Annotated in this window: 63 protein-coding genes (1 of these 63 only partly in view); 10 read left to right on the top strand and 53 right to left on the bottom strand. The window is 56.9% G+C overall.

What is annotated here, in order from left to right:
- Positions 1 to 538, top strand: the 3' portion of a protein-coding gene (locus tag IG122_RS23730; protein ID WP_193189051.1) for an IS1595 family transposase. It extends 341 nt beyond the left edge of the window; 538 of the gene's 879 nt are visible here — the last part of the coding sequence; its start codon lies beyond the left edge, outside the window; the stop codon is at positions 536 to 538.
- A gap of 401 nt (positions 539 to 939) precedes the next feature.
- Here IG122_RS23730 and IG122_RS23725 read toward each other — a convergent pair whose 3' ends face one another.
- Entirely contained in the window at positions 940 to 1,674 is a 735-nt protein-coding gene (locus IG122_RS23725) for a hypothetical protein (protein ID WP_193189050.1), read from the bottom strand.
- A 502-nt stretch (positions 1,675 to 2,176) separates the two neighbouring features.
- On the opposite strand from IG122_RS23725, the gene IG122_RS23720 reads away from it, so the two are divergent.
- Positions 2,177 to 2,347 carry a hypothetical protein gene (locus IG122_RS23720; protein ID WP_193189049.1) on the top strand — a complete coding sequence of 57 codons (171 nt, stop codon included), beginning with the start codon at positions 2,177 to 2,179 and terminating at the stop codon, positions 2,345 to 2,347.
- Positions 2,348 to 2,400: 53 nt separating this feature from the next.
- Positions 2,401 to 3,225: a DUF3800 domain-containing protein gene (locus tag IG122_RS23715; protein WP_226893899.1), complete on the top strand. Its 825-nt coding sequence runs from the start codon at positions 2,401 to 2,403 to the stop codon at positions 3,223 to 3,225.
- 510 nt (positions 3,226 to 3,735) lie between these two features.
- On the opposite strand, the gene IG122_RS23710 is transcribed toward IG122_RS23715, so the two are convergent.
- The 4 genes from IG122_RS23710 to IG122_RS23695 form a co-directional block, all read right to left on the bottom strand.
- On the bottom strand, positions 3,736 to 4,452 hold the full coding sequence (locus IG122_RS23710) for a hypothetical protein (protein WP_193189047.1): 717 nt from the start codon (positions 4,450 to 4,452) through the stop codon (positions 3,736 to 3,738).
- Between the two features lie 138 nt (positions 4,453 to 4,590).
- A complete protein-coding gene (locus IG122_RS23705) occupies positions 4,591 to 4,926 on the bottom strand; it encodes a helix-turn-helix domain-containing protein (RefSeq protein WP_193189046.1) in 336 nt (111 codons plus the stop codon).
- Positions 4,923 to 5,270, bottom strand: coding sequence for a type II toxin-antitoxin system RelE/ParE family toxin (locus IG122_RS23700; protein ID WP_193189045.1), 348 nt, complete (start codon positions 5,268 to 5,270; stop codon positions 4,923 to 4,925). The genes IG122_RS23705 and IG122_RS23700 overlap by 4 nt, the downstream gene beginning before the upstream one ends.
- Positions 5,271 to 5,301: 31 nt before the next feature.
- A complete protein-coding gene (locus IG122_RS23695; RefSeq protein ID WP_193189044.1) occupies positions 5,302 to 5,673 on the bottom strand; it encodes a DUF1419 domain-containing protein in 372 nt (123 codons plus the stop codon).
- Positions 5,674 to 6,001: 328 nt separating this feature from the next.
- On the opposite strand from IG122_RS23695, the gene IG122_RS23690 reads away from it, so the two are divergent.
- A complete protein-coding gene (locus tag IG122_RS23690) occupies positions 6,002 to 6,667 on the top strand; it encodes a hypothetical protein (RefSeq protein WP_193189043.1) in 666 nt (221 codons plus the stop codon).
- A 642-nt stretch (positions 6,668 to 7,309) separates the two neighbouring features.
- On the top strand, positions 7,310 to 8,146 hold the full coding sequence (locus IG122_RS23685; protein ID WP_193189042.1) for a hypothetical protein: 837 nt from the start codon (positions 7,310 to 7,312) through the stop codon (positions 8,144 to 8,146).
- A 256-nt stretch (positions 8,147 to 8,402) separates the two neighbouring features.
- On the opposite strand, the gene IG122_RS23680 is transcribed toward IG122_RS23685, so the two are convergent.
- On the bottom strand, positions 8,403 to 9,107 hold the full coding sequence (locus tag IG122_RS23680; RefSeq protein ID WP_193189041.1) for a hypothetical protein: 705 nt from the start codon (positions 9,105 to 9,107) through the stop codon (positions 8,403 to 8,405).
- A gap of 158 nt (positions 9,108 to 9,265) precedes the next feature.
- Positions 9,266 to 9,550: a helix-turn-helix domain-containing protein gene (locus tag IG122_RS23675; RefSeq protein WP_193189040.1), complete on the bottom strand. Its 285-nt coding sequence runs from the start codon at positions 9,548 to 9,550 to the stop codon at positions 9,266 to 9,268.
- A 234-nt stretch (positions 9,551 to 9,784) separates the two neighbouring features.
- On the opposite strand from IG122_RS23675, the gene IG122_RS23670 reads away from it, so the two are divergent.
- Positions 9,785 to 10,468 (top strand): hypothetical protein, encoded by a 684-nt coding sequence (locus IG122_RS23670; RefSeq protein WP_193189039.1) that lies wholly within the window; start codon positions 9,785 to 9,787, stop codon positions 10,466 to 10,468.
- 4 nt (positions 10,469 to 10,472) lie between these two features.
- Here IG122_RS23670 and IG122_RS23665 read toward each other — a convergent pair whose 3' ends face one another.
- The 6 genes from IG122_RS23665 to IG122_RS23640 all read right to left on the bottom strand — a co-directional run bounded on the left by IG122_RS23665 (position 10,473) and on the right by IG122_RS23640 (position 13,120).
- Entirely contained in the window at positions 10,473 to 10,856 is a 384-nt protein-coding gene (locus IG122_RS23665) for a hypothetical protein (protein WP_193166445.1), read from the bottom strand.
- A gap of 68 nt (positions 10,857 to 10,924) precedes the next feature.
- Positions 10,925 to 11,401: an RT0821/Lpp0805 family surface protein gene (locus tag IG122_RS23660; protein ID WP_193189038.1), complete on the bottom strand. Its 477-nt coding sequence runs from the start codon at positions 11,399 to 11,401 to the stop codon at positions 10,925 to 10,927.
- An 18-nt stretch (positions 11,402 to 11,419) separates the two neighbouring features.
- Positions 11,420 to 11,626, bottom strand: a complete 207-nt coding sequence (locus tag IG122_RS23655) for a hypothetical protein (RefSeq protein ID WP_193189037.1) — start codon at positions 11,624 to 11,626, stop codon at positions 11,420 to 11,422.
- A gap of 418 nt (positions 11,627 to 12,044) precedes the next feature.
- Positions 12,045 to 12,317, bottom strand: a complete 273-nt coding sequence (locus IG122_RS23650; protein WP_193166459.1) for a hypothetical protein — start codon at positions 12,315 to 12,317, stop codon at positions 12,045 to 12,047.
- A gap of 120 nt (positions 12,318 to 12,437) precedes the next feature.
- The gene (locus tag IG122_RS23645; protein ID WP_193166460.1) at positions 12,438 to 12,734 is read right to left on the bottom strand and encodes a hypothetical protein; all 297 of its coding nucleotides are present in this window, start codon (positions 12,732 to 12,734) and stop codon (positions 12,438 to 12,440) included.
- 68 nt (positions 12,735 to 12,802) lie between these two features.
- Positions 12,803 to 13,120, bottom strand: a complete 318-nt coding sequence (locus IG122_RS23640; RefSeq protein WP_193189036.1) for a DUF736 domain-containing protein — start codon at positions 13,118 to 13,120, stop codon at positions 12,803 to 12,805.
- 35 nt (positions 13,121 to 13,155) lie between these two features.
- On the opposite strand from IG122_RS23640, the gene IG122_RS23635 reads away from it, so the two are divergent.
- Complete coding sequence (locus IG122_RS23635) at positions 13,156 to 13,416, top strand: hypothetical protein (RefSeq protein ID WP_193189035.1); 261 nt, start codon at positions 13,156 to 13,158, stop codon at positions 13,414 to 13,416.
- A gap of 108 nt (positions 13,417 to 13,524) precedes the next feature.
- Here IG122_RS23635 and IG122_RS23630 read toward each other — a convergent pair whose 3' ends face one another.
- Entirely contained in the window at positions 13,525 to 13,917 is a 393-nt protein-coding gene (locus IG122_RS23630; RefSeq protein WP_193189034.1) for a hypothetical protein, read from the bottom strand.
- Positions 13,918 to 14,018: 101 nt separating this feature from the next.
- On the opposite strand from IG122_RS23630, the gene IG122_RS23625 reads away from it, so the two are divergent.
- Positions 14,019 to 14,849, top strand: coding sequence for a helix-turn-helix domain-containing protein (locus IG122_RS23625; protein WP_193189033.1), 831 nt, complete (start codon positions 14,019 to 14,021; stop codon positions 14,847 to 14,849).
- Here IG122_RS23625 and IG122_RS23620 read toward each other — a convergent pair.
- The 4 genes from IG122_RS23620 to IG122_RS23605 all read right to left on the bottom strand — a co-directional run bounded on the left by IG122_RS23620 (position 14,739) and on the right by IG122_RS23605 (position 19,077).
- Complete coding sequence (locus IG122_RS23620) at positions 14,739 to 15,458, bottom strand: hypothetical protein (RefSeq protein WP_193189032.1); 720 nt, start codon at positions 15,456 to 15,458, stop codon at positions 14,739 to 14,741. The genes IG122_RS23625 and IG122_RS23620 overlap by 111 nt on opposite strands.
- 104 nt (positions 15,459 to 15,562) lie before the next feature.
- A complete protein-coding gene (locus IG122_RS23615; RefSeq protein ID WP_193189031.1) occupies positions 15,563 to 16,039 on the bottom strand; it encodes a hypothetical protein in 477 nt (158 codons plus the stop codon).
- A gap of 189 nt (positions 16,040 to 16,228) precedes the next feature.
- On the bottom strand, positions 16,229 to 16,960 hold the full coding sequence (locus IG122_RS23610) for a hypothetical protein (protein ID WP_193189030.1): 732 nt from the start codon (positions 16,958 to 16,960) through the stop codon (positions 16,229 to 16,231).
- Positions 16,961 to 17,310: 350 nt separating this feature from the next.
- Positions 17,311 to 19,077 (bottom strand): ParB/RepB/Spo0J family partition protein, encoded by a 1,767-nt coding sequence (locus IG122_RS23605; RefSeq protein ID WP_193189029.1) that lies wholly within the window; start codon positions 19,075 to 19,077, stop codon positions 17,311 to 17,313.
- Positions 19,078 to 19,589: 512 nt separating this feature from the next.
- On the opposite strand from IG122_RS23605, the gene IG122_RS23600 reads away from it, so the two are divergent.
- Positions 19,590 to 20,753: a hypothetical protein gene (locus tag IG122_RS23600; protein ID WP_193189028.1), complete on the top strand. Its 1,164-nt coding sequence runs from the start codon at positions 19,590 to 19,592 to the stop codon at positions 20,751 to 20,753.
- Positions 20,754 to 20,775: 22 nt separating this feature from the next.
- On the opposite strand, the gene IG122_RS23595 is transcribed toward IG122_RS23600, so the two are convergent.
- From IG122_RS23595 to IG122_RS23555, 9 genes are all read right to left on the bottom strand, one after another.
- On the bottom strand, positions 20,776 to 21,288 hold the full coding sequence (locus IG122_RS23595) for a S26 family signal peptidase (protein WP_193189027.1): 513 nt from the start codon (positions 21,286 to 21,288) through the stop codon (positions 20,776 to 20,778).
- Positions 21,255 to 21,719, bottom strand: coding sequence for a DUF2840 domain-containing protein (locus tag IG122_RS23590; protein WP_193189026.1), 465 nt, complete (start codon positions 21,717 to 21,719; stop codon positions 21,255 to 21,257). Before IG122_RS23590 ends, IG122_RS23595 begins: the two co-directional genes overlap by 34 nt.
- Positions 21,716 to 22,564: a DNA-primase RepB domain-containing protein gene (locus tag IG122_RS23585; RefSeq protein WP_193189025.1), complete on the bottom strand. Its 849-nt coding sequence runs from the start codon at positions 22,562 to 22,564 to the stop codon at positions 21,716 to 21,718. The genes IG122_RS23590 and IG122_RS23585 overlap by 4 nt, the downstream gene beginning before the upstream one ends.
- Positions 22,561 to 23,025, bottom strand: coding sequence for a thermonuclease family protein (locus IG122_RS24610; RefSeq protein WP_193189024.1), 465 nt, complete (start codon positions 23,023 to 23,025; stop codon positions 22,561 to 22,563). The genes IG122_RS23585 and IG122_RS24610 overlap by 4 nt, the downstream gene beginning before the upstream one ends.
- 229 nt (positions 23,026 to 23,254) lie before the next feature.
- Complete coding sequence (locus IG122_RS23575; protein WP_193189023.1) at positions 23,255 to 23,575, bottom strand: hypothetical protein; 321 nt, start codon at positions 23,573 to 23,575, stop codon at positions 23,255 to 23,257.
- Positions 23,565 to 24,257 carry a ParA family protein gene (locus IG122_RS23570; protein WP_193189022.1) on the bottom strand — a complete coding sequence of 231 codons (693 nt, stop codon included), beginning with the start codon at positions 24,255 to 24,257 and terminating at the stop codon, positions 23,565 to 23,567. The genes IG122_RS23575 and IG122_RS23570 overlap by 11 nt, the downstream gene beginning before the upstream one ends.
- 635 nt (positions 24,258 to 24,892) lie before the next feature.
- Positions 24,893 to 25,783: a replication initiator protein A gene (locus tag IG122_RS23565; RefSeq protein ID WP_193189021.1), complete on the bottom strand. Its 891-nt coding sequence runs from the start codon at positions 25,781 to 25,783 to the stop codon at positions 24,893 to 24,895.
- A 223-nt stretch (positions 25,784 to 26,006) separates the two neighbouring features.
- Positions 26,007 to 26,798, bottom strand: a complete 792-nt coding sequence (locus tag IG122_RS23560) for a hypothetical protein (RefSeq protein WP_193189020.1) — start codon at positions 26,796 to 26,798, stop codon at positions 26,007 to 26,009.
- A gap of 886 nt (positions 26,799 to 27,684) precedes the next feature.
- Positions 27,685 to 28,044, bottom strand: a complete 360-nt coding sequence (locus IG122_RS23555; protein ID WP_193189019.1) for a hypothetical protein — start codon at positions 28,042 to 28,044, stop codon at positions 27,685 to 27,687.
- Between the two features lie 114 nt (positions 28,045 to 28,158).
- On the opposite strand from IG122_RS23555, the gene IG122_RS23550 reads away from it, so the two are divergent.
- Positions 28,159 to 28,620, top strand: coding sequence for an A24 family peptidase (locus tag IG122_RS23550; RefSeq protein WP_193189018.1), 462 nt, complete (start codon positions 28,159 to 28,161; stop codon positions 28,618 to 28,620).
- A 5-nt stretch (positions 28,621 to 28,625) separates the two neighbouring features.
- Here IG122_RS23550 and IG122_RS23545 read toward each other — a convergent pair whose 3' ends face one another.
- The 26 genes from IG122_RS23545 to IG122_RS23420 all read right to left on the bottom strand — a co-directional run bounded on the left by IG122_RS23545 (position 28,626) and on the right by IG122_RS23420 (position 53,375).
- The gene (locus IG122_RS23545) at positions 28,626 to 29,768 is read right to left on the bottom strand and encodes a hypothetical protein (protein WP_193189017.1); all 1,143 of its coding nucleotides are present in this window, start codon (positions 29,766 to 29,768) and stop codon (positions 28,626 to 28,628) included.
- Positions 29,765 to 30,397, bottom strand: a complete 633-nt coding sequence (locus tag IG122_RS23540) for a hypothetical protein (protein WP_193189016.1) — start codon at positions 30,395 to 30,397, stop codon at positions 29,765 to 29,767. The genes IG122_RS23545 and IG122_RS23540 overlap by 4 nt, the downstream gene beginning before the upstream one ends.
- Positions 30,379 to 30,990, bottom strand: a complete 612-nt coding sequence (locus IG122_RS23535; protein WP_193189015.1) for a hypothetical protein — start codon at positions 30,988 to 30,990, stop codon at positions 30,379 to 30,381. Before IG122_RS23535 ends, IG122_RS23540 begins: the two co-directional genes overlap by 19 nt.
- Before the next feature lie 3 nt (positions 30,991 to 30,993).
- Positions 30,994 to 31,506 (bottom strand): hypothetical protein, encoded by a 513-nt coding sequence (locus IG122_RS23530; protein WP_193189014.1) that lies wholly within the window; start codon positions 31,504 to 31,506, stop codon positions 30,994 to 30,996.
- Positions 31,503 to 32,231 (bottom strand): hypothetical protein, encoded by a 729-nt coding sequence (locus tag IG122_RS23525; RefSeq protein ID WP_193189013.1) that lies wholly within the window; start codon positions 32,229 to 32,231, stop codon positions 31,503 to 31,505. The genes IG122_RS23530 and IG122_RS23525 overlap by 4 nt, the downstream gene beginning before the upstream one ends.
- On the bottom strand, positions 32,228 to 32,653 hold the full coding sequence (locus IG122_RS23520; protein WP_193189012.1) for a hypothetical protein: 426 nt from the start codon (positions 32,651 to 32,653) through the stop codon (positions 32,228 to 32,230). Before IG122_RS23520 ends, IG122_RS23525 begins: the two co-directional genes overlap by 4 nt.
- On the bottom strand, positions 32,650 to 33,507 hold the full coding sequence (locus IG122_RS23515; protein WP_193189011.1) for a hypothetical protein: 858 nt from the start codon (positions 33,505 to 33,507) through the stop codon (positions 32,650 to 32,652). The genes IG122_RS23520 and IG122_RS23515 overlap by 4 nt, the downstream gene beginning before the upstream one ends.
- Positions 33,507 to 34,742, bottom strand: coding sequence for a type II secretion system F family protein (locus IG122_RS23510; RefSeq protein ID WP_193189010.1), 1,236 nt, complete (start codon positions 34,740 to 34,742; stop codon positions 33,507 to 33,509). Before IG122_RS23510 ends, IG122_RS23515 begins: the two co-directional genes overlap by 1 nt.
- Positions 34,732 to 36,651 carry a GspE/PulE family protein gene (locus IG122_RS23505; RefSeq protein ID WP_193189009.1) on the bottom strand — a complete coding sequence of 640 codons (1,920 nt, stop codon included), beginning with the start codon at positions 36,649 to 36,651 and terminating at the stop codon, positions 34,732 to 34,734. The genes IG122_RS23510 and IG122_RS23505 overlap by 11 nt, the downstream gene beginning before the upstream one ends.
- Positions 36,648 to 37,031 (bottom strand): hypothetical protein, encoded by a 384-nt coding sequence (locus IG122_RS23500; protein WP_193189008.1) that lies wholly within the window; start codon positions 37,029 to 37,031, stop codon positions 36,648 to 36,650. Before IG122_RS23500 ends, IG122_RS23505 begins: the two co-directional genes overlap by 4 nt.
- On the bottom strand, positions 37,028 to 38,641 hold the full coding sequence (locus IG122_RS23495; protein ID WP_193189007.1) for a type II secretion system protein GspD: 1,614 nt from the start codon (positions 38,639 to 38,641) through the stop codon (positions 37,028 to 37,030). Before IG122_RS23495 ends, IG122_RS23500 begins: the two co-directional genes overlap by 4 nt.
- Positions 38,638 to 38,922, bottom strand: coding sequence for a DUF2274 domain-containing protein (locus tag IG122_RS23490; RefSeq protein WP_193189006.1), 285 nt, complete (start codon positions 38,920 to 38,922; stop codon positions 38,638 to 38,640). Before IG122_RS23490 ends, IG122_RS23495 begins: the two co-directional genes overlap by 4 nt.
- Positions 38,919 to 39,221 carry a hypothetical protein gene (locus tag IG122_RS23485; protein WP_193189005.1) on the bottom strand — a complete coding sequence of 101 codons (303 nt, stop codon included), beginning with the start codon at positions 39,219 to 39,221 and terminating at the stop codon, positions 38,919 to 38,921. The genes IG122_RS23490 and IG122_RS23485 overlap by 4 nt, the downstream gene beginning before the upstream one ends.
- Positions 39,218 to 40,318, bottom strand: coding sequence for a TrbI/VirB10 family protein (locus IG122_RS23480; protein ID WP_193189004.1), 1,101 nt, complete (start codon positions 40,316 to 40,318; stop codon positions 39,218 to 39,220). The genes IG122_RS23485 and IG122_RS23480 overlap by 4 nt, the downstream gene beginning before the upstream one ends.
- A gap of 3 nt (positions 40,319 to 40,321) precedes the next feature.
- Positions 40,322 to 41,437, bottom strand: a complete 1,116-nt coding sequence (locus tag IG122_RS23475) for a TrbG/VirB9 family P-type conjugative transfer protein (protein ID WP_193189003.1) — start codon at positions 41,435 to 41,437, stop codon at positions 40,322 to 40,324.
- The gene (locus IG122_RS23470) at positions 41,434 to 42,102 is read right to left on the bottom strand and encodes a type IV secretion system protein (RefSeq protein ID WP_193189002.1); all 669 of its coding nucleotides are present in this window, start codon (positions 42,100 to 42,102) and stop codon (positions 41,434 to 41,436) included. Before IG122_RS23470 ends, IG122_RS23475 begins: the two co-directional genes overlap by 4 nt.
- A complete protein-coding gene (locus IG122_RS23465) occupies positions 42,103 to 43,266 on the bottom strand; it encodes a type IV secretion system protein (protein WP_193189001.1) in 1,164 nt (387 codons plus the stop codon). It abuts the gene before it with no gap.
- 2 nt (positions 43,267 to 43,268) lie between these two features.
- Positions 43,269 to 44,039 (bottom strand): hypothetical protein, encoded by a 771-nt coding sequence (locus IG122_RS23460; RefSeq protein WP_193189000.1) that lies wholly within the window; start codon positions 44,037 to 44,039, stop codon positions 43,269 to 43,271.
- Complete coding sequence (locus IG122_RS23455; protein WP_193188999.1) at positions 44,036 to 44,806, bottom strand: hypothetical protein; 771 nt, start codon at positions 44,804 to 44,806, stop codon at positions 44,036 to 44,038. Before IG122_RS23455 ends, IG122_RS23460 begins: the two co-directional genes overlap by 4 nt.
- Positions 44,793 to 47,249 (bottom strand): TraG/VirB4 family ATPase, encoded by a 2,457-nt coding sequence (locus IG122_RS23450; protein ID WP_193188998.1) that lies wholly within the window; start codon positions 47,247 to 47,249, stop codon positions 44,793 to 44,795. The genes IG122_RS23455 and IG122_RS23450 overlap by 14 nt, the downstream gene beginning before the upstream one ends.
- Positions 47,249 to 47,491, bottom strand: a complete 243-nt coding sequence (locus tag IG122_RS24605) for a VirB3 family type IV secretion system protein (RefSeq protein ID WP_193188997.1) — start codon at positions 47,489 to 47,491, stop codon at positions 47,249 to 47,251. The genes IG122_RS23450 and IG122_RS24605 overlap by 1 nt, the downstream gene beginning before the upstream one ends.
- A 9-nt stretch (positions 47,492 to 47,500) precedes the next feature.
- A complete protein-coding gene (locus tag IG122_RS23440; RefSeq protein ID WP_193188996.1) occupies positions 47,501 to 47,851 on the bottom strand; it encodes a TrbC/VirB2 family protein in 351 nt (116 codons plus the stop codon).
- 707 nt (positions 47,852 to 48,558) lie between these two features.
- A complete protein-coding gene (locus IG122_RS23435) occupies positions 48,559 to 49,476 on the bottom strand; it encodes an ATPase, T2SS/T4P/T4SS family (RefSeq protein WP_193188995.1) in 918 nt (305 codons plus the stop codon).
- A complete protein-coding gene (locus IG122_RS23430) occupies positions 49,466 to 49,888 on the bottom strand; it encodes a hypothetical protein (RefSeq protein ID WP_193166435.1) in 423 nt (140 codons plus the stop codon). The genes IG122_RS23435 and IG122_RS23430 overlap by 11 nt, the downstream gene beginning before the upstream one ends.
- A complete protein-coding gene (locus IG122_RS23425; RefSeq protein WP_193188994.1) occupies positions 49,869 to 51,827 on the bottom strand; it encodes a type IV secretory system conjugative DNA transfer family protein in 1,959 nt (652 codons plus the stop codon). Before IG122_RS23425 ends, IG122_RS23430 begins: the two co-directional genes overlap by 20 nt.
- Before the next feature lie 18 nt (positions 51,828 to 51,845).
- Positions 51,846 to 53,375, bottom strand: coding sequence for a DUF3363 domain-containing protein (locus tag IG122_RS23420; protein ID WP_193188993.1), 1,530 nt, complete (start codon positions 53,373 to 53,375; stop codon positions 51,846 to 51,848).
- Positions 53,376 to 54,024 lie beyond the last annotated feature (649 nt).

Below are 54,024 nucleotides of genomic sequence, written 5' to 3'. Positions count from 1 at the left end.
CCAGCAGATCCGCCAGCTTATGGAACAGGCTGAAATCAAAGACCTGTTCCGTGGCCACGTCGAACTTGATGAAGCCTATGTTGGCGGCAAGCGTTCCGGCGGCAAACGGGGCCGTGGCGCTCCCGGCAAGACCATCGTGATGGGCGTTGCCGAGCGCGGTGGTCGGGTTCACGCTCAGGTCATCCCGGATATCAAGCTCAAGACCCTCAAGGGCGTCGTTGACGAGAAGGTCGAAAAGGGCTCGCTGGTCTCGACCGACGAACTGATGAGCTACGGCTTACTGACCGGAGACGGCTACAAGCACGTTGCCGTCAAGCACGGCGACAAGGAATGGGCGCTGTACGACTACCGCACCAACGCCGTGCACCACGTCAACACCATCGAGGGCTTCTGGAAGCTGTTCAAGAACTCAGTCCGCAGCACGCACATTCACGTGTCGCGGAAGTACATGGATCGGTATCTGAACGAGTTTACGTTCCGGTCGAACCATCGTCAGATGGAGAATGCGATGTTCGATCTCCTGATTGGCGCGGTTTGACAGCCGTGGCCACCACGGATTCAAAAGCGGACCGATCCGCAACAGCGCCGAGCACCTCTTCCTGCCGGATGAAGTCTTCTAAGCGATCCGCGTCCAGGGCCTCGCGTAAGGATAAGCGTTCCCGTTCCATTGCCAATCAATGTCCCCTCGTCTTCGTTGAATGGGAAGACAGTGCACAGCCTACATCAAGTTGGGGGTTTCTGTCCGATTTTGAACCGGGCTCGGCTGTTCGGTGCGCTTCCGTGGGTTGGCTGATTTATGACGGTGAAGACGTTAAGGCGCTTGCGCCAAACATGGGCGCCTTCAACAGCGGGGACAGCGTGCAGGTTTCTGGCGTAATGCGCATCCCAACACGCTGCATCCTCAGACTTACAGAGATTGAGGAGCCACACACTACCAAGTCAATCTGACAGAAGCTCCTTCATCGCGGCAAGTTTGCGCTCAAGTCGTCCAATGCCTTCCATATCCAGCGTCGCGCTGATCTTCACCGTGCCGCCTGATACCACCCACTGAATGTCGTTCAGATCAGTCTCAGGCGCGGGCGGAATCGGCGCCGCCTGAATCTTTTGACTCGGTTGCGCTACTTGAGTGCTCATATCGGTTTCCTCTGAAACATCAACTACATCATTCGATTCTGTAGCTGCGACTGACCTCACGCCATGACTTTCGTTTGCGCGCGTTTGCTCCGCCATCTCGTAAGTTAGGATGTAAGACCTGATTGCAGGACCTATTGCGGCATTCGAATAATCTTGACGAAGAAGGTAGCTGCGCAGCGACGCCTCAGACGGCACCCCGCCGGGGAACTCGTTCCGTAGCTCCGCGAAAAGCGAAGGCCTGAAGGCCGCCTCCATGATCGCCTCCGATTTCGCCGCGTCGCTTTCCGAATGCATGATTGCAACCGCGAGGCGCGTCACTCGGACCTGATTCTTACCGGCCTTTTCCAGAAGCCCATACTGAATCATCGAGGCAAGGACCTTAGCCGATGCTCCGTTTAGGCTTGAGTATCCGGCATGTCCCACCGCCACCTCGCGGTCAATACTGTACGTACGATCAACAGCAAAAATCTTCTCCGCTTTCTCTATCGCGTCAGACAGAGAAATGTTGGGATAGTTTGGACTTCTGACCCGAACAGCCATAGCCGCCTCCTATGTTACGTAACAAATTACCAACACATAGATAGGCGATTACGCGCATCGCGGCAACAAAATCTTACGCGTTTTCTGGCGCCGCCCCCTTGACAGGCGCGCCAGAATGCGATCTCATGGTGTCGTGGGCGATGTTGCTCACAACATGTTGTGACCGGGAGGGCCTGATGGCCTTGTTGGAAGCGAGCCCCGGCGTTCAGCCGACCGATACCCGGGGCAATGATGAAATAGGCAGGGGTGTCCGCAAGCCCTGATCCGGATACGGACACCCCTAAATCGGCCTCACCGACCAGAGCGACCGTGCGACCGGCGTTCTGGTCAAATTCGAACCCCCAGCCCGTTGGTGCGGAGGAAGGAGGTGCGCCGTGTGGCAAGCGGCCCGGTTGTTATCGGGGGCCGCCCGGCGTGGGGGCAAGTGCCCTCGCGCACGGGCATGAATATAGCGGAATCATTGGATTCCGTCCACTCCAACGGTATAGCCAAGGAGGCAATCATGCCGACCACGAAGAAACCGAATAAGCAAACCAGCCCGCGTATCTCGTCGCTCGCCAGCGACGTGTTGGCGGGGCGCACGAAACCAACACCGAAGCAGGTGAAGTCGCTCGCGGCTTCAGCGCTCGGCCAGGACGAGACGAAAGGGCAGCGCCCGAGCAAGCGGCGCTGATCCAGATGGGGCCATCTCGGAAGGTGGCCCCATCCTCATGTAAGGTTGCTACAATGGTAAGCACGCTAAACTTCTATCTCGATGATTCGGGGACGCGTCGCCCAGACCGCAAGCCGGGCAAACGAGCAAAGCACGGGAACGACTGGTTCGCTCTCGGCGGCGTCATCGTTAACGATGACGAAGAACAGCAAGCCCGTGCCATGCATGCTGCCTTCATGAAAAAGTGGAACATCACAGGAAAGCCGCTCCACTCTGCGGATATTCGAGCGCGCACCGAAGATTTTTTGTGGCTCGATGATGCTGACGAAGAAGAGCGCTCTGCGTTCTACGAAGAACTGTACTGCCTTATGCGTGATGCTCCGATCATCGGCATCGCCTGCGTCGTTGATCGTCCCGGTTATAACCACCGATATTATGAACGGTACGGTCGCCGGCCCTGGGATCTCTGCAAAACCGCGTTCGCTGTCGCCGTAGAAAGAGCCGCAAAGTGCGCAATTGAGCGCGGCAGAAAGCTCAACGTATACCCTGAGCGATGCAACAAGCCGGAAGATCGATTGCTCCGTGCCTACTTCGAATCATTGAAATCCGAGGGCATGCCGTTCGACACGTCCAACTCGGGGAAATATGGACCGCTGACGCCGGAGCAATTCGGTCAGACGCTGTACGATTTCGACACTAAGCGGAAGTCGTCGCCGATGGCACAATTCGCTGATTTGTTTCTTTGGCCAATGTGCATGGGCGGATACCACGTCGGAAACCGGACATACGCCCGGCTCGTGGAAGACAAAAAGTTGATCGATTGCTACCTTAGTGAGGATCAGCTAGCCGCGCTCGGTATTAAGTATAGCTGCTTCGACCTCGTTCAGCGAAAGGCCTGATAACACAAAGGCCGAGACGTCTCCGTCCCGACCTCGTGCAGCCACAACCACGGTGACTTCGTAGGCTAAGCCTACAGAGTTAATTAATTAGTTAAAAAAAAAAGTCAACAAAAAGCTGGGAGGACGTACTCCCAATTTCGACACCCAATCATCAGTCGCTTACGTAAGCGATAAATCCAAAGAGCACAAAATTACTCGACAAGAAGCTTGAGCGGACATCCGCTCAACTCCGGTAAGGCGTCTTACCTATGCGCGCTCAGCGCTACTTGCTTCAAGGGGATAATCCCGTCCAGTAATGACTGAGGTTATAATTGACGGAAACCTCAATAGAAGCCCCATACCCGATTTATTAAAAGGTAATTTTGAAGATCAAAGGTGGCCATATGTAGCTAGCACACTTACAGTCATTTTAATGATTGCATTATTTTTGATTCGGCTTATTCGTTTTACTAAAAAAGGGCGCCACATAGCAGCGCTGATCGCAGAGTATTTAGATCAGCCGCCACGCTCCTAATTGTACGGGGAAACGCGGCAGCGCTCATACTCACGGGCAATCTCGCCAAGCTTCGCTTTCGGCATGCCGGCGATGAGCCGGCGCCGGCGCGCGACCTCCTCGCGGATCTCTGCGGTGTGGCTCCATACGATCTCGATCGAGTGAGGTTGCCCGGGAAAATTCGGCCACTCGTGAACGGTTGTGTGCGCGGAGTGCCGATAGCCGTACCAAGACAGGGGCACATGTGGTCCCGGCAAGGTGATGCCGGCGGCAAGGTCGACGCGCTCCTGCAGCGCGACCTCGAGGGCGATGCCGCAGATCCAGAAGCTGAGCGCGTGACCTGGCGCGAAGCTGTGAAGTCCGCCACGGCTCATCACCCGGCCGGCGAGGCCGATGTGATCGAGCCCGTGGCGGTGCGGCCGGAATCCCCACGCAGCGGGGTCGTCAACATAGATCCTGCCGTTCTCGACCATTTCGAGATAGTCGGCCGCCGGATAGATCCGGTAGGCAAGGCAGGCCGCAAGAGCGCCGGTGTGTTTGTCGGTGATCCGGATCCACGCCGCGCCGGCAGGCGCGGTAAAATCCGGATCGAAATGCGGAGAGACGAAGCGGTTGTCGGCGACGAGCGCCTGTTTCCAGGCGCGCATGTCGCTTGAGAATGACACGGCGAAGCCCGCACGGGCGAGCCGGTCGGCTGTTTCGGATTCAATGCTGACGAGAGAATCGGCCCCCATAAGCCGATCATAACCGATCGAGGGCGGTTGTCCGCGAGCGCGTGCGATCGCGGATTGAGCGGGCGGCCACACGGCCGGCCGCGCGCGAGCGGAGCGAGAACCGCCCGGGGCGCCTGGCTGACCTCAGTCGGGCACGCCTCACATCGCGTGAGCGTGCGCCTCCTGAGCAGGTTTAGTAGCGCTCACGGTTACGCTGACTTCAACCTTCTGATCCAGCTTGTTAAGGATCGCCATAAGGCGGTCGATGGTGAACCTATCCAGTCGGACGTTGCGGATACGAGAGAAGTCCGCAGCGGAGAAGCCGGTCAGCTCCTGGGCCTTGCGAACGGAGAGCCCCCGGCCGTCCAGAACGCCGATGATCTCTGCCGCGAGTTTGGATTTCAGCTGCAGGATATCCGCGTCGGGATCGCCAAAATCCTTAAACACATTTCCGGAACCCCGGATCAGTTCGAAATCGTCGTCTTTGTCTGTCATTTCAATTTCTCCTTCAGTCGTGCCAGCCGCTCGCGGATCAGATCGATATCGGGTTTCGGCGTCTTGATTCCGCTCACAGACTTTTTCTGGAATGCGTGTAGAACCCAGATATCGTCATCGATCTTCACCGCGTAGACCGTTCGATAGGCATCGCCGCGATGCTTCAACGCGACCTCGAACACCCCATCGGTGAAGCCTTTCATCGGCTTCGCGATATCGGCTTTCTGACCGTAGGTCGCGACGGTCAAAGCCTGCCGGATCCGCCGCTGCGCATCGGAAGGAAACTTTGAGAAATCCTTCCGCGCGGCGTTGATCCAAGAGATTTGTCTTTGCTGCTCACTCATGGCGATATGTTGTCATTTTTGCCAACGAATATCAAGCGGATTGCGCGGAAGAGATGATTTCGCGGGCCTTTTTTCTGAGCGCGGCCATGTCATCGACATAGGAGCCAAGGCGGATATATCCACAGAAGTAGCGGCCCTGCATTTCGAAATACGCGGTCGTGATGTCCTCGGTCAGTAGCTCGCGCATCACGAAATGATCATGGGCCAGTTTGAGCGGGGGCAGTACCTCCAAGGCGTCGAGATACAGTTCCTCGTTGACCTCCCAGAAGGTCCGATGCTGGCTCTCATAGGCGGGCCGCTCCGAACATACTGCGCGGTTTTGTGCAGCCGAATTGAGATTGGTCCAGTGCTGCGCGCGATCATTCGCTGCGGACGGAAGGACGATGATTTCAGTGCCGGTCATGTTCTGCCCCTTCAATGTTGGCTGGGTTGCTGTTCACAACTGCAACCCTGCCTCTCCGGCGAGGAGCGGGGGGTGGGGTGAAAGGCCGGCGTTCCGGGAGGGGTATCACCCACCCTTCAGGGGGCCGCGGCGCGGCCGGTTGCAGGGCCTTGGCCCGAAACCTGGGGAGACCCGGAACGACGCGAGGGGACCGAGTTCAGCCTTTGTGGGGAGGGGGCAGCGTCCCCTCCCCGCACCAAGCGGTAGCGAGATTTAAGGAACCCGCTCCTCCCCAAAGGGAGGAAAAAGGATAAGATGGTCGTCGAAAAACGAGAGGAGAGACCGAGTAATGTCTCAGGAGTGCCCGGATACATTGCCCGATGAGTTTTCAGTCCGTCATTTTCTCCGCGATCGCGAAGCGCTGCTCATACATTTTTCGACGCCGATGAGCACCCAAAAATGGGTCTATCCGGACGATCTTCGCAACGCCAGGACCTTGTCCGGAGTGTCACTCGCGTTCTGCACAATTCAGGCAGGAGATCGGGGACCGTCTCAGGGCGCCGATCCTGGTTCGGCCAATGCCTGTGGATCGGTCGGCCTAATCGTCGATATCGATGACCAAGGGTGCGTTCTCCGTGTGGGCCCTACCGATGACGGATCTCATGAAGACCCGACAACTGGCGAGTTCGCCTCGGGCGGACTTGAACCAACACCCGCGAGTTGCGCTAGAAGCCTCGACGGTCGGCAGACGATGAACGAGTGGCGTGTAAAGAACTACCGAACTATCGGTCTTTTCGTATTTGAGCCTATCAAAGTGAGAAAAAAAATATCGATGTCAGACGGATTTGGCGGCTGTATCCCGTCCGAGTACGAGGATGACATCGATTTGGCCGACGTCGTGACGGACTTTCCTGATCTTCGAATTTTCAGTGTGAGAAACGGATCATTCCAGCAATACGATCGGTCCGCGGAATCCTGGTCGCCGGTGACCTACGATGAGATCCTTGGCGGGTAGTCGCCTGGACGGTCGGCTCAGCCGTCCACGCCCGTTTCCCGTTCTGAGCGAGATCCACGAATAGAACTTGTGGCAGACGTTGCACGTCGATAATTTTGTGAATGTCAGGGGGTTAGCTGAAACCCTCCAATAGTGAGGCCCCCGCTCATGAGAAGGTCGAGTTCTCGGGCGGGGGCCTTTCCATTTTCAACGGTGTCTTTCCCGCCTAGAAGTCGATTTGCTCGAATAACAAACAGATCAGTTCCAGGAGCAACACCAACAACTCGACCACTTTAAGCGGCCATAGTGTCAGGGGGATAGCTCAAGCCCTCCTTTCCCGGCCGGCGGATTGACCCGTGCTGAAACGGGCCTCGATGTCTATGCAACCCGACCGTCCAATCAATATTACGGGCAAAGGGCTGTGGACGTCTCCAGCAATCTTATCCCCAAAACACGTGTTTTCAGGAACTTAGATGTATGGATAAAGCTGATTAAATTAGAAAAAGCCGTCGGCGACTTCAGGGTGTGTGGTCTCAGAAGGCCTCCCTTTCCCGCACCGAGCGGATGCGAGAGCTAGGGCGAAGGCCTTATGGACTGAGCTGGTAATCCGGCCTTACGATAACTCTCCCATTTGTTGAGCAAATTCCAGAATAAGGCTGTGAAATGGAGAACGAAGGAAGCGACGAAAAAGAAGAAAGTGATGCGATCGCCCAGGCGGAGAGTGTCGCGCAGGTGGCAAAGACGGTTTCTGAAGTACACCCGATCAAAGCGCTGTTTGGCCCGGCTGCAAAAGCCTACGGAGACCATTGGGGCGAACGTGTTCAGCAATGGGTGAACAGCAAGAAAAGCGAAAATGCCAAGCGGCATGCAGAGGCGGTCCTAGGCGACACTTCGGCGGAGGACATACCAGACAAAGTTCAACTGGATCTTCTCAGTTGGTATGAAAAAGCAGGAAATGTCGATCCGGAAAAAAGGGAGGAATCGGCCGCGATCCGGGCTGCTCTCAAAGCAACGCTGGCTGGCGATGATGACGATGCGGCGCTGCTAATCTCCCTTTCGAAAGCAGAAATTCTTTGTCTTCTGGGCTATAATCCAGACTCTCGGACGCAATATGCCTATCTGCGACTGAGCGAAAAACACCTTGCAGTGCAAGAAAGTGCAATATCAAGGATAATATCCACGGATCCACTTCGTCTACAGAAGCCGCTTCTTTTCAGAATGCGAGCAACCGCTATATCGTTTTTATTTTGTTTAACCATTCCATTATTCACTTTGTTTTTTATTTCAGATCTATCAGAGCGACAAATCGGCAACAAAGAAATAACTCTTGTGTTGGCGGCGGCATTTATAGGCCTTGTCGCGGTTGGTTTATTTACGAATAGCTTGAAGGATTGGCGTTTCACGTCCCAAGGCCTTCATCTCAGTCGCCAGATCAGAAAGTACTTAGGCGATGCGGCTGATCAGCCCGACGCCCGCGCGGAATCGCGACGAACGTCATAATGAGCGCCACAGGGATCATTGCCGAACAGCTAATCAAGTCGCGGGCACGGTTTAGCGAGTTCCTTCAGCAAATCGGGCATTGCCGTATCTGGATCATATAATCCGAGCAGGCGGTCGCGCTTCAAGCGACCGCGCCTTTCGCATTTGGAACACGTTAGATGGATCCAGTACGAGGCTTCTTTGAGGCGAACGGCGCCGAACATTAACTGTCTCCGATCTATGTCTCTTGGAGAAAGTGGCAGCCGATCGGCTCGCGTCAACCTGATTGACGCTGGTACTCGTGCGCGACGGCCTTCAGGTCGTCGCCAGGCATGCCGGCGATGAGCCGGCGCCGGCGCGCGACCTCCTCGCGGATCTCTGCGGTGTGGCTCCATACGATCTCGATCGAGTGAGGTTGCCCGGGAAAATTCGGCCACTCGTGAACGGTTGTGTGCGCGGAGTGCCGATAGCCGTACCAAGACAGGGGCACATGTGGTCCCGGCAAGGTGATGCCGGCGGCAAGGTCGACGCGCTCCTGCAGCGCGACCTCGAGGGCGATGCCGCAGATCCAGAAGCTGAGCGCGTGACCTGGCGCGAAGCTGTGAAGTCCGCCACGGCTCATCACCCGGCCGGCGAGGCCGATGTGATCGAGCCCGTGGCGGTGCGGCCGGAATCCCCACGCAGCGGGGTCGTCAACATAGATCCTGCCGTTCTCGACCATTTCGAGATAGTCGGCCGCCGGATAGATCCGGTAGGCAAGGCAGGCCGCAAGAGCGCCGGTGTGTTTGTCGGTGATCCGGATCCACGCCGCGCCGGCAGGCGCGGTAAAATCCGGATCGAAATGCGGAGAGACGAAGCGGTTGTCGGCGACGAGCGCCTGTTTCCAGGCGCGCATGTCGCTTGAGAATGACACGGCGAAGCCCGCACGGGCGAGCCGGTCGGCTGTTTCGGATTCAATGCTGACGAGAGAATCGGCCCCCATAAGCCGATCATAACCGATCGAGGGCGGTTGTCCGCGAGCGCGTGCGATCGCGGATTGAGCGGGCGGCCACACGGCCGGCCGCGCGCGAGCGGAGCGAGAACCGCCCGGGGCGCCTGGTGCGACCGAGATCCTTGGGCGGGTGGCAGGGCGAGACCGCCCTACCCCATCGGACTGATGGTTATCTGGTTTCCGGTTGCTTGAGCATATCGAGCGACGAGCTCTAAACTCGGTTTCTTGCTTCCGCCTGTTTCGAGCCGTGCGACCACGGATTGGGTCGTATGCATCCGCGCTGCGACCTGCTCTTGAGTAAGCCCGGCTTTCTTTCGGGCCTTGATGAGAGCGATGACCAGATCGTTGAGCGGCTTCTGTTTCTCGTACTCAGCCCGGAACTCCGGATCGGTTGCAAGCTGCTCCTCAAGCACTTTTTCAAAGGGGATTGTCATGTGTCCAACTCCTTGGCTCTCGCTTCGGCAAGATCTATTGCCGGTTTGGGAGGCCATACAAGCGTCACCCGGATGGAGGGAGACCCGGCACGACGCGAGGGGACTCAGTTTAGCCTTTGCGGAGAGATAGATGCTGCAATAATATATGGCATTTTCTAAGTTCACTGCCTCGCGAAGAGTAACTATTGCATGACACTTATTGATTTATATTTTTCTTACATTAAGAACAAAAACATGCTCGATATACTGTCAGTTGAAGAGCTGACAAATTCGCCATTTATGAATACGTACGATTCCTTCCCTCCTCTCAGCTCTGCAATTGAATCGGCAGCATTTTTTTCAAAGAAAAACTGCAACAGATCGCTTGGTTACCTCGCGGCTCTACAGGCAACACTAATGCTTTCTTCCGAGCGCATCGACATGACATCTGACGAACTTCTTATTCGAAATATTTTTGACCGAATAGACGTCATCATTAAACAAACTGCAATTTTAATCGATCCGGACCTGCGAGAAGCAATAAAGCTAAAAAAAGCAAATGATCTCTCCATATCGACAACTAAAGTCATTTTCTCTTCAGTGACATTTATTGAAAGATTTTTCACCACATGCGGAATCGTGGAAATAAAAGAAAATGAAATAAAAACCTCTAGCGAACCGACATATGACGGAAACCTCGCACGAGTTAGGGGATCTGGTGAACAAACCACTAAATCGATCACAGCGCAAAACTATAAAAACGCCGGATACGATCAAATTGACGATCTTAAGAAGTGCTTAGACCATCACAAAGGCACTCGGCTAGCAGCTTTGTGTTTCTTGATAACTATTCTATTTGTTACGGATCGTCTCGCTGAAGCAGTATCTAAAATCGTCTCTGCCGCGATGTCCAAATCCGCAAATGAGGACCGTCGTTGAGTTGTCATTCGCTTCCGCCATAGAAAAGTAAGGCGATCGTCCATACCGTTGCGATCAGCGCCGCCGCAACTTCGAAGAGAGGATTGGGCCGCTTGCCTAAGAAGATCGTGTCGCCATAGGCGATCATGATTGCGCCAATCGGCAGCATTAGGACAACCAGCGCGGCGCCGAATTTCAGGAAGGTCGTGAGGGTGAGAGCCAGGTGGTCGCTAAGCGGAAAGTAGTCCGGGATCTCGTACCCGAATAGGTCCTCGGCGTAGACCGCGAAGAGAACCCCGTAACCGAAACAAACCAGCGCTGCGAGGCCGTTGAAAATCCGCACCGGCCAGAGTGCCGCACGGGCGAGTGCGCCGAGGATCGACCGTAGTAATGGCGAAGAGTGAGTCATAGCGTGTCGCTTTCTGCGAGGAATTGTCAGGCCAGCCGACGGCTGGCCTGATTTCGTCCAAAGATGGATCAGCCTTTGAGTTCCCAGGTCCCGTCCGGTTGGCGGCAGGCGGTGCCATAGGCTTCCTCGGTCTTGCCGCCGATGTTCACGGTCTGGGTGTATTCCCGGCAGAACTCGCCCGAGGGAGTCTGATAGGTCGCAGCCGGCGTGATCGTGCCGGAATTGCCGCTGTCGGGATTGCTCCATGTCGAGGCAACGCCGGTCGGGTTGTGCTCCAGCGAACGCTGAGTCGACTGCGCCATTGCCGCCTTGTCGGCGTTGTCGAGCGACTTGCCGATCTCGCTCCCGATGATGGCCCCGAGAAGCGTGCCGACGGCGACGGCAGCGACGGTGCCTTTGCCTCCGCCGACGGTCGAACCGGCGAGTGCGCCGCCGACGGCGCCGAGGAGGCCTCCGCCCATCTGCTTCTGGCCCATCTGGGAGGTTTCGCACGCGGTGAGGCTGAGGATCATCGCACCGGCGACGAGGGTTTTTTTGACGATCATGATGGTCGGTCCTTTCGATTAGCGGGGATTGGTGGATTGGTCGAGCAACCGGCTCTGGCGGTTCAGTGCATGGCGCCTTGCTCCATCTGTGCTCTTGATCGCTCGACGGATGGACGCGGCGGCGCGCGGGTGCCCGCCGTCGGCCAGCTCGTCCCGTGCGTGGCGCAGATCCGAGAGAAGCCGTTCGAAATCCAGTTTGCGTTTGTGGAAGGGCCGTTTGGACATTCCCCTCTCCTTTCTCCGTGGCAGCGGTTGCATGTGCTCATGCAACCCTGCCTCTCCGGCGAGGAGCGGGGGTGGGGTGAAAGGCCGGCCGGGCCGGGAGGGGTATCGCCCATCCCTATGGACGGCGCGAAGCGACGGGTTGCAGGGCGCAGCCCGAAACCTGGGGAGACCCGGTTCGGCCGCAAACAGCGTGCGCTTGGCCTTTGTGGGGAGCGGGGCGGCGCCCCCTTCCCGCCTTACGCTGGCCAGCGAAGTAAGGCGAGCGGGCAAGGGCTTGTTCTCGAGAACGCCGAATGCGGCCGCGCCGCGGCCGCTGCGATAGGGATCGTTACCCGGATGGGCGGAGACCCGCGTGCGGGGCTCCGTGGAGCGCGCTTGCGCGCGGAATAGAGCCTGGGCCGCAGGCATCGCCAGAACGTCAGAGGTGCGAAAAGATAACCCCGGCTCCCATTGCGATCGTACCCAGCAAAAAAATGAGCAAAATCTTGGTATCCGAGATTGAAAACTCATCAACAAAAGACAGTCCGAAACTGAGAAGGCAGAGCCCCGAACAAGCGCCGAACGATATGAGCGCGGGCGTTTCGGGCCACTGACCGAAGGCCGGAAACAAGAGGATGACCGGCCAAAGCATGGAAACGCCAAGGATGAAGCAAGTGGCGCGCATAGCGGCGCGGAACAAATTGTCGTGCATTGTGAATGCTCCAGGGTGACTGGTGATATTCGAGGGATCAGCGCATTGCCGGACCGGAGTGGAAGCGTGCAAGATCGCGCGAATACTTCATGGTGCAATACCCACATGCAAGACAAGTCTTTATCGATCGGGTTTGGGGGGAGCCGTCATAGCGGTCTCGAACATCTCCAGGATTTTGGCCCGCTCGCCGTGTGTCTCCCGAGAGTAGAGAACCGCACCGTAGGGCATCTCTTTCCCGAGCGGTTCGACGGCGCCGGCAGATTGAACGCGGAAAAACTCGCCACAGCCGGGGCATTGGATGTTCTCGGCGTGGGTGCCAACAAAGCGCGATGTGGTGCCGCAGCGACAGCGCAAGTCACCGACGAGGCGGGTCTGGATAAGGTCAAGTGTCAAAACCGGTGAGGTCTTATCGGTCATGGCCGGATCCGGATGCATGGAACAAGGGAAGAGCGGCCCCGCCGAATGGCGGGGCCGCGTGTCTGAGGTCAGTCGTCATCCCAGACGACGGCGAAGGTGTCGGGGTCGTCCTGGCCGTTATCCGGAACGAGGTTGGCGAAGACCGGCTTGGTGCCGAAGATCGGATCCCGGAAGGTCAGCGTGACGTAATCGCGGTTGCTGCGCTCGCTGTGCCGATCCCGGCCGGTACCGATGGCGATGTTGTCGGCGACGACCAGGTAGTCCGGAGCATTTTCGCCGCGGGGGTTGGTGTTCCTGCGGATCTGGATATCGGCGTTGATGGAGAGGGTGCGAAGCTTTCCGGTGAACTCGTCGCCGGTCTTTGTGACGTATCCGATGGTAGCCATGTCATGTACTCCTGTTTGGTGGGGCTCGGCCCGTTATGAACACCGCCGCGTCCACGTGCGGCGTGAAGGCCGCAAACCCGCAGGGGCGAAACGAAGAGGAGCACCGGCTACTGGAAAAAATGGCCCGCGAGGAATGGCGCTTGCGCCAGGGGATTTTTTTCGGAAAGGAGCCGGTTTTGGGGTCGATCGCCGCGCGTAGCGGAAAAAAGGTGTGGCACGGGTTAGAGCTCCTCTATGCAAACAGCATGAACATAACACATATGTTCTACCCATCGGAAGGAGCAAAAGGTGGCTGAGAATATCGACAAGGTTGAAGCTCGGAAAACCGCCTGAAGAGAGGGGAGAACGGCATAGGCGGCGAAAACGGTCCGGGATTTTCTGTTGACGGCGGAGTCGGTGTGGAGTCAGCGGTTATCAATAGGAGAGGACGAGAGACCGCGAAAGCGCACAATGCCCGGCGCCTCTTGGAAAGTGAGGGTCGTGCCGCTCCGGATGAGCTCGCCCATGTAGCGTTCGCACCCTTCCCGGTCGAAACCAACGAAGAATGTGCTCCATTCAAGCAGGAGGTCATCGAATTCGGATATAGCGTCCGTTACGGAGACACGTGATGCAGCGAGGTCGCTGATACCGAGGATATTCTGGTGATGTCTGAGCCAAGTGAGAACCCGCGTCGTCTCTTCGAGAAGAAGCGTTGCACTGACGCTGTATTGGGCACCGTCGGACCAGCTCCATGAGATGTCGGTTAATGCGGCGTGTTCTGGCGCCTCGTGTTGGGCTGGTGTGTTGATAACCAACATGATCGCTACCTTTAGCTTCGAAAGCAGGAGATAAATCCCGATATATGGGGTATACTCTCGAGTAAGGCGGCGAATACGCCTTGGCGTCAAGGGAAATATTTTTGAGCATTGAAGCTAAAATTAGAGGCTATTTTGAAACGGCGTGGTTGGCAGGATACACGCCGCACGCGCTCGCGCGGAAAATCGGAATTGATCCTAAAACATTGAACGGTGTCGCGCCGGGGCGGGATTACGTAATCGGTCCAGGAGGATTCAATCCGACCCTCGGAACAATACAGAAGCTCGAGGAAGAATTAGGGGGGAAAGAGGTTGCCCCGACGCGAGCCAATGCTTTGGGTGCCGCCTTTGGTTTCCCAAACCTCGGCTTGGCGACCGCTGCGCGCGAGGAAAGCGTTGGAGCCAAGGTTCATTCCGTACGACTGATGCTTGTCCGGCCATTTGTTCCGTTTATTGCCCCGCAGCTTCATTCGATTGAACTCTACTGCAACGAGCTCAAGGCAAGACACGGAGCCTTGCGGGAGAACGATCTAAACATGCAGGTGCTTCGCCGCCTGGCGCCGGACGCTAGAATTCATCTTTCTAACGCGCCGGAACAGGAGCGAGAGGCTATCTGGGTCCATTGGGACCGGGCGGAGGATGTTTTCGACGGGCAGGACCTGAAAGGCCTGCCGGTCGGTTGTTACGGTGACGAAGCCTTCGAGAACGAGATTCTGGGCGATCTCGTATGCGCCAGGGAGTCTGGGATTCCGCTTTATCACGCGATCTACAGGCTCGCAGCGGTGAATGCCGATGGGGTCGCGCGTGTGAGAGTATTTTTTCGCCTACTCCAGCGCCTTGAGGCGCAGGACGGCTGTCCGAAAATCCTTTGGGTCGCAATCCGTCAGGATCCGATGTCTGTTCGTGATCTCTTTGGCGATCTGCTGCCGGTTTGACCATACCAATGTTAGCGCTTCAGACTTGCCTCGCGCTTTGATGTAGAGCGAACCGAGAGGATTGGCGTTGGCATATCCGGACATCGACCGGATGCGCCCGGAGAAGACCATATCGTCGCGCGCCTCCCCACATTGATAATCGCATCCAGCATGGTGCAACTCGATCATGGCGATCGAGGTCATGAACCATGAAAGGCGATTTCCAGGATTTAGGCTGTTGAGCCCGCCTCGATATCCGATGCGCCCATTGATATGGAGCTCGCGGATTTCAGAAACAAAGGGCGGATCGGCCTCGTTATGATCGCAGTAGTGAGGCAAGAAAGTCTCGATCTGTGAAACGAGGTTGTCCGTCTCGAATATCCGCCAGGCCATACAGCACTGCAGCTCGTCACGGTGATTGAGGATTGCGGCGTAATGGCCGGGATTGCTCGGCTCGTATTTGTATCGAAACCCGGGATAGACGTGCCGCCCTTCCCCGATGAGACGGGCGGCAAACTTGTGCATGTCCTCGCCGCTGCCAGTCTCGACGTAGAACCCGCCCGACTCGAGAATATTCTTGAATGGGCGAAGATCTTCGGCACATGCGGAAGCGGTTTCCTTGGGCGCCATGCAGATCACCAGAACGTGTGTTTCTCACGTTCTAGAATCAATATTTGGTACGGCCAAGCTGATTATCTATCCGTCTAAAGGAGCCTACGCGAGGCATATGACCGTTAGACGGTTTCCGGCTGGTTCTTGTTCGCACTATTGGTCGGTGCTGCAAGATATGTTCCGGACCGAAGGAGTTCTCCCAGATAGCGTTCCCGGCCCATCTGGTCGTCACCAACATAGAAGGTATCCCAGACCCGGCAGAGTTCCTTGAAATCGAGAAGCGAGGGGTGGTCGGCGATCAGGCCAACATGATAACCGGCGATCTGGAGCATACCGGAATGGTGGCGAAGCCAGCAGTCCAGGGCCTCGGCCTGTTGCTCCGTCAGGAGCGCGGTATGCGGTCCATAAATGGACCCCGATTTCCAGCGCCAGGACACGGCATACACCCCGACCTCTGTAATGACAGCTTTCCGCGCCGAGGCCACTGCGGCACGCAACGCCTCGGCATTGCCGCTCATGGCGGACCCGGCTGAGCCGGCCGCCTCCAAGGTGGCTTCTGCCGCCTCGATCAATCGCTCGATTGCTGCGCTCTGGTTCATGGTACGCCCCTATTCTTGAAGTAAGAAGGCAATCGCCCTCAAATGTTCACACCTCAGCATACCAATGAACATAAGATATATGTTCAATATGCACAACATAAAAATCAATAAAAAACATGATCATAAGAGAAGGTTAGAGGAATATGATAGCAAATACTATACAGGCGGAAGCAAACATACAGCATCCAACTAAAACGATGGCAATTCAATGTCGTCTTCTATTTCGTTAAACGGCGTCAGGCGCGAGTTCGAAACACCATATTCCTCGCGTAACAGGTCAACGAGCTGCTCACACATTCGCACCACGAGGAGCAAGCGTCGAAGACGAAGGACGAGGTTGGATCCGCTCACTTTGAAACCTCGGGGCGTATGTGGAAAATGCAATTTCTCGGCTTCTATTTCCGTCAGGCGGTTTTGAACCGAAATGAGAAGCGCGAATGCCTGCGGTGACAGTTCCTCCATGTCCCGCAGAAAGTCGTCCAACCGAGCGCTGATCCGCTCGTCGATAAAAATCTCGTTGTAAACTTTGGCGACGGCGTCTTTCTCTACGGGAGGAATGTCGGTGAATGCTGTTTTCACGTCCGACATGTAGTAAGGCGGGCCTACCACGCCGGTCGAAAGAGTCACATCGACCAGGAACCAATCAATCTTCCCGGTGATCTCGGAGTGCATGGCGCGGACACGCTCGGCAATGCCGGTAGCGATCCTCACCCGGCGCTGGCGTCGTTCGCCGTGGAGGGTGTAAACGGCGGCGCCGAAGGCGCCAATGGCGCCTATCACCGCACCTATCATGGCACCGTATTTTTCCGCGATTGTCCCAACTGTCGCGATCTGCTGCTCGGAAAACAACCAGAGCAGTCCGGTTGCGAGGTTGGTCGCGATGAGAATTCCGACGATGTTTTGTAGCGTCGAGCGATTCATTGGAGAGCTTTCAAGAGATCGGAGCGGTCATCCGGACTGGCGACGGTCAAATGATTGAGCCCTGTTTCGGTTTTGGTCCCGGCGCGAACGGCTCTCCGTGCATCCAGTCCCTGCCCTGTTGCCGGTGCGCGCCGCAGGTGCGGACGCTTTCCGAGCTTTCGCCGTGATCGCGGCTGAAAATGAAAGGCGCGAGGGCATCGCAGCCAGCCACGAAACAGGGAGGAATGGGCTTCGGTTCGTGCATCGTCGGTCGGCCTACAAGAGCGGGCGGAAATGATACCGCGCGGTCTAAGGCAGGCGACACAAAAAAGCCGGGCGCCCTCACGGGCGCCCGGAGTTTCAGGGAGCAATCATTCCGCCGCTTCGGGCAGGGCCTCGGCGTCGTCAGCGGCCGTCGTCTCGGGTTCAGCCGGGAGGTCGGCAGGCGCGTCCGGATCGATGGCCGGGAAGGCCATGATCGGGTCCAGCCATTCGGTCGCCTTCACATGGCGCTCGGTCGCGGGCTCAGCGTTCGGAGCGTCCTTGAACCAGATCGCGAGATGGTTCACGAGGTCGCCTTTCTTGGACTTCTCGATGCTTTTCCCGGTCTCGGCAAACCCGCTCTCGACGGCGATTTCTTTGAGGCGGTCGGTCTTGAATCGTTTCAGGAAAACATCGTCGGGCACGAAGCTGTCGCGCACGTCCGCGTTGACATCGAGGGCGACGAGGTTGTGTTCGTCTTCCTCGGTCTTGATCCCGTCGCCCGACTGATGGAACGTCACCGTGACGAGGAGAGAATGCAGACCTTCCAGCTCCTCGTCCGTCATCTCGCGGATCACCTTGAAGATCGCGCCTCTCTCTCCGGAGAGATAGAACAGCGCCGGGATGGGGTCTGTCACCTCACCGCCGCCCGACTCATAGGACCAGCGATAGGACTCAAACCCCGCGTCCCGGAACTTCGCGACGAACGCGGCGGCGATCTCCTCGATACTGCGGAGCATTTCGCTTCCATAGTGCTTCTCGATGCGCGGAGACGGCTTGATCGAGGCTTGGTTCTGGAACCCGGTCATGTGCTGGAGCACCGATACCTCCAGCACCTTACGCCGGTTGCCGATGAGGCTGCGTTGGACGGCGATGGTCCGCATCTCGGCGGCGTGTTGAAGCTGCGCCGATGAATAGCGCGGGCGCGGCCCTGCCGTCTCGCCGGTCCCGGTGTCGCGCTTGTCCTTCACCAGTCCGGTTTCGATATCCACCCGGCCATGCTGCCATCGCATAATCACGGTCGTCGGCTCCTCGCCCTCCCCGGCTTTGCGATACTTGGCGCGGACATTGTAGTGGTCGAAGCCCGGTTCCAGGACCGTCAGCCCGGCAGATGCGTAAGCTTCCTTCCTTTCGTCATATGCCTTGCGCTGCAGGTCCATGAACTGATCCACATCGCTGAACTGCTTCTTGGCGTTATCGCTGAAAAGGTCCTGAACGAAACCGCCCTTGTAGTCCGCGATGTCGAAGATCGCGATGTCGGCGGTCGGCTTCTCGAAGAAGAACCTGCGCGCCGCGTACTCGCCGTTCGGGGAGTTGGTGTCTTCCAGATATTTGAAGTAAGCGGCCTGCTCCTCATGGGTGACGGACGCGAGATGCTTTGCCTCGCGCAGACACATTTCCCCTGAACGGACCATCTCCTTTGCCTTGTCGCAAAGCGTGCCGAGCGCAAGGCGGCGGCGGACGGTCATCTCGCTGGTGGCGAACTTCAACGCGATCTGCTCGATCTCCATCCCGCCGTTGCGGAGCCGGGCGAACGCCTCGCATTCATCCATGGGGGAGAGGTCTTCACGCTCGAGGTTTTCGGCCAGCGCGATTTCTTCAAGGTCCACGCCCTTCTCGGTCCGGATGCTGATCGGCATCTCGAAATCCTCGGTCGCCTTGCCCTGTTCGATGAGAAGGCCAACAGCCAGATAGCGCCGGTGTCCTGCATGAATGCGGAACTTCCCGCGCTCTTTCTTCACCGTGAGGTTCTGAATAACGCCGACGGAATGGATGGATGCAGCGAGCGATTCCAGCGCGGTCTGATCGAAGGATTTGCGCTGATTGTCTTTCGGCGGCAGGAGGTTCTTCCACTCGGTCTTGGTAGCTTCGGTCATCTTGATACTCCCTATCGTCTGATGACAGGCGGCGGGAGGTTTCGCCCTCCCCTCTTCCGCCCTGTGGGCGCGTCTCAAACCAATCTGACTGCCTGAAACGCAGTTTCTGGCTGAACAGAGTGGGTTGGAGCGCAGCCCGACCCACGGCCCGGCCGGGGCCGGTCAACGGTCCGGAAGCGACCTGGCGCGGCCCGCAGGCGTGAGCCGAGGACACGGGGGAGCTGCAGGACGGCGCGCGGCGCGCGACGCTTGCCGATTGACGGGAAACGGACGGGATGTTGGGCGGCGGAAAAAACGTGAAAAGTCCCGGTCGGCTAGAGCGGCGCGGCGGCCGGCCGGTCCATCTCTCGGACCATGCGCGCGGGATCCGCGCGCTCATTCATCGGGGCGTTGCGGGGTGTCCCCGCAGAAGGGGGTGTGGAGGAGCCTTCGGCTCCAACCAGGGGGAAGGCTTTCCCCTTCTGATTGATCTAATTACTGTCGCCTATTGCACCTGTTTCGCCGGGGTACACATGCCTGATGAACAAGACGATCAGCCGGACCGGGACGCGCCATATATGGATCCGCGCGAATATCTGACGACACGGCATATCATTGAGGATCGGTTCGGAAAGCCGCCACTAATCCCGAGGGCCAATTTCGACGATGCTGTACGCAGGATTGAAATTGCTGTCGAGGTTTTGGGTCATCAATGCAACTTCACGGACGAGGACCTCTTCGAACTCATCAGGTCCTGGGACAAAGGCGGTGAGCTTCGAGATCCTGACGTATTGACGCTCCTTCGTGCTGACGTCAGAGGGCAGTATCTGACAGGAATAATCGGCGACCTCATTGACGACGACGGGTCGTTCTACTCGAGCGCGGTTAACTTTGAAACAGCCAAAGAAGCACTGGCGGCCCTGGGCCCAGGCTTGAAAACGCTTCCGCCATTGCAGACGGACGATCAATTCATTTCTTTTGGCCATCGAGTGACTGAGTTGAGCAGACACCACCCGCCAGGACTGGCGGGCGACATAAAGTATGAGAGCAGAAGGATTGATGTCGCGCTCGTAGATATTTTCGAAGCTTTCACGCTGTTGGGGGGCCACGAACAAACGCAGCGTAATCTCGGAAATGATCGTGGCGTAGCGAACGCAGATGATGTGCGGCCACACGACGGATTAGGTAGGAGGGGTACGAGTACGTACCCTTATGGGCCGCCGCGGAACATCGTAGTTTCGAACGTCATGGAACGCGGTGATGAAATAGCCAAATCGGCGGCAGAATCTGTGGAAGCGATGCGGATTGTGCTTTCCACTCTCGAGGAGCGTCGCTCGAACGATCCGGCAGAGAGCGAGCTTAAAGAGCAACTGGCTATACTGATTGAGAAGATCGGGGAGGCCCGCGACGCGACGGAAAGAGCTACCGAGTCCGGCGTCATCGAGGACGCTGAAGTCGCGGCCGAGACGATCGAGGAGAGCAAGACGGTCTTGGATGACGCCGTTCGTCGCATGGTGGACATCGGTTTGAATTCCGCCGGCGCGATATCGTGTTTCGCTGTCGCCCTGGGGGCGACGGCAACGTTCACCGCGGCCGGCTTTGCTATTCCGCCTTTGGCGGCGCTGGCGGTTTCCGCCGGCTTTTTCGGCGTGTCCGCAGTGATGGACAACCTGCCAGGCGCAAAGGGAACGAGCTAAAGCGTCGATCAGGGACGTCGATTCATTTCGTGAGCGATGCGAAAACGCCGGTCAGTCGAGTGACGATCGAGGCCCGCTTCACCGGGCCGAAGTATCGAGAGTCGAAGGATCGATCGTCGGTCCCGATGAGAAAGATTTCGCCGGCTCGAAGTGAACGGCAAATCGTTAGCTCGGGGAGCGGGCGACCTTGTTGATCGGTATCTTGGACGGATCCTCGATCAGAACCGTTGATGAGCAACCGCCCTCCTGCGATGCAAACATGATCAGCGCCAGAGCCGGCGACCTGCTTTATCCAATGCGGGGATCCGGTGAAGTATCCGCGTTCTCGCGCGATTTCCTCCGCCGCGCGGGGAACGCGGACCAAAACGAAGTCCCCTACCCTCGCCTCTCCCTCGGCGACCCGATAGAGATCCATCGGAACGGAGGCGGTTGCGGGTATGTAGATCCGTTTCCCTATAACCGGATCCAAAGCGGCCGCGGCAGCGAGGACAAGGCCCGCGATCAGGCAGGTGCAAGAGACCGGGGTGAAGCGCATCGGGCGAGATAGTCCTGATCTAGAGGCGGTGCCGGCTGTTTCGCGTTCAGGCGGACGTCGCAAAGGCGCCACCAGGTCGGCGAGAGCGACATCCACACACCCTGCTCGCGGATCTGATCGAAGACCGGATAGAACCGCTGAGTGATGTCCCAGGTCCGGAGATTCATCAGGATCTCGACCGGCTGGGAGACCTCCGGGATCCGCGATTTTCCGCCGCCTCGAAAGGCGATCATTTCAGAGAGCGTCGTGCCATAGCGGTTTGCCGCCCATCGCTCCAGAAGGATGATCTGATGCGGCTCGGAATGAAGGATGCGCCGGCGGAAACCGGGAACATCCTCGATGACATTGCCTTCCCAGAACACACCGGCCATCACCCGAATATTGACGTAACCGTTCTCGAATCTCTCCGTGATCGCGATGTTCTCAGTCATGCCGCATTTCCTCTGACGAAGGTGACGGCCTTCTCGGCGGTGCGGCGCGCGTATTCCTGCTGGCGGTGCGTGTCACCCTTATGAGCCAGATCGCGGGCGCCAAGAATCGCATCTGCGATCATTTCGACTGTTTCTCCCGTCGCGGAAGCCGCGAGAGCGTATGCGAAGTCGGCCCGGTGAAGATCGCCCTGATATTGGGGACTGGTGTGGAACGTCGCGATGTCGACGCTGCGGCGCGGTCGCGCTATCGCATCGGTCAGCCGCCGGCGGCGTTGTTCTTGCGCGCGTGCGCGCTCGAGCACCAAGGCTTGCTCGCAATTGGAAATCATCGATCCGCTCGGCGAAACGGATCGCGGCGCAGTCGAGATCAGGCGCACGAACGGGAACCGGCCCTGTTTCTCGTACTTTGATTTCCGGTTTGTAAATCCGGGCAGCCGTCCGAAATGCCGGAAATCTGCGCTGCTCGGATCGGCGTCGAAGGCATCGGCTAGGTACTTCGCAATGACGGTTGATAGCCCCGGCTCCAGCACGCGTTCATGTCGGATCCAGCCTTGGTAGTTCGCGGGACTGGTTTCGACGATAGCCACCGGGCTAAGACAGGCCAGACGGTCAAGCTGAGACAGAGAGAGATCGTCCAGGAGCGTGAAGGAGTGTGGCGCGACGGGGCGGGCGTAGATATGGCAACCTGCGCTGTTCTTATGGCGTAGCCACGGAATTAGATTTCGGACCGCATCGGGACGCGATTTCCGGATCATCATGCGTTCGTCGCTATCGAGAATTCCGATCTCCATATCGGTGTCGAAGCAAGCGACGAACCGCTCAACGACGCTATAGGTGATGCTCATTGCGCCCTGCCCCGATATCTCTGGGGGTGTTCGAAGGCCATGCGCCAGAGCCCCCGGGCGTTAGATTGTGCGCGATGTTCCGATTCCGTGTAATCGCTCGGCCAACCGAGCGGCGTCACAGCCCATCCCGCCTCTACAAGCGATTGGGCGATATCACGTCCGTTCGCGTAGCAACGGGTTACAGGGCGATCGTACTTGTCGCGATGCGCTATACGGTCACAATTGATCTTGGCGCCTTTGAGCACACGAACGAGAAAAGCGCGCGCGGCCTGGCCGCACGGGATCGTGTCGCCTGTCGCTTTGTCTGTGCAGACCTGTGTGAGTTCCGGTGCGTCGATACCAGCGAGGCGCACCCTTTCCCCATTAAAGACGAAAGTGTCCCCGTCGAAAACGGTCGGTTGCCCTGCATGTGCGACACCTGCAATTGCTATGCTAGCAAATGTTAGTAGGTACTTGTTCATGCCTTAACCCTCCGGGAACAGAATTGAACATATGTTTTATGTGCATTCAAATTCAAAAAGAATTGGTTTGAGCACCCTCTGGCATGAGATCTGATCGGGCTAGTAGAACAAGCGTGCAATCAGAAACGCGATGAAAAGAACCAGGAACGGAGTGCCGAGCCACCATCCAATCTTTACGGCCAAGAAAATTCGCATGTCGTTCTCCAGTATTCTTCCGGAAAACGTGACGCTATTTACCGGATTCCACAAGCGCCTTGAACGCTCTCTCAAGGAAAACCCGTTTCGACCACCCCCGCTCTGCGATCAGCTCCTCTATCTCTGCGAGCTTGCTCGGATAAATGCGGACTGCAAATTGGGCCGTTGCTTTTTCCGCCCTCGGGCGGGCGGCTCCAGCGATAAAGCCTGTTTCTACAGCGACGGATTCCAGAAGGTCTCTCGATGGGCGCTCACGGCGCTTGGCCGTCTGCGTCAGTCCGGACAGGTCAACAGCCCCCTCCCCTTCGTCAATGCCGGCAAGGAAGTCATTGTGGGAAACACCGTCACGCTGCATCTTGAGCGCCCTCCTTCAGATACTTGATGAGCTCCTGCGTAAGCATCTTCCCGTTTTCGATCGCCGCCGCCACATTGCTGACCGCGCTGCGCGGCAACGTTCTGACCGTTCCGCCAACATCGAAAACAGCGCGATAGGCTTCCCGCTGTAATAGCTGGGTCCTGAAACGGGGTATACCCGCGTCATCGAACCGCTGCTCGATCGCCTTTTGTCCACGGGCCTGAATGGCTGCACTGCCCTGGGTCATCAGGATGCCGTATGGGATCTTTCGTTTGTAGGCTTTCTCGGCCGTTTTGATCAGCTTGATTGCCTGCGCGGCCTCCTGCGCGTCCAGCATCGACGGTTTTACGGGGACGATCACGAAGTCGCTGTGGGCGATGCTGTGATTGACCAATACGTTTGCCGTGCCTTCGAGGTCGACGATGACGAACTGGGATCGCTCGCTTTCCTCCTCTATTACATCGACGATCGTTTCGTCGGTCATGCCATTGACGACTCGGATGCGCTCGGGTTCGCCTTGGGTTTCGCGGGTCCGCTCAAGCCATTTGGTCAGCGGCTTGTTCGGATCTGCATCAAGCAATGAGACCGTTGCTCCGGCGTGGGCCAGTTCGCCCGCCAGCGTGAGAGAGGTTGTCGTTTTCCCAGCACCACCCTTTGGCGAGGCACAAGACAATACGGTCATCATTAGGCTCCGGTTCGTTGGCGGAAGCTATGCTAGCATATGATATCACTGCAAACGCACTGATAGATTACGATATCATCGCGGTTGCGATCATTACGAATGCGATGATGTCATCTACTATCATAAAAGATGCCATGGGCGCAAATACAATGATGTCATCCACCATCATAGAATTTAACATCATATGATTTGCTAGCACCCGCAATTCAGATCAGAACGCACAACTGCCAGCGTCTGATGTACTTCCGCATGGAAAAAAAGAACGAAGCTAACCCGGGGGAGGGGAGAGTGCCACGAATGGCCTACGCATAGAACGAGTGATCCATTCTCGAGAGCGCGCTTCATTATTGACGTGCCACATTATTATTCACGTATGTTTACCGTTAAAATGGTTTTTCCACAGCCGCGCGCCCGGCTTGTCGAATTAAGATGTTATAAAAGTTGTTAGAAGGTTACGTCACTCTTACCACATTGACACAAATGCCTTATTTTGCAGGTTTTGTGAGCGATATACCGACCATCCGTGAGTGATGTTCCGTGTGCGCTTGTGAATGATGTTCCGAGGATTCGTGGCCGATATTCCGAACCGAGGCGTGAGCGATGTTCCGAATCAAAATGTGAGCGATATTCCGTGATCAGATCAAGGATGCTCCGGCCTCTCTGAGGAAGAAACTGATAATCATGTTCGCGTTCTTCGCATAGCGCCGGCGAACGGAAGGTGAGTCCATCGGAGCCACAGGCTTTTTCTTGGGATCAAAAGACGCGGCGATCGAGTAGGAGGGGAGGGTGTCAGCGTCGATGATCTTCAGAAGGTCTCGCTTGAAGAAGCGGAGCTCCGTCTGGGATCCGCATTTCTCCCAAAGGTTCTCGAGGCTGATATCCCAGCGCTTTTGCCGGCCACAATGCTTACGGGCAAGCTCGTAAAGCCGCCGCTCGAGCCCTCCTTTGAGCGAGAAATACCGAGAATCGATCGTGAGAACGGAGCGGTCCTGGGTGAGGGCGCGAAAGATCCACTGATTCAAAGTGACTTCGATCGCAGCCATGCGCTCGTTTCCGGCGGCATTCTTCCTTTCGATAATCCGGGCGGATTCGATCCAGGAGAAGAAACGTTTCTCCTCCTTGTCTCCGGCCTTGATCGTCGTCCGCACCGACGTCGATTGAAGGCGATCCAGCGCTTCCTGCAGGAGCTGATATGATCGCTTCCCGGTGCCGCGGCCGGCCAGGCGAAGAAAATCGTAGGCGTGGAACTGAATCGTGGCCGTCGGGGTCTGCCCGCGTTCGATCTGCTCATTGATAAGGCTGGCACAATAGATCATGACGTCTTTGTCCCAGATCGTGGCAATTCCCTTGTGGCCGGCCCGGACCTCGACACGGATCCCGCGCTTGGGATTCTCGTAGATCATCGGCTCATAACGCGCCTGCTTCGCGAGCGCAAAATGCGGAAACTCCATCAGGTCGCGCTGGTCTTTGACCGGCGCGTCGATGATCGAGGTTAGAAATAGGTCGACCTGATGATCTGAAGCCATATGCGATTGTGAGCGATGTTCCGTGTGTTGTCATTAAATGTGGTCAAAGTTCCGAATTTCTGGGCGGCAGAACGTGTCCGATGTTCCGAACACGATGTGTCTGATGTTCCGAATCGCTCTCAAGACGATTTTTTCCTCTGCATCGGCCGCCATCTCGGCACTTGCCGGAAAGGGCAGGCCAAAACCGCCGCCTCGGCCATCGCCGAGCATAAGGGTCTTAGAGCTAGGTCTTATTTCGGATGTTTGGAGGCGCCGGCATGGCTTTGCCATGCTGATCGGCGCCAATCCTCGGGCTTGGGCGATCCATGTTGGGTGCCGTTAGGCGCCCTTTATTATTAATAATATTGACGTGTTTCACCGGTTCAAACTCTTGGACCCTATGCTCAGAAGATGAACCTTGTGATCCGGAAACGCTCGACCGGCCTGCATTGCGATGGGTCTCAACGGCCGCCAACAGAAGACGCGCATCGAGGATGGTCCAGGTATTAGGACCGTTCCGCGCGCCGGAGAGACGGTTCTCGTAACGGGAGACATATCCGGCGCGAACAAGTCGCGCCACGGACAGGTGCGCGGTCGACCGGGCGACACGGGCCATATTCGCCAGCGGTGCCATATACATGGTCCAGGTCTCGCGACCTCGAGACAGCAGGATCAATGCCAGGAGAACGCGGCGGTCGGCTGGCGAGAAATGGGCCTCCTCGAGGATGGGGGAGGGGAGCAGTGCGTGAGCGTAGGAATCCGTTTCCCGCAGCTCCTTCTCGCTCCATCGGCTTTCGCGCCCGGGGCGCCGGCGCTGGCAGCTATAGATATAGCTCCTGACGCGCACTGTTCGTTTGCGGCGGAATCCGCGGCGAAGAGACCTGTCATCCAGGCCGGGCAGGAGATCCTGGCGATGACGTGTTGGTACGCTCGCCTCATCCTCCCATTTTTTCCATTGGTCGAGTGTCGGTTGGGCGGTAGCGGTGCGCGTCATGAACGCCGCCCGCTTCTCTGTAAGAAAGGCAGAACCTACCATTCGCAGACCTCCATTGGCTGCGGAGGCGCGGAAAAAAGGGCGCAAAAAAGGGTGGCGAACCAGCGCTTTATTGCTTGACAGTCTTTGGAGATCTGTGGATAAATGACGGTGCTAAACGATATTCATCCACGGGCCGTCCTTCGGGGCGGCCTTGTGTTTTTCTGCTCCCTTAGATCCGCAGCCCTCCCTGTTCCTGTTGCTGAGTTCGCATACGCAACCGGTCGAGCCGGCGCATACCACATATTAGCATTTCGGAATTGTCGAACCGCAATTGGGCGGAGTAACCCATTGTTATGTGGGGATTCATTTGACGGTGCCGTTGGTCCGACTCGAAACCGGCTTTGGAATCGCCGTCGGCCAAGCCCACCAGCGGCCGGAGATTCGACATGCCGTTCCAGTTGCGTCGTCGGTCTTGAGAACGACGCCCGTGACCTGTCCTACCGAAACAGAATATTCGCGGCAAATTAGGCCCTCGATCTCATAAGAGGAGAGGGGGGAGACCTGTCCGGCCGTCGAAGTGCCGGCGACGTACCAAGCGGTCGTTTGTCCGTCCTTGTTGCGCTCGAGGGCGGATTGGCAGCTTGTTGAGGCGTGGGAGCGATCTTCGGCCGTGCCAGAGCGCACGAGGGCCGCGCCATCGGAGATTTCCCAGCACTCCAACCCTGGATCCGCGTGAGCAGTGCTCATTATCGGTGAGGTGGTTTGGGATAGAGCAACTACGCAAAAGGCGGCGAACCGGTTCAACAACGTTGTTCTCCAGCGGTTTATAAGCCAAACTTACAAAACATATGTTTTATGTGCAACGTCCGATGTCGTAACGGGATGGGTTGGAGATGAGGGTGTTGGACCGAGAGAATCTGCCTAGGCGATGCCGCAGACAGCCTGGTCAATCGGGAAGGCCGTGCCCTTGTTCAAGATGGTTTACACCGAACAAGAGGGCGGTCGCCATCTCACGACCTAGACTGCGCCCAAACCGTTCTGAGAGAGCCAGGATCCGCGCGTGGGTCTCGGGGTACAGACGGACGGTAAAGACTGCGAAAGGGACATTCTTCGGCGTTGGAACGAGCGGGATATCGCCCGTCTTTTCCTGGGCCGACATATACGCTTTCGCCGCGCCCTCGAAGAAATCAATCAGAGTAATGTTATTCGCCCTACAGGTTTCGCGGATACGTTCGGCATCTGTCGCAGCTACGCGAATCAGCTGCGCGATGCGCCCATCCCTGTCGGTTTTTCTTTTTCGAGTCATTTATTTAGGCAGCCTTATGTGCGAGCCGGCGGTTAATAAAACATATGTTTCTTGTGCGCAAAAAGAAAAACCTACACGAGCGCGGTTTGAGAGCGCGATAGCAAGAAGTTGCCCGTGACCGACGAGACAATTGTTTTCCTCGGATATCTTATTCTTTCGGTTGGGGGAGCGGCGGCTGCGGTCGCTGATTTTAAAGCTCGGCGACTCCCGAAAATCTATCTCGGTCTATTCGCGATTGGCGGAGCGATGGTTGCGAGCGCCTCTAACGGACTGGATCTAGAAAGGCAGCTACAAATGGCAATTCTTGTTGTCGCGCTCGGGCATATTTCTTGGTGGGGAATGAAGACGGCAGGATTTGTTCTTCTGGGACGAGGTGATATCAACCTCGTGGGAGCGATTCTTCTTTTTCTCGGCCCTGCCGGTACGTGGGTGACGCTGGTTTGCGGGCTTGCGGCCGCGATCATCTTTATAGGAATCGATAGGGAACAGACCGGCCCCATCTGGAAAAAGACAGTGGCTCTAGGTCCGTTCCTGATCCCGTTTGCGGTGCTGGTACTAATTTACCAGAACGGATAGAGACGCTAACAAGGCTCGGGAGCTTGGCAACTGAGAGGGCGGTATGCTCCATCGTACGCCCTATTGAAAATGCATTTTGGTGTGTACCAAAGCGGCGACAAACCCATGCCGCCCCAAGGGATGCAATTGAAGGCCTCAGTCGCGGTAAAACCTCCATCTGATCCTTGCGAAACGAAAGCCAACCATTCGCTTTCGCCACTCGGAGCTGTGGCCTGAATCCGGTCGGCTGCTGAGGCGTTTCCGACTACCGTTTGAGTTCGACCAGCCATAGAAGTGCAGGTGAGACGATAACATGACCCAACAACGAGGCCGTCTTCAACGCACTGTCCGTTTTCGATGCGATATCCAGTATCGCATGTTGTTGCTACACAAGGCCCGTAGGGGTCACCATTGAAAGTTCGTGTACCTGTACCGTTTGGTACGGTACAGGCGATCGTGTCGGGAATGCATGCATTGCTGTACTCGGCATAATTGGTGTCACAGGCGACAACAGTGCAAGCGCCGTAGGATTTTGTGGGTCCGTCCCAGACCTTTTCGCCTGTCCCATTTGCAATGGGACAGGCCGCTGCGGTTCCATCGAGAGCTTCGGAGATAAGATCGTCGGCGTTGACGCATTGCCAGCGATCCGAAACGAACGCGACGACCATTGGATCTGTGCAGCGAAGGTCCTCAACCTGGTTGACGAAAGTTGTCCGGCTCTCTCCGCGTCCGGTCCAGGTTGCAAGGTCAGCGTGTGTTAGAGCGATCACTATATCGTCGCTCGAGTTGTTGCCGTTGAGAGCATCCGAACAGGTTGTAGCAAGGGTATTGTCCGGCCCAGCGGAGACTAGCGCGAGGCCTGTTGCCGTTAGCGATTGAGAGGCACCGCGACAATACCGGATATCCCGGTTCCATGCGTCCGTGCGTCGGGCCGGTAGGGCAACCGGAAGCGTGTCCTGCGCTCCTACGGATGGAAGGATGATCGTTCGTTCTGTTAGGTCGTAGCCGCCCCGCGCAGCCAGGACCTGGGCGGTCTCGAGCATCAGAGTCCGGGTTTCAAGCGAGCGATAGGCCGTGATGGCGTCTTTCTTCGATCCTGAACCGCTGACGACCGCGGGAGCGAAGAAGACGGTCGTGACCGCGAGCAGGATGATCAGCGGATGGATCATGGGAGCAGCCCTCCGTTCTGTGAGATAAAATTGCCCCAGACGCTCGTGAAGTCGGAACAACGCGAACCGGACGGAAGGTTTTGGATAACCCCGGTCGAAGCGCACCGGCTACGCCACATGCCATTGAGCGTGGCAATCTGCGGATCCACCTGATACGGCGTGACGCTGGCTTCGTAGGCGGAGGTGCTGCGGACAATGTCGTCGCCAGTCGAAACCCCGGCGAGCGCTTCGGCGCATCCCGTTTCAACGACTTCGTTGGTGCCGCCAGAAACCAGCGCAAACAGCGGTTCTGCCGGCGACGAGTAGTTCGTCGCGGTGCAGTAGAGATACGGCGTGCCGAATCTGTCATTCTTGATCGTAGATACAGAGGATGGAATTTCGCCGCCTTCAGGGGCGGGGGGAACAATTCGTCCGGCGCTGCCGGTCGTCGTCGCCCGGCCGACGCTGTAGGACGCCAAGCCAATGCGATCCACGGCGGCTGAGAATGCGAGTGTTGTTGTTGCGGATCTCTCGATGCCAGCGATCTTCGCAGCATAGGGTATCACAATCCCCAATAGGACGATCGTGATAACGGCTATGACCGGGACGATGGCACCGCTGTCCGGATCGTCTAGTTTGATGCTGTGCATGATGCCCAATCCGGCGCAGTGTCGTGGAAACCGTAGCGGTCGGAAAACCGCCGAAACAGGGTGCACATCGACGTGCAGTCGAAGTTGATGGCGGTGTCTTTCTCCAGAAGATCGAAAGTGGCGGCGCACCTATTGGTGTAATCCGCGACCATCGTTTGTTCTTCTCTGGTTAGAGCCTGGCGAGCGAAGACCTGTTCATAACCAAGGCTCGATAGCTGATCGTCACCGTTCAGAAAACCGGACATAGCGTCGGCGCAAGTCGTGTCGCGCGATCCATCGCCGCCCGCGCTCAAGACGGCGATCATCGGCCGGGTATCGTCTAACGCGTTGGTACAAAGGAGAAGTGGTTTCCCCCAAGCATCGCGAATACTCTCAATTGATGACGTGTCGATCGTGCTGAGATCCGGTCGGGTAGCTCCGCTTGGATGGGACGATTGTCTCGCGGCATTTGAGGCAGCTTTCGCCAGGATTTGTATCGTCTGGCTGTAACGCGCGAGATACGCCTGTTGTTCGGATTGACGGTAGAAGTCCCCCGCTACGGCTCCGGCAACAAGCGCAATGATCAGAAGTATTATCAATACCCTAAACGGCATGTGCTAGCTCCCTCGAACGATGATTCGGAGGGTTCCGCTTGTCGGCTGAAGGGCTTGCGATCCGAGTTCCGCGACGATCTCGGATAGCAATGTCGCGTCCGCCGCGGGGCCGGCTGTCTGAATGTGGATCCCCGAAGAAGTGTGCGAGTAGGTCCATTCCGAATAGCCGCGCGGGGCGGGCGGGTAGAAAACGCCATCGGATCCAGACCAAAGCGAGGCCGATGTTCCGGGGCATTCGAGATCGGAAACGAGATCGCTGGGAGGCTCGGCGGGATAGTTTGCAAAAGCCCCGCCTCCATCGGACGAGGGGTATGCAAAAGCACAAGAGACGATGCGCTGCTGAATCAGGGTGGCATCCGTGACTAGCTGGCTCCGTTTTTTGAGTTCGCTGGCTTGCGTGGTCGAGCTTGAGAACGTGTCGGCAAAGTAGGCGCCCAGACCAATGATCAGCACAAAGATGACAATGATCAGGGCGTAGACGCCGAAACCGTCGTCGGGGCCGTGCTTCTCGTTCATCGCGGAGAGACCACGAGAAAATAGGCGTTTACCCCGTCGCTGGATTGGAAGCACCCCTGATATGCGCCGGAGAAAGCGTCACTTGGAGTCGTCGATGCCAGGCTGAAAGCAGTGCTTGTTACTTTCTGGGCGGTAGAGAGACCAGCGTACAGGCTGGTTGACGAGATAGACGATGCGATGGGGATCGCCGCGTCGGCGTCGTAGGAAAGAAGAGCTTCGTTGATCCCTTGGCAGTAATCGTCCTTCACGCCCGGCAGAACGATCGCCCAATCCGCGTTGCTGCTGGCAAGATCGGGAACCGTGAACGATCCGGCGCCGGACGTTGTATTTCCCACGAGATAGAACCGGCCCCAATTATCGGCCGATATGCCAGAGGGACGGTCGATGAAATATGTCTTGCTAAGGGCAGGTTCGGTGATCGCGCCGTTGATGGGATCGAAGAGACTTACTCGACTGGAATCCGAAGACACGTCGTCAACGAGGTTTATTTGGGAAATGTCCCATCCTTGCGCGCCCATGACATTGATCCCCTGACCAATGGAGGCGCCGGTGCCAAAAATCGCATTCGCATTTAGAAGTCCGAGGTAGGACGCGATGCGGGCCGGGACCCCTGCGACCTGGCTGCCAAAGATCGCGCCAAGGGCGATCACGATAACGAGGACGATCAGAAGGACACCAAAGGGTCCAAAGCCCGCGTCGCGATGATGAATGGATTGATCGGTCATTCTTTAATCTCCGAACGGATGCGGGAAGCGGTGAGGGTGGCCGAGAAGGGTGTGCCCGGGCATTCGAGCCCGGCGCACAGGGTCTTGACGTCCCAGCGATAGTTGGGCGCTTGGGCGATTGCGGCATTCAGCGCAAGCATCCACGCCTCGTAGGCCGCAGCGTCACGGGTCTGGATGGTGACACTCATAGGACCGGCTGTGACCTCAATGCCCTTCGACGATGCCTGGATGGCTTTTGCTACGGATTCGTATGTCGAGCCCGGCGCGGGGACCTGTGTTAGCTCTATCGGGCGAGGCATGAGTTGGCGTGCGCGCGCCACGACAGCTTGTTTCTCGAAGGCGTCGTCCAGCGCCCCGGTTGAAGCGACTCCAGCGATAATTGCGCCGATCCAGCAGAAACAGACGAGAATAACCAGTTTCATTGGATTTCCTCCGTCGCTGTGAGACGGAGCATCTTCTTGTCATCAATGCGCGTGCGATCGATGTTCGGACCGAAACGATCGATTTGCTCGTTAGAAACCCAATCGGGAACCTGTGCGACCCATGAGATCGCGCCATTCGACGCTCGGAAATTCAGGAGGGTTCCGCCTGTCTCGGGATTGATTCGTCCAAGAGCGTAGAGCCGGCCGATGATCGCGAGTGCGGGTTGATCAGTCACCTCGACCAGCTTCTGACGTAGCTGATTCTCGTAGGCAGTGGAGGTTCGACGGATTTGTTCCGTGTCCCGCTCGGCTGCCTGGCTGCGGGTAATTGTGTCCGTGAGATTGAAGCCGGAGAAGATCGTGAAGGCTATGCCGGCAATCGCGAGCGCAAAGAGGACCCGATTGACTCGTTGCGCGCGTTGGTATTGCGGAAGCGTCCATTTGGATCCGCCCTCGTCGGGCAAGTCGTATACTGGAAGGTTTTGATCTGCGGCCCACGCGCGAACGAGTTCGCTTTCGCCCTGATATGCGGATACTCGGTTGGCAACGGTTCGGATCGCGGCTAGGCCGGATGTTGCGTTGGCAATGTAAACTCCGTCGCCTTGGTGATCGGGATGACCGGGAAGGGCGATTGCGAGTGTTGTCTCAAAGTCGTTCTCGGCCGGGTCGGCCGGAAACGATGATCCCTTGGCAAAGATCGTGTGAACGAAACCGTCTTTGATGGTGTGAATCACCGAAACGGTGTCGGTCTGCATGAGACCGGCCGCTGTGTGATGAGCGACGATATCGGCTCTGCGATTGTTCGGGATCGGAACCGATGTCGCGCCGATCTCGGGCGGAATGTACGTCGTCATCAGAGGACTCCGAAAATGTCAGGCGAAGTACTGGATTGGGCGTTGAGCAGGTAGATGAAGATCCCCATCGTCGCGATGAGATAGAGGACAAAAGCGGTCGTCGCTTTGGAGACCAGAGAGGCGGACGCGAGTTCGGCTTCGTGGAGACGATCGCCAGCAATCGTCAACATGGTGGAGGCGAGGTCGGCATGAGTTGTGCCGCTATGGCCGCGAAGGGGCATCTGCTCCCACTGAGAAAGCACTTTTCCGGCGCTTGCCATGCTTTCGGTGACCGTTTGGCCGTAGTCGATATGCCTCTTAAGAACATCATCCCAGAAATGACGAGCGGGGGGGCAAAATGTCGATCGCTTCGCCAGTGTGGCGGCCTCGATGAAGGTGCCGTTAGCGCGAAGCATGAAAGCGGAGATCGAGAATGTTTCCGCAATCGCCAAGTGCCTAAACAGAGTGGACAGACCAGGGAACCAATCCGTAAAGCGACCGGCCGACAACCGCATAGTGTCGTTGTTACTGGCCCGGGCGAGAAGCAGTGCGGGAGCGACAAGGAAGGGGACAAGCCCGAGCAGGATAAGCATCATGTTCGCGAAGCGGGCAACACCGGCCTTTGCCGCAAACTCCGGGGTTGAGCCTTCACCCATCAAGGAAATGAGGGTGTCGAACCCATCGACCTCCATATAGATGGACGTAGCGAGGGCGAGGAGGGTTTCACCGCCGACGATGAACGTCCGTTTCCCGATGTTTCGCCAGAGCTCTACCGCCCGCGCCCTGAAGTCCAGGAGTGGGTCGATGATCTTTTGGACGGCATTGGTTGAAGTGCCGGCCGTAAGAAAAGCGCGCGTGGTGTGGTCGAGATGCGGAACATGTCTCAGTGCCTCGTCCAGCGGTTCGCCTGCGTCGAGTGTGTCCAATGCCCGCTGAAGCTCTGCTCTTTTCACAGGATGCGAAATCAGGGAGCAGGTTTTCCGGAGGGCTTCGTTCGGGTCGGTGCCACCCTTCAGGAACGCTGCAAAAGTTCTAATGAAATTGGAGCGTTCTGCCGCGAAGTAGAATTGCCTGTTGATGAGCCGATGTGCCCGTTCATCCAACGAGACGATCGAGAAACCCTCATTCGAAAGCTTCTGACGCACTTCGGAAATCGTGGCGGAGTGGAAGAAAGCCTGAGCATTCCTCCCTGTCCTCGGATCGTAGTACCGGGCGTGAATGTAACGGTTTTGGACCGAAAGGAGATCAGAGAGCATAGACGCGCTCCTTTCCGATCTCGAATGCGGCCGTTTGCCAGCCAATCACCCGTTTTGCAGCGAGTGATTTCAGGAAATCGACGCGAGGAAAATATTCGAGACCAGGAATTGAAAGCAGGGACGCATAGTCCGCAGCACGGGTCTCCGAGATGATCCCTGAGAGTTGCTGGGATAGGGCGTCGCGGGCCGCTGGGCCAACCCAGATGACCTCGGGTACAACAGTCCGGCCACGAACGCCGAGGCCACGGCAGTCGGAGCAACCGTCGCCGGAAATCTCGACAACGGTGTCGTTGTCAGCGAGCCCCAAAATCTTGCGTGTATGTGGATCGAGCGATGAGGCCGTGATCTGGGTGGAACAGGTCGGGCACGGCGTCGATACGAGTCTTTGATGAACGATCCAAGTAAGGAACTTCGCAAAGATATATGCGGCTTGCCCGCGGTTCCGATCGATCAGACTGAACAATCTCGGAAGGGTGTCGATCGCGCTGTCTGCATGGAGCGTGGACAAGGCTTTGTGACCCGTCTCGACAAGGCGAAGCAGTTCTATCGCCGTATCTTCATCTCTGAGTTCCTGAACGAAGAGAACATCCGGATCATGGCGAAGCGCATGCTTTAGATAGGACGCATAAGTAAGTCCGACGTCCGGATGTGTATTGATATTCGTTTGTGTCGTGAGAGGGGTGAGAACCTCAATGGGGTCGCCAACCTCCATGACGCGCTTGGATTCTCGCTCCATTTCCATGATGACCGCGCGCAAGGTTGTGGATTTGCCTTGGTTTGTCGGTCCGGTCACCAAGTCGAAGGAACCGCGCCGGGCCGCTTCGCGGGCATCGCGAGAAAGGCGGGCGGAGATCTCCGGGAAGTGTCCGAAAATATGGGAGACAGTCTGAAATGCGCGCGGATCGGATAGGCGCAAGGTAAGCTTCTGGCCGGCATAGGTAGGCATGATCGCAACACGAATATCGATGGGCCGGCCGTGGAAGTTCACGTTGAACTTTCCGTCATGGGGCTTTTCGAGGTTTGAAGTGTCAATTCGCGCTCTTTCGCGAATGAGCGTGGCTATCCGCTGCCCCAGAATTGGAGAGATATTGGCCCGGTGCATGAGGGTGTTCGCGACGCGATACTCTATGCGCGTCTCGGTCGCGGAGTCGTGAACCTCAATGTGGATATCGGAGGAGGCGTGCTCGATGGCGTCAGTAAAGAGACTGTCGAGCACCGGCGCCAGGTTGGAAGGATTTGTGGCTATATCGTGTCGGACAAGAAGGTCGGTAAAAGCGGAGCCGGTAACGTGAGGCGTGGCCTGGATCCGCTGCAGGACTGTTACCGCATCAAGAGGCTCTACCGTGATACGGGTGATCTTGGTTTCTTGAGAAGCGGCACGATCGATAAGCGTTTTCTGCTCGAAATGTTCGAGGGGGCGGAGGGCGGCGATATAGAGCGTTTCATCATGAAGACGGATAGGGACAACACCCATCTGCGCTAGCAAGCTCGCCGGCCAAAGGTAAAACAATCGTGCGGCGTCGGCCGGCAGAGGCATCTGGAGCCCCTCGGCCTGAATTGTTTCGATAACTGTTGATGGGCTTACAAAGCCGAGCTGGATGACCAGTTCGGCAGCGGTCGTATTGAGGCCGCGAACCTGATGTTCTTCCAACACGCGCCGCACCCAATCCGCGCGATGAACACTTAAGTGTTGTGTTCTTTGGAGGGAATTGAGGAATTGGTCGGTGACAGATTCCGTGTCCGGGCTTTGCCGCGATACAAGCGGGGTGGGCACCGAAGCTGGCTCTCTACGTTCCGCGCGCTTGTTTCGCTTTTTGAAGCGCGTACCGGAACGTTTCAGCCCATCAATGACGCTTTTAAGACCTATGCGCCGCGGCGGGGCGAGATCAGGCAGAAGATCATCGGTCATTTTGTGGCCTCGGGAGTGTCTTGGTTCATCGCCACGCCATAGCCAACGGTCGCGTAGAAAGCGGTTGTCCCGTTGCGATCGAGGGTAAGGGTGTCCTCCGTCACCTTCGCTCGGTAGGTGACGCTATTGATGGTGACGCGTCGTCCGTGAGGAACGCGAATTACGCGTGCGCCATCGCTTAAGAGCGCAACGTCGCCAATGACCGCAAAGAAGCTCAAGGGCGGAAGCTCTCGAATGATCTGGGTCTCCAGGGTCGGAGCCATCGCAGCCGGGGCCAATGCGGGAACGATCGGCGGCGCGAATGGGTTCGCCGTCTGAGAGGAGGCCGGGAATGGCATGAGCACGGCGCTAAGGCAAAGAGTCCAAAGAAGGCGCGTCATGAGTCGTTGCTCCCGTTTCTGAAGCGGACAATTCGCGGGACCAATGCAATGACGAGTTGTTTCTGGTCCTTTGTCGCTTGCTCACTGCTGAATAGGAATGGAAGGATCTTGCCTAGAAGCGGAACACCCTGCCGATCGCCCGTAGAGGACGAACGAGCGATGCCGCCGATGACGACTGTTTGGCCGGGAGGTGTGGATATCTGAGTGGTGATGGTTCGCTGCGTTGTGCGCGGCTGCTGTGATGAGATGTCGCCAACCTGGAACTCGACGAAGCCAAGAGTGTCCGAGACCGTAAGGCGAAGCTGGGTGGTGACAAGGCCGGAATGATAATCGCCAGCCAGCTCGAGGACGATGCCGGTGACCTGCTCTCGCGTGTCGACGCCGGTTGTCACGCTTGCGACGTCTTCATTATCGGTACCGGTCGGCGCGATTGGCTCAAAAGCGAGGTACGGGGTCGTCGTCGTGTCATCAAGACGCACGGCCGAGCCGGAAATTAGAGCAACTGTCGGGTTGCTTACGACTTCGACGGTTCCCTCTTTCTCTAGGAATGACGCGATCATGTCGATATCAACTCCGCCGGCGGAGAAGTTCGTCACGATGTTGTATCCGTCAGTGACCGTGTTACCGCCATTCAAGGAAAGGTCGAGAGCTCCGATGCTGAGCTGAAGCTGGTCCCATCTAATTCCGCGCGCGTCATCGCTGGTATCCGATACCTCTGCAATCCAGAGGTCATAGGTGATCCGGACACGCTTTGCCTGAAGCTCGCGCGCATAGGCTTTAACCGCCTTCGCTGCTTCGGGGCCGGCGGAAAACGAGATCGCGCGCCCCGAAACCGCGTGTTGCACGTTCTGAGCACCAAGCGCCGTCAGAGTGGCGGCTATTTCCTCATAGAATGGTTTGTCCCGTTTCTCGTAGGAGTCCCCCTCATTGATTGATTGGGACGAAAGCGGCGGGAGACTGAGGGTGTATTTACGGGAACCTGACAGTTCGAGGGTGTTTCCGTCGAACGTGTAGGAGAGGTTCGCAGCATTGGTGATTGCCTCGATCGCCTTGGATGTAGGCATCGGGTTGAGAAGGAGAGAGACGCGCCTGTCGGCAATGGCCTGGTCTGCGCTGACGGAAAAACCGCGCTGCCTAGCTAATTCTCGGATGAGAGTTACCGGATCGGCCGAGATTGCGCCGAAAGGCTGTGGGATCGGCGCGGCAGGTAGGGGGTCGCCACTATTGAACACTGACGTTACCTCAAAGGCCGGCTCCGTAATGAAAACGTCTCGTTTGGGAAGCTCACCCTTCATCAGCGCATCATTGGGATCTTGTCGCGCGTTCGGCTTACGCGCGACGGCCGGGACCGGCGCTTCTGCCACAACCGATTCTGGTTCGGCTGGAAGAACGGGCGAGGAAGCCGGGTTGGGATCCTCCACCCCGGGCGCGGAGGTGGCCGGGGAGCGCAGAGAAGGATCGGTCTCGGTGATATTGGGGACCGCGGGACTCTCGATACGGGTGAGTGCAGTGGTTTGCAGGAACGCGGGCATCGGCGGCGGTTGCGTTGCAACCGGCTGAACGCATGCTGTCAGCGCAACGCAGAAGACGGCTGAGGCTATGTGCTTCATGAGGCACCGCCTTCGGTTCTCGCCGCCGGCGGAACGGTCCCGCCGGCGGCGCGCGGGGCTTTTTCTTTTGCGGATTTGCGGCGGCGTTGAAAAGCCTTGTCCGACAAGAGCCCAATTCTAAGAATCTCGCGGGCGAGGTTGTCGACGGAGACGTCTTTGCCAAAGTCCTCCGTGAACATGCTACGGTAGAGGTCAATGTCGCGGGCGAGATCGCCTGTGAGCTCGAGCTTAATCGAGACTTTGGTTTCCTGGAGCGAGTCCGGAGTAATGGAAAGGGTCATGAGAACACTCCATGATCTTCTGCGTATGTGCAGATGGCGGTGTAGAGAACCGATGAAAGCGTTGCGCTATTCCGTGTAGCGAGCCGCGCAACATTGTCGTGCTGGTCCTCGCTATATCGGACATGAAAGGCCGGTGTTCTTTTGGGGACGGCCCGGAAAATCACGTTTTCAAGCGATACGAGATGTTCGATCGCCAGAGTGAAATATTCTTCCAGGGTCATTTCTCGGTCCTGACAGAACCGTTTGATCCTTTCCTGATCAAACTCAGAAAGGCGCGTCTGGCGTTTCACTGTGTTCATTGATTTTCCAGGCTGATGGGTCTGTTGACGATGATGGTGACCAGGTGACCGGGTTCGATTGTCAGCGTTGGCTTGATGGCAGCGGCCCGACCAACGAGAGTGGATCCCGTCTGGTTCACTGATGAGGCCAATCCCTGCGTCGCTCTCTGTTGCAGAGTAAGAGGATCGTTAGGGTCGCCACTCGACAGAGAAGCGCTTACTGAGATGATGCTTGAGAGGGCGGCGGAAGCGAAAAGCTCCAAGTAATGATTGTCCACGTTCGCCGGGAGACCGCCGCGCCCGGCGATGTCTCCGGCGCTCGTGGAAGACATATCTAGAACACGTCCATCTGGAAGAGTTAGGCTGGTCCAGGCGATGTAGACGCGCTCCTGTCCATATTCTGTATTGCTCGCCGGAGCGCCAATAAGGATAGCGCCTTGCGGGATAATCGTCCGCTTGCCATTCCAATGATCGAACACCGCTTCGATGACTCGCGCTCTCGCGATGCTCGGATGAGTGGTGTCGATCGCTGTATCGAGCCGCGCCTTTATTATCGTCCCAGGAAGAAGAGTTTCTCGCGGGGATGCTGCACGTCCGAACGGCGAAATCGTTTGTGCGGATGGTGGCGGGGCAGGGGAATCGTCGGGATCGATCGTCGGCAACGAAGCCAAGTCAGTAGGCGGATCCGTGATGTTCAAAGGAAACGGCTGAGCTGCGCCGCTGATAGAAGATTTGTCAAAGACGGAAATCGCAGATTGACGAACAGCGAGCTTATTAGGATCCGGAAGCGGTTGAATAGGTTGTGGAGGCAGCAAAGCGGGCGCAACAGGTGCGATTGGGGTCGGCTCCGGCTCTGAGGGCGACGGTTCGTCTGAGGCTTGCTTTGGTGGCGCATAGGCAACGATGCGGTCTCTGAAGCGATTAAGCTCAGAGGACGCAGGTATTTCCGTGTTGTACGATTGAATGTCGCTTTGCTTCTCCTCGAGAGGATCGGAGGCGAGGCCATAGGCAAGACCGCCGACGATGAGGACAGATAGGACGCCGACAGCGGCGACGAGCATCTTCTTGTTGATTTGAACGGCGTCGGTATTGCCGAGATTCGGGAGCAGATCAGACATCGGTCACTCACCCTGCGTCCAGATACCCGTGCGGGCGATGAATACGCGCTGCGCGGGATCGCGGGACATGTAGAGAACGGCTCGATCGAACATGTACGGGACGATCAGCGCGGACCCCTGTTGGATGTAGTTGACGATCTCAACCTGGTTCTCTGCAGTAAGCAGGGAGAGGACCGGCATCTGCTTGCGGGCCATGACCGGGGCGAAACGGAGAACCACACGCGCGCCGTCATCATAGACCTCTGTAGGCAACCATTCCTGACCGTCGCCTCCTTCGATCGCCCAATTGAAGTTCAGCTTGGCTAGCGCGTCATCTGCGCTTTCACTCGCGGAACCGAGAACGGTGAAGCGCCCTTCTTGACCGCCGCCCGGTTGGTTGTGAGAGGCCCGGCCAGGCGCATACATTTCTGCGATTTGTCGACTGAAATCCCGGCGCTGCTCACCTGGATAGGACCATGACACAGAGTGATGAGGGACATTTGCAGGATCCGAGATTAGCTCGATGTGGTAAGCCCGCTTGGTCGTTGTGAGGACCAGGTTGGTACTGATCTCTTCTTCAGTTGGCTTGAAGAAAACGTGCGTTCGAGCAGTCTCACCGGCTCCGCTTTGAGTGGCCTGATAAAGCCAGCGAAAAGAGTCGCCGAGATTGGCGCTCAGAAGCTCCTCGCCGGGCTGCAACTGAATATCCACTATTCGCTCAGGGACGGCGAAGACCGTGTAGAATTGCCCTTCCGCATATGAGTAGATCTGATGGCCGTTATTAAATCGGCCCTCGTGAGGGTCGACGGTCGCCTGATCTACCGCAGCTTTTAATGATCGCTTTGTTGGATGTTTGTGGGGGCGGTAAGGCAATAACTCCCTTGGGCGGATTTTGTCGTTCAATGGAGTGGCCGCCGGCACCGGTATCTCTACCACCCGTGGCGGCACGACAGGGCCGGTTGGTACTTCAACGTAACGCACTTCGGTGAGCGAAGTTGGCGCTGTTGTCTCTACCGGGACCGGGATTCCGGCCCAACAACCGGTCAAAGTTGACAGGGAGATTATCGCTATGAGGTTCGCTCGGTTCATTGAGAGAACATAGAACATATGTTTTATGTTCATCAATTCAAAAAAACTCATCTCGGTAAGACCTCCGGAACGGTCCAGTCGAAAAAGACAACGTGCAAATTGGTGGGATTTTGCGTGTCGTCTGTAACTGCTTGTTCGCCATGGGCGACGGTTATAAGGGCCGTATGCTCGACGGATCCTCGCTGCGCGCCTGAAGGCGAGAAAGTAGCTTCTGTCCACGTGACCTGGAAACTGTCCTCACTCTTTTTTAAAGAGCTGAGCTCCTCGATGGTCCGGAAATCTTCTTCAGCGAACGGATCGCCAGCGCGGAAATGCTTGTCGAGAAGATCTCTCGCGGCGCCCGCAGTGTGGGCATAAGCCCAAAGGATATCGTCTCGCATAACGATCTTGTCGGACGGACGGCGGCGAACGGATTTTACCCACTGGCGCGCGACATAGCTCTTCTGTGCTGCTGTTGGCGTGTAGGCGACGGGTGTGTATTTTCGGACGACCGCACCGGTTGCGCCATCGACCTCGACAATGGAAAGGTGCTCTTTTCGCTCCGAGTACATCCAGGCAATGGTGAACTGAGACACAATCAGCAGGATAAAGAGCAGCGCTGCCAGACTGACGAGAAGCTGTTTTGATCTGCGGTCCGATTCAAGAAATTCAGCAAAAACCTTCCCAGCGTCGGAGAATGGATTCACAGGTGGTTCCCGAGTATCGCGTGACGTCATTTAGGACTCCTGATCGTCGTCAAGCTTTTGGATGCGGCGACGGTGCCGTTCGACTTTGCGGGCAGTGCCGACGGAATCGCGGACGAAGGTTCTTGCCGTTCCTTCGTCGGAAGATGCTGCAGTGGAACCGCTAGACGCTGTGCTGGTGTCCGCCGGCCGCTTAGGAGCGGGGGAACGCAGACCCTGGCCGGGGGTCTGCACATTGCTGGCGTATCCTGCAGCACCGAGGCTGTCAGATGCTTTATTGATTCCGCTTCGGGCGGCCGAAGCGGCGGCGCTTCCCCCTTTGAAAGCGCCGTAGGCAACTGCGCCGGCAGTCGCCAACATCCCAGCGCCAGCCACAAGCGCCATCCCGGCTCCAAGTTTTGGTGATCCCGTTAACACTCCTGCCGCGAGCCCCGGTACGTTGATGAAGAGAAGGAGATAGAGGACGGCCGTAGCGAAGAGCAGCGGCGTCATGCCGAGCTGGTCTCCGAATGACGTATCGGCGGAGCAAAGGCTTGATGAGGTTAGCTGCGTGATATCGGAAAGAACAAAACCCGACACCACAACGATCGTTGCGGCCTTGACGCCAAGAGCGATGAAAGAGGAGAAGGTTTTTTCTGCAATAAAACGAGTGGCGGAGAAGGCGCTGAATGGAAGGATAATGAACCCGATAGCGGTAACAATATAATACTCGATTATCGTCAAGACAGCGGTCAACCCCATGAAAACCATGGCGAAAAAAACAATGACGCCGATCATCAGAAGCCAAACGAGTGTCACGAAATCGGTGAAAAAACTGAGTTCGGCTGCACAGTCGAAAATCTGACCCACCACGTTCGTAGCAGCCGTTAAATAAGAGGATGCAAGTAGAGATTCGGTGCCCCCGCCCTGCCCCGTCAATTGAAGGCCGGACCACTGAAACCCCGAAAGGATAGTGGTTTGAAAGGTTGGGAACTCTTTGATAAACCAGAAAAATACGCCCATTTTCATGATTTGCATAAATGTCTCGGACATCATGCGTCCGCGTCCGAGCGCGATCAGCAATCCGAAGAATGCAATCTCAATAACTGCCAGTTTTGAGAATAGGGAAACCGCTACGTCGACATACTGAGACGGCCCGGCTTGAAAGAGGGCAACGAGCGAGGAAACGCGATTGTCGAGGGAGGAGAGCGGTTCCATGGCTACTTCCAAGCAGCCCGGCTTTTCTCAATAGGCATGAACAAATCGGGATCTGCGGTTCCGGACGGGACGGGTTGACGCATCGCGTCAGCGGCAGCAGCGAGGCGATATTTCGAACGCTGACTTTCGAGGTATGCTTTCTGCTCTCGAGCGAGTTCGTTCGCCAGTTGCAGCCGAGCGATCTCATATTGTTGCATCTCGATCTGCGCGTTGACGGCATGAAGCTGGGTTTGAGCCTGAATTGCTTGTGTTTCACCGGTCGCCGTAGAGCTTGCCGTCATTGCATTTGCAAGTTTCTGTCCCGTGGCATAGCTGGGCTCGAGAGCGGACAATAGTTGTGACGAGTCGCTGATCACATTGCTGGTCAGCGTTATCGCGAAGTCGCTTGCTGCAATGGCGTCTTGGGGTGTCTGAATTCGATTAGCGAGGTTCATAAGCTGCGTGGAACGGACAACCAGGTCGTGCGCGTTATGGAGTGTTCCGGCATATTGTTGATCGAGGGCGCCGAGCGAATTGACGGCTCCAAAAACCGCTGTGTACTGTCCATTTGTCAGTCCCTGAACACTTCTAGCCGTGTTCGCCGCTGTCGCGATCAGCTGTAGGAGTTGTTGGTTGCGCTGAGCGAATGCCTTCACGCTTTCGGCCACCTGCCTGACATTCTGTCCGAAATTAGCAGGGTCAAATACGGTGAGGGCAGGGGCCGTCCCGGCGGACAATAAGACAGAAAACGTTGCTGCGAGGATGACGCACTTGGAGCGACTGTAGCGGTTCATCGGATGTTCTCCTCTCGCTCGTATGGCATATTGATCGATACGCGATAGACGTAACCGCCTGCCGAATTGAGCATGTCGGTTAGCGTGACCCCGCCGCCGGCAATTTCGTCGCCGACGAGAGATGCTTCGAAGCTCGTCAGTGCGCCTGGCAGGAAGTAATTCCGAAACATGAGGAAGTCGTCCGAGAAGACGAGTGCCAGAGTGCCGAGATGGATCTTCTGAACCGGCTCATTTGGGATGCCGTACTCCATTTGACCGTGGCAAGCCTTGACCACTACAGAACGGTAGACGGTGCGTCCGAGCACGTTTTGCGTGGGGGGTGATTTGCAATGGGGGCTGAACTGCCGGGGAAGTGAGAGGTAGTTTGAAGCGGTCGGCGGGATATTGACGCTATAAACACAACCGGCGGGGCGATTGGGGTCGCGTTCCAGATGCACGATAGGGAAGTCGAAGTACGAGTTTGTTGAGTCGGCCTTGGCAGGTATGAGGATGCTGACCCCCGGAAGACGGTGCCGCACCACCCCGGTTGTGGCCGTCGTCTGCGTCAATTCAGAGAATGGCTTCATTATCTCGATCGACCCCCATGGATGACGCCGGAAGTCCTGTTTGGAAGACAGGTAAATGTGAGCGTCACCGACCGAGCTTGAGTAATCGATATTGAGGAAAACAGGATCCGGTCGACACTCTCGTTCGGCCATAGCAGGCTGGGCTGTAAGGAAAGTCGCGACGATGGCAACGATGGACGTATGAGGTCTATTCGGCAGCATGTCTCGTAACCTCCGTCAAAGCGTTGGCGGAATGCTTGAGACCCTTCCCCTCGAGCCATCGGGACGCGAATGATACGCCTGTGAGAGACGGGTCAAGGGACGATAGATCGGCTTGATCCGCCGCGCTCGTGGCCGCACAGAAGGCCCGAGCTACCGGTCCAAGCGAAAAAGAGATCAGGCGGGACCCGGCTGGTGTGACAAAGTAATAGTCGGACTTCGGTGTGGCGTCCCGGATGATGGATATTTGCGTTTCGTTCAGACCGACAGCGGCGTATCGCGAAGCCACTTCGGCGTTCGAAATTGCAGCGTTTGGAAGATAGATCTGGGTGGGGCAGGCGTTAAGCAACGTCTGGGCCAAGCCGGAATTGAGGAAGTCCGAAACCTCCTGGGTCGCGAGTCCGACAGCGACATTCCGCTTCCGCAGCGTCTTGAGCCAGGAGCGAAGTCGGTCCGCAAATGTGCCGTTGAGAAGCGCCATCCATGCTTCATCGATCAAGAAAAGCGTTGGGCGGCCGTTGAAGCGGCCCTCGAAGCGACGGAACAGAGCATCTAGAATCGTTGGTGCGAAAGAGGCGTCGAGCAAAGACCCTAGATCGACGAACTCGATCTCGTCCGGGAGCGTAGGGCTTCCCGAATCAATGAACCGCCCGGCTGGCCCGTCGATAGTAAAGGGGCCTATCGCTGTGCGGAGGAGGTTGTCCTGTAGAAGGGTTTGAAGAACTGAGAGCGTTCGATGCTCGTATGGTTGGGTTGCGAGAGAACCCAGAGCGGACCAAATCTCCTGCTTTTGAGCAGCGTCGACGTCTATGTCGGCGAAACTGAAAAGCCGTATCAGCCATTCAGCGGCCCACTCGCGTTCCTCTGGAATGTGAACCTCTCGAAGAGGCTGAAGACTCAGAGAGCCGCTCGTAGATTCGAGATCGTGGTAAGTACCGCCAAGGGCGCGCGTCAGACAGCGCATCGATCCGCCGGCCTCGATGCCATAGACTTGGGCGCCGCCGATGTTGTTCCGGTATCTGAGCCATTGTGCGGCGAGCAAATTCAACAGGACGGATTTGCCGGCACCGGTTGGGCCGATCGCCAAGAAGTGGCCGACGTCGCCCGAGAAAGTCGAGAACCGGAATGGCGTCGTAGCGTTTGTTTCGCAAAGTACGTGAGCCGGACCTTCAAGAGACTCATGTGAAACACCGTCAGGCCCGGCCCAAGTGGCAGAGATCGGGGCAAGATGCGAGAAATGAATGGTGCTGAGGAGCGGGCGTCTAACATTGGCAACAGAATTGCCGGGGACCATCCCAAGCCATGCCTCAAGTGCATTCTCTTTTTCGATGACAGGGATTGCACGATTGCGGCGGACAAGTTCCTGGATCTCGATGGCGCGGGCGTCTGCGACGTCCCTATCGTCTTCCAGGATTGCGAGCGAGAGCGTGCAATAACCATAACTGGCGCGGCGTTCCTGCACGTGAAGGGCGGCGTCGTCGGCATCGTCGCTTCGTCGCAGCGCTTCCTGATCGATCTTTCCAGGCTCGCCGGTGATCGATTGAAAAATAAGCGACAGGGGATTCTGCCGCTTCTGAAACCAGAAGCGGCCAACACGGCTGATCTCTCTCTGAGCCTGTGCGTCATCGAGAGCTATGAAGCGGGCAACCATGCGATAAGGGAATGGAAGTGCGTTTAGCTCCTCAAAAAGGCCCGGTTTCGTCGGTCCGAGCAGTTGGCGGATACCAATAACACGAAGATGTTTGCCCCCGACGGTCGGGTAGAAGCCCCCATTGATTTCGTCGTCCGACAAAAGCCGATCGAGAAAAACGGGCAGATCACTGTATCCAATATCGTATCGAGAGGTGCTGATTGTCGAATGGAGGTAGGAAAGGATCTCGCTGCCCGCGAGTAAGCGCCGTTGCTTGAACTGGCGCTTGAAGGCTTCGTCCAGTGCGAGAATCTGCTGCTGAAAGTCTGCGAGATGTACGGGAAGAGCTGCATGGCCCTCCCTTGCTTCATTCTCGATAAAGAAGCGGCGGACCTGGCTATGGCTCTTGGCCGGCGGCAGGTACGTCACAGTGAGATAATAGACGTTCTCGTAATGCGGATACTGGCTGAACTGATTGCGCCGCTCGGCATCGATCAGACGCGCTACAGGGTTCGATATAGCAGACTCAGGATAGGGTTGGCTTTCAATGCGGGCGTCTTCGAAGAAAACGGACCAACCGCCCTGCAAGGTGTTCAGTCTTGCACTTAGATTCATGCAGATTCGGTTGAACTCATAATCAGGAGCCGATGCCATGTCGGGGCCGCGGACCGCCCAAATGGCCATGAAAGCTCCGTCTTTCAAAAGTACCGTCTGTCCGTCTGGCATGACCGTCAGCCACGGCAGAAGTTCAGCAACAGAAGCGGCTTTAGGCGCATTGAAGGCGCCAATGCGGTAACGTCCAAAGATCGAGTTCATCAGGGGAGATACCTGGATTTGTATCTCGCATGGCGCATAAGGATCTCGAAGGTCCACTCATCTTTGCGATGAATGATGTTTCCCACCATCACGAGAATGATGCCGGCTATTACCGGCTCAAATCGATGCAGGGCGAAAAACCCGACCGCCGTGAGAGTGCCAATAAGGATCCCTAGCTCTCGGGGAAGGCCGAGAACTAGGATCCGTTTTGTTAAAGACTGCGGTACGGGCTCTTCGAACATAGGGGCGCCCTAGAAGGTGACGGCGCCGGAGTAGCCGAGAAAAGGCAAACCCCATGAAGCGGCATTGAATGCAACGGCTCCACCTGTTGCAACACCTCCCGCCTTGCGCATCAACCCGCCGCTCTCGCCCATAGCGAGAGTGAGGCCCGCCCCGGCAATGCTCGCCGCACCAACCGCTTTGGCAACTGGTCCCTGCAAGCTGTTGGAAAGCCGGTCAATCGGCCCTTCCCACGGATTTGCACCGGTAAGAGTGGTCGCCGCCTCTGCAATCTCAGGAAGGGTCGCAACGGCGACCGCAGCGACGACTGCGAATGTCACACGCCAGACGATCTGGGTGTCTTTCTGACTGAGAAGTTTCATGAGTCAACTCCGCTCGATTTGCACATATGTGTTATGTGCATCATTCGAAACCTATGACGCTATGACATTTAGGTCAAGGCCCACCAAAATTGCGGAAGAGATACAATACCAATAAAATAATTATGCAATATGGGCGGCATCCAACGGAAAACGCAACAGAACCTACTTTGGCGCATTTTCCTTCCCATAATAAAGATTATGACATTTTATGCCTTATAATCAGATACTTAGACAGTCGCTCGGCCCAGCATTCCTAACTTGAAAAAATACCGGAGAAATGCTAGATAAATTGTCCCTGACCCGTCCCGGAACGGAGTAAGTTTGATTTAGATAGGTCCTGCAGCGTTTGTTTAAGTGCAAGGGACTGAATTTTCTTCTGACGCTAGCTAGATCGCTACCAGAGCCTGCGGGCTCCGGGTAGCGCCTCCGGGGGGCGATCGTAAACCTAGCGCATGAAGAACAGCTATTGACCGCCAGTTATGGCGGCCATGAGGGTTGTTCCATGCGATCAAGGTATGATTCGGTCGTTTCCGTTTTGATAAAGTCTCTCGAAAAATCCGAGATCTCGATTGCATCGCCCTTGTTTTCAGGGCGAGCGTCAGGCTGGTTCGGCGTGCTGGTCTTCTTCGCCGTCGCATGTCTTTTTGTTTTCGCCCGATAGGCGAAACGCCATGCAGAGAGCCTGGGCCACCCGCTTTCGGCGCAGTTTAGCGCTCTTTCAGATCCTCCATTGCGTCGGGTTCCATCGTTGTGAGGCGAGGCCCGTTGGGCGTTGTCGCCAGGAAATAAACCGCGTCTATTGCACGAGAGATCAAATGGTAAGGGACGACTGGAAATTCTTCCATTAGCAGCTGCTCGACCCGCACCATGACGTCGCCGGCGCTGTCGGCATGAAGCGTCGTGATTCCGCCCGGGTGTCCCGTCGACCAGGCGGCAAGCAACTCGCGCGCTACGGAGCCCTTCCGGACCTCGCCAACGACGATCCGGTCCGGCTTGATGCGGAGAGTATCGAAGACCAGCTCTCGCAAAGAGATGGCGAGGGACGATCGAAGACGGACTGTGTTCGGAGCGGCGCACTGAAGCTCGCGGGTATCCTCCAGGACAACGATACGGTCATGGCTGTCCTTCAGCTCGAGCAACATGGCATTCGCGAGCGTGGTCTTCCCGGATCCGGTCGCGCCGGCGATGACGATGTTTTTCCTCTGAGCGATGTTCTCGCGAATTTCCGCGGCTTGATCGGCGGTCATATAGCCGTTCGTAACATAGTCCTGGAGCGATACGCGGACTTCTCGATGTGTCCGAAGCACAATGACCGGCCGCGTCGTGACAGGCGGCAAGAAGCCCTGCAGCCGTGCCCCGTTCGGAAGCTCGGCGGAGAGGCGCGGGTTCTTGAAGGTTATTTCCGTGTTGGCAGCCCCGGCCGCAAGCCGAAGGAGAGTTTCGGCCCTCGCCGATGGAAAGTCCGTCCGGACCAGCTCGGGGGACTTGCCCCATCGCTTGATCCAGAGCCTGCCGTCATCGTTCAACATGACATCGGTCAGGTCCTCGTCATCAAGGAACGGAAGGTCCTGTCTTAACTGGTCTTCAAATGCTGCGGTCTGCCGCAGCGCGGCGTCACTGCTCATCTTCAAGAATCTCCCGCACGTAGGGAACGTCCTTCACGATTTGTTGGCGGACCGCATCCGTGAATGCCTCCCATCGCTTCGGAGCGCCTTTCAGGATCTCCTCGCGCATTTCATGGTTCGGCGGGAAAGTGTTTCCGAAGTAAACCCGCACAAACTGAGCCAGCGTTTCAACGCCGAGGTTGATATCCCTCTGCATCGATTGAATCGCCCGTGTCTGCTTTCGCAAGGTCACGGCCATCGTGTTTTCAAGCTGAATGAAGTCGGGCTCGGCCGGATTGAAATAGGCCTCAAGCGCCTCCTCGGCGATATGCGACTCCTTCCGGCGCTGTTGCTTGGCGGCCGTCGCCAGTTGCTCCGCCAATCGCGCCGGCAAATGAAAGCGCTTTGCGATTTTAGATCCGGAAGAGGCCATTATCGTTCTCCCTCACCTGCGCGTTGTCGTCGCTACCAAGTTCGCTCTGCTGCTCTCGCCCCGGTTCATCTGGATCACCTTCGACCGGGCCTGGGTCATCCATGATGGTGCGTCCAGTCGAAATGTGATCGACCTCCCCGTGCCCTTCCGTTTCGTCGCGTTCGGACGCTGGGATCTCGACGGGCTCGACGGTCAACCCCGCCCATGGATTGACCGGCGGCACGTGATCGCGCGGGACGGGGGGCGCCTGCTCTGCGCTGTGTGCGCGCATAAACGGGTCTTCCCACCATTTGATTTTCTCGATCAAAGCCGGGGCAATGTCCGGTGCGAAAAATAGCTGTTGGGTGCGCGGCAGATCCTGTACCTCGCCCGGCGTGAGAAGCGCTCGCGCGTTCTCTTGATGTGAGACGAACGTGTGCATCAGGATCGGCGCGAGACGGTTGCCGGAAACGTTCATTTCCTCTTCGCGATGCGTCTTCGTCCCGACCATTCGGGAGACATAATCGGCAGTATCAGGGTCGTTGGTTCCGTGGATGATCTGGACCGCGCTGTTCTCGAGAAGGGTCTGTTCGCGACCATAGATCCGAACAAGGTCCTTCACCGACTGCGCCACGATCATGCACTTTATACCGTATCCGGCGAGGTAGCCGATCGCGTCGTGGAGAAGCGCCAGGTTCCCAAGTCGCGGGAATTCATCAAGCAGGAAGAGCCCTCGTCGCTTATGCGGAAACTCGGCCGGCGCGACATTCACGTCTGTCAGTTTTCGCACCACAAGAGAGACGAAAAGGCGCAGGAAAAAACGCAGGCGCTGAAGGTTGCTCGGCGTGAAAACGATGTGAAGCGTTACCGGCTTATCGTCATTCAAGAGAGAATCGATTGTGAAATCGGAGCTCGACGTGTTGTGGGCGAGGATCTGGTCGTCATAGATCCCAAGGTACGACCGCGCTGTGCTGAGAATGCTCGACAATTCCGGAAAGTATTTGTCCTTCAAAGTCTGTACGCCCTCGGCCACGACAGGGTGCGGATGGTCTCCGAGATGCTTCGTCAACATCATCTCGTCCAGCTTGTCTGTGATTTCGACGCCGGGCTTGTTCAGCCATTCCTTCACGCTGCCAAGCGATGCGTTCGGGTCGGTCAGACGACAATGGAGGATGACGATCTTGAGCAATCCGCGGGCTGTTATGTCCCAATGGTTCGGGTTTGTTTTGGTGCCTTCGGGATCCACCAACATCGATGCAATCAGATCGACGTCACCGACGAGATTGTGATCCAGCCGGATTTCTTGAAGCGGATTGAACTTCGCGGAATCGGGTGAAGCCGGATCGAAGCGGAAGCACTTCGAGAAGGTCGATCGCCAGCCGCTCGTCGCGGTCCAGTTCTCGCCTTTGATATCGAGAACGAACGCGCTGTCGGTCCACCGAAACAAAGTTGGGATGATCGTGGACGCCCCCTTCCCCGAACGAGATGGAGCAATCAGAGCGACATGTTCGGGGCCATCGTGAGTGATGTATTTAGGGATGCGTCCGCGACGGTCCTTCTTCTTTCCGCTGGTGCCAACGATGACTCCGTTATGGCCCTTGTACCGAGCCAGTTCTTTGTCTGTCGCCCATCGGGCAGTCCCGAATTTTCCACTCGACTGCCGCTTCCGCATTGTCACGGCGTAGATGAAAACGAAGATCCCCGCGACGATGAAACCGGTCATTATCAACTGGCCGGTATCGAACACATTCATCCGCGGATTAGGCAAACTGAATAGCCAGATCCACCACATAACGGGCGCATAAAACTTATGTGCACCGATCGAAAAAAGGGGCTCCCCCAAGGCGGGATGATAGCCGTACCAGTGCGCTACATACTGTGTCGCTCCGGCCATCCCGCCGATGACGAAAAGGAGCATGACAAGGAAACCACGGTAGAAGGTTGCGGCGCGTGCGAGCATATTTTTCTCCTCCGACCGTCAGCGAGATCGTGTCAGCAATTGAACGAGGATTCGGTTCTGATGTCGCTGATTCATAGAACGGAGAGACACCGGCTGCCCCATGAGAGATCTCTGATTTGCCGATAGCGAGACCGTTGCGAAACTCTTGTTCATGGGGTTCCTGACCACGCCAAAAGGTCCTTGGTTCGTCTCCAGAATCTCTGTCATTACGCCGTCGAAGGATTGCTGCCCCTTACCGAACAGAAGCCGCGCCGTTTCATCTTTCCCAGCCTTACGGATGCTGGGCGGCACCAACTTGTTCCGTTCTTCCAGCAACCACTTCTCGTAGCGAGAATCGTCATCGAGGACGCCATGACGTCCATTCTGCGCATGATGCGCGCGCCGTCTCGATGCCGCTTCCTTCAGCCTCTTCTGCAGCAGTGTGCTCTCGGCCCCTGCCCCGCCGCGCGCATATTCATCCAGCCAGTTGGCGCCCTCGGCATTGATAGATTTTTCAACCCCGCCCGGGCCAATGACTGCAATGAAGGGCCTCGATGTCGCTTCTCCGCGCTGGCTGTTCCGGGCTGGCGTGATGCGCACAATGGCACCGCGTTTGAAACCATCAGCCGCGTCCAGGTCCTTGAAGGTTGTGTGGTATGCACGCCCGTCCGCTCCATCGATCACGACATAAGGCCGATCATGCAGCTCGTCGGCAAGGCCACGTGTCTTGACCTCCCCGATGACCGATTTGGTCGGTCCCGCGCTCTTTCTGAGATCGACGCTTTCCCGGATTTCACCCGCAAAGCTGCTCTGCACCCTCCCCTCCATCTCACGGAAATGACTGTGCTCTCGGACCTTCGCCTCCCAATCCGGCGCGAGCGTAATTGCCTGCGCGCCCGTTTGCTGGGCCGCTCCCATTTCGACAAGTTTGTTCGCTCGATTGATCAAGAGAACGCGGTTGTCCCCCAACGCGCCAGCTCGCCCCAAGCGGCCAAACTCGAACCGGCCGGTTTCGTCGCTGTGACGCACAATCATGCGATCTAGTGAGGTAACGCGCGGCCGGTCTACCTCGGACATCAATGCATTCGCCTGATCCAGTTCCGTCCGGTATCCGAGGGTTTGTGTAAGGCGCCGCTGCGTCGTTTCCCGGATCCCGCGGGTCAAATAGACGTTCGGAATATGAAGATTTTCGCCGTCATCACGGATCCCGCGAAGGACGATATGGGCGTGCGGATGGTCGGTGTTTTCGTGGATAACCGCTTTCCATTCGAGCTTCGTGTCAAGACGTTTTTCCATGTCGGACATAACGGATCGCGTAAGCCCTTCCATGTCTTCGGGCGCATTTTCCGGAGAGATAATCAGTCGGAAATGCCGGTCGTCCTTCTCCAACTTGCGAACGAAATTGCCCTTTGTTTGATCGTCACTGCCGAAAAGTTCGGCGGATTTTTCGTCGGCGCCGGCGCCATCGCGCGTGATGTAATTCATGTGAGCGCGAACTTTTCCGCTGATCTTCCCTCCGGTAGTGACGATCCGCGTTTTGACAATTGCCCGCTGAAAACTGTCGCTCAAACCAGACCGGCCGCCGCCCGAAGCGGCATATACGCGGAGGGCTTTGCGAGCCACTCCACCAGCTGTTCGCGGTGCCCCCGAATTGATCATACGCATCGCGCGCCCCATGACCGACGAACGGAACGAAGCGGGCAAAGCGCGATAGGCCACTGCGGCAACTACAGCCTTGGTGATCCCTGCTCCAGGGCTACGAACATCCGCGAATCGAAGCGTGGGCCTATTTTTTCCGAGCATTGTCAATCACTTAAGAGATTGCGCATACAACATATGTTTTATGAGCATAACACGGGCCCACGAATCAGCAAACAAAAACAGATGATTAGCGCTGCTGCGCCCTCTCCATAGGCACGTCGCTTTATCTTGTCCTACGCTTTTGGACCAATTCGCCTTCATTTCCCTCTCTCCCACTCAAGACACGATCGCTCGACAAGCGAGCGTCCTTCTGACTGATCGTCTAGGGCGGTCGTTGAAATCTGATGGCGGCCGCGCCGCGCGGTGCGCGAAAAAAATGGGGTGGGATCGATGATCCACACCCCAACTTCTTGAAAGCCAAAAACGGTCGCAAAGCGACCGTTTTACATTACAGCTCCGCGCCGCGGCTGCGTGAGCAGACGCACAAAAAAAGAAGACGGCCGGCCCGATGGGCCGG

It is taken from the genome of Nisaea sediminum (genome assembly GCF_014904705.1).
Lineage (GTDB): Bacteria > Pseudomonadota > Alphaproteobacteria > Thalassobaculales > Thalassobaculaceae > Nisaea > Nisaea sediminum.
The sequence above is the reverse complement of the archived record's forward strand: the minus strand, read 5'-3'. Positions and strand labels throughout refer to the sequence as shown.

What these genes read in the sequence shown, in the direction of transcription:
- IG122_RS23725 (WP_193189050.1), bottom strand. Translation starts at nt 1,674, where the DNA reads ATGGCTGTTCGGGTCAGAAGTCCAAACTATCCCAACATTTCTCTGTCT.
- IG122_RS23720 (WP_193189049.1), top strand. Translation starts at nt 2,177, where the DNA reads ATGCCGACCACGAAGAAACCGAATAAGCAAACCAGCCCGCGTATCTCG.
- IG122_RS23715 (WP_226893899.1), top strand. Translation starts at nt 2,401, where the DNA reads ATGGTAAGCACGCTAAACTTCTATCTCGATGATTCGGGGACGCGTCGC.
- IG122_RS23710 (WP_193189047.1), bottom strand. Translation starts at nt 4,452, where the DNA reads ATGGGGGCCGATTCTCTCGTCAGCATTGAATCCGAAACAGCCGACCGG.
- IG122_RS23705 (WP_193189046.1), bottom strand. Translation starts at nt 4,926, where the DNA reads ATGACAGACAAAGACGACGATTTCGAACTGATCCGGGGTTCCGGAAAT.
- IG122_RS23700 (WP_193189045.1), bottom strand. Translation starts at nt 5,270, where the DNA reads ATGAGTGAGCAGCAAAGACAAATCTCTTGGATCAACGCCGCGCGGAAG.
- IG122_RS23695 (WP_193189044.1), bottom strand. Translation starts at nt 5,673, where the DNA reads ATGACCGGCACTGAAATCATCGTCCTTCCGTCCGCAGCGAATGATCGC.
- IG122_RS23690 (WP_193189043.1), top strand. Translation starts at nt 6,002, where the DNA reads ATGTCTCAGGAGTGCCCGGATACATTGCCCGATGAGTTTTCAGTCCGT.
- IG122_RS23685 (WP_193189042.1), top strand. Translation starts at nt 7,310, where the DNA reads ATGGAGAACGAAGGAAGCGACGAAAAAGAAGAAAGTGATGCGATCGCC.
- IG122_RS23680 (WP_193189041.1), bottom strand. Translation starts at nt 9,107, where the DNA reads ATGGGGGCCGATTCTCTCGTCAGCATTGAATCCGAAACAGCCGACCGG.
- IG122_RS23675 (WP_193189040.1), bottom strand. Translation starts at nt 9,550, where the DNA reads ATGACAATCCCCTTTGAAAAAGTGCTTGAGGAGCAGCTTGCAACCGAT.
- IG122_RS23670 (WP_193189039.1), top strand. Translation starts at nt 9,785, where the DNA reads ATGCTCGATATACTGTCAGTTGAAGAGCTGACAAATTCGCCATTTATG.
- IG122_RS23665 (WP_193166445.1), bottom strand. Translation starts at nt 10,856, where the DNA reads ATGACTCACTCTTCGCCATTACTACGGTCGATCCTCGGCGCACTCGCC.
- IG122_RS23660 (WP_193189038.1), bottom strand. Translation starts at nt 11,401, where the DNA reads ATGATCGTCAAAAAAACCCTCGTCGCCGGTGCGATGATCCTCAGCCTC.
- IG122_RS23655 (WP_193189037.1), bottom strand. Translation starts at nt 11,626, where the DNA reads ATGTCCAAACGGCCCTTCCACAAACGCAAACTGGATTTCGAACGGCTT.
- IG122_RS23650 (WP_193166459.1), bottom strand. Translation starts at nt 12,317, where the DNA reads ATGCACGACAATTTGTTCCGCGCCGCTATGCGCGCCACTTGCTTCATC.
- IG122_RS23645 (WP_193166460.1), bottom strand. Translation starts at nt 12,734, where the DNA reads ATGACCGATAAGACCTCACCGGTTTTGACACTTGACCTTATCCAGACC.
- IG122_RS23640 (WP_193189036.1), bottom strand. Translation starts at nt 13,120, where the DNA reads ATGGCTACCATCGGATACGTCACAAAGACCGGCGACGAGTTCACCGGA.
- IG122_RS23635 (WP_193189035.1), top strand. Translation starts at nt 13,156, where the DNA reads ATGAACACCGCCGCGTCCACGTGCGGCGTGAAGGCCGCAAACCCGCAG.
- IG122_RS23630 (WP_193189034.1), bottom strand. Translation starts at nt 13,917, where the DNA reads ATGTTGGTTATCAACACACCAGCCCAACACGAGGCGCCAGAACACGCC.
- IG122_RS23620 (WP_193189032.1), bottom strand. Translation starts at nt 15,458, where the DNA reads ATGGCGCCCAAGGAAACCGCTTCCGCATGTGCCGAAGATCTTCGCCCA.
- IG122_RS23615 (WP_193189031.1), bottom strand. Translation starts at nt 16,039, where the DNA reads ATGAACCAGAGCGCAGCAATCGAGCGATTGATCGAGGCGGCAGAAGCC.
- IG122_RS23610 (WP_193189030.1), bottom strand. Translation starts at nt 16,960, where the DNA reads ATGAATCGCTCGACGCTACAAAACATCGTCGGAATTCTCATCGCGACC.
- IG122_RS23605 (WP_193189029.1), bottom strand. Translation starts at nt 19,077, where the DNA reads ATGACCGAAGCTACCAAGACCGAGTGGAAGAACCTCCTGCCGCCGAAA.
- IG122_RS23600 (WP_193189028.1), top strand. Translation starts at nt 19,590, where the DNA reads ATGCCTGATGAACAAGACGATCAGCCGGACCGGGACGCGCCATATATG.
- IG122_RS23595 (WP_193189027.1), bottom strand. Translation starts at nt 21,288, where the DNA reads ATGCGCTTCACCCCGGTCTCTTGCACCTGCCTGATCGCGGGCCTTGTC.
- IG122_RS23590 (WP_193189026.1), bottom strand. Translation starts at nt 21,719, where the DNA reads ATGACTGAGAACATCGCGATCACGGAGAGATTCGAGAACGGTTACGTC.
- IG122_RS23585 (WP_193189025.1), bottom strand. Translation starts at nt 22,564, where the DNA reads ATGAGCATCACCTATAGCGTCGTTGAGCGGTTCGTCGCTTGCTTCGAC.
- IG122_RS24610 (WP_193189024.1), bottom strand. Translation starts at nt 23,025, where the DNA reads ATGAACAAGTACCTACTAACATTTGCTAGCATAGCAATTGCAGGTGTC.
- IG122_RS23575 (WP_193189023.1), bottom strand. Translation starts at nt 23,575, where the DNA reads ATGCAGCGTGACGGTGTTTCCCACAATGACTTCCTTGCCGGCATTGAC.
- IG122_RS23570 (WP_193189022.1), bottom strand. Translation starts at nt 24,257, where the DNA reads ATGACCGTATTGTCTTGTGCCTCGCCAAAGGGTGGTGCTGGGAAAACG.
- IG122_RS23565 (WP_193189021.1), bottom strand. Translation starts at nt 25,783, where the DNA reads ATGGCTTCAGATCATCAGGTCGACCTATTTCTAACCTCGATCATCGAC.
- IG122_RS23560 (WP_193189020.1), bottom strand. Translation starts at nt 26,798, where the DNA reads ATGGTAGGTTCTGCCTTTCTTACAGAGAAGCGGGCGGCGTTCATGACG.
- IG122_RS23555 (WP_193189019.1), bottom strand. Translation starts at nt 28,044, where the DNA reads ATGACTCGAAAAAGAAAAACCGACAGGGATGGGCGCATCGCGCAGCTG.
- IG122_RS23545 (WP_193189017.1), bottom strand. Translation starts at nt 29,768, where the DNA reads ATGATCCATCCGCTGATCATCCTGCTCGCGGTCACGACCGTCTTCTTC.
- IG122_RS23540 (WP_193189016.1), bottom strand. Translation starts at nt 30,397, where the DNA reads ATGCACAGCATCAAACTAGACGATCCGGACAGCGGTGCCATCGTCCCG.
- IG122_RS23535 (WP_193189015.1), bottom strand. Translation starts at nt 30,990, where the DNA reads ATGCCGTTTAGGGTATTGATAATACTTCTGATCATTGCGCTTGTTGCC.
- IG122_RS23530 (WP_193189014.1), bottom strand. Translation starts at nt 31,506, where the DNA reads ATGAACGAGAAGCACGGCCCCGACGACGGTTTCGGCGTCTACGCCCTG.
- IG122_RS23525 (WP_193189013.1), bottom strand. Translation starts at nt 32,231, where the DNA reads ATGACCGATCAATCCATTCATCATCGCGACGCGGGCTTTGGACCCTTT.
- IG122_RS23520 (WP_193189012.1), bottom strand. Translation starts at nt 32,653, where the DNA reads ATGAAACTGGTTATTCTCGTCTGTTTCTGCTGGATCGGCGCAATTATC.
- IG122_RS23515 (WP_193189011.1), bottom strand. Translation starts at nt 33,507, where the DNA reads ATGACGACGTACATTCCGCCCGAGATCGGCGCGACATCGGTTCCGATC.
- IG122_RS23510 (WP_193189010.1), bottom strand. Translation starts at nt 34,742, where the DNA reads ATGCTCTCTGATCTCCTTTCGGTCCAAAACCGTTACATTCACGCCCGG.
- IG122_RS23505 (WP_193189009.1), bottom strand. Translation starts at nt 36,651, where the DNA reads ATGACCGATGATCTTCTGCCTGATCTCGCCCCGCCGCGGCGCATAGGT.
- IG122_RS23500 (WP_193189008.1), bottom strand. Translation starts at nt 37,031, where the DNA reads ATGACGCGCCTTCTTTGGACTCTTTGCCTTAGCGCCGTGCTCATGCCA.
- IG122_RS23495 (WP_193189007.1), bottom strand. Translation starts at nt 38,641, where the DNA reads ATGAAGCACATAGCCTCAGCCGTCTTCTGCGTTGCGCTGACAGCATGC.
- IG122_RS23490 (WP_193189006.1), bottom strand. Translation starts at nt 38,922, where the DNA reads ATGACCCTTTCCATTACTCCGGACTCGCTCCAGGAAACCAAAGTCTCG.
- IG122_RS23485 (WP_193189005.1), bottom strand. Translation starts at nt 39,221, where the DNA reads ATGAACACAGTGAAACGCCAGACGCGCCTTTCTGAGTTTGATCAGGAA.
- IG122_RS23480 (WP_193189004.1), bottom strand. Translation starts at nt 40,318, where the DNA reads ATGTCTGATCTGCTCCCGAATCTCGGCAATACCGACGCCGTTCAAATC.
- IG122_RS23475 (WP_193189003.1), bottom strand. Translation starts at nt 41,437, where the DNA reads ATGAGTTTTTTTGAATTGATGAACATAAAACATATGTTCTATGTTCTC.
- IG122_RS23470 (WP_193189002.1), bottom strand. Translation starts at nt 42,102, where the DNA reads ATGACGTCACGCGATACTCGGGAACCACCTGTGAATCCATTCTCCGAC.
- IG122_RS23465 (WP_193189001.1), bottom strand. Translation starts at nt 43,266, where the DNA reads ATGGAACCGCTCTCCTCCCTCGACAATCGCGTTTCCTCGCTCGTTGCC.
- IG122_RS23460 (WP_193189000.1), bottom strand. Translation starts at nt 44,039, where the DNA reads ATGAACCGCTACAGTCGCTCCAAGTGCGTCATCCTCGCAGCAACGTTT.
- IG122_RS23455 (WP_193188999.1), bottom strand. Translation starts at nt 44,806, where the DNA reads ATGCTGCCGAATAGACCTCATACGTCCATCGTTGCCATCGTCGCGACT.
- IG122_RS23450 (WP_193188998.1), bottom strand. Translation starts at nt 47,249, where the DNA reads ATGAACTCGATCTTTGGACGTTACCGCATTGGCGCCTTCAATGCGCCT.
- IG122_RS24605 (WP_193188997.1), bottom strand. Translation starts at nt 47,491, where the DNA reads ATGTTCGAAGAGCCCGTACCGCAGTCTTTAACAAAACGGATCCTAGTT.
- IG122_RS23440 (WP_193188996.1), bottom strand. Translation starts at nt 47,851, where the DNA reads ATGAAACTTCTCAGTCAGAAAGACACCCAGATCGTCTGGCGTGTGACA.
- IG122_RS23435 (WP_193188995.1), bottom strand. Translation starts at nt 49,476, where the DNA reads ATGAGCAGTGACGCCGCGCTGCGGCAGACCGCAGCATTTGAAGACCAG.
- IG122_RS23430 (WP_193166435.1), bottom strand. Translation starts at nt 49,888, where the DNA reads ATGGCCTCTTCCGGATCTAAAATCGCAAAGCGCTTTCATTTGCCGGCG.
- IG122_RS23425 (WP_193188994.1), bottom strand. Translation starts at nt 51,827, where the DNA reads ATGCTCGCACGCGCCGCAACCTTCTACCGTGGTTTCCTTGTCATGCTC.